Here is a 51,771-nt window from a genome sequence, read left to right as displayed (position 1 = left end):
TGCCGCCGGTACCGTTCGCGCCCGCGGCGCCGGCAGCCCCAAAGATGGCTCCCGAGGCGCCGCCGGCGCCGCCGGCCCCGGCGTTACCGCCGGTGCCGCCGGTACCGCCGGCGCTGCCGTTGATGGTCGGGTCGGTGGAGGTGAAGCCCGCACCGCCGTGGCCGCCGACACCGCCGCTGCCGCCGGCCCCGCCGGCCCCAGCGGTCCCACCCAGCAGCGCTTGGTTGGCCCCACCGACCCCTCCGGCCCCGCCGTTACCGCCGGTCTCACCGGTCCCGCCGGCAACACCGAGGCTGCCGGGTGCGCCGGTTGCGCCGTCCCCGCCGGCCCCGCCGGCACCGCCCGTCCCGCCATGGCCAAACAGCGAGAACACCTGCCTGTTGGCGCCACCGGCCCCGCCGGCCCCACCGATCCCGCCGGCGCCGCCGATCCCGCCGGCCCCGCCGGCGCCGCCGTGAGCACCGCCGAATGGGCCAAGACCGCCACCAATCCACCCATTGGCCCCGCCAGGTCCACCAGCACCACCTGCCAGGCCAGGTGCCGCACCGTTACCGCCGGCACCACCCATGCCGCCACTACCGAACAGGAAGGCGTCCCCGCCGGCGCCACCCGGCTGACCCGGCGCCCCCGACCCACCATTGCCGCCGTCACCGAACAGCCAGCCACCCGGACCGCCGGCCTGCCCCGTCCCCGGCGCGCCGTTGGTGCCATTGCCAAAGAGCGGCCGTCCTAAGATGTCGAACTGCCCAGCCGTCTGCGCGGCGCCCGCCAATGCCCCCAGCGGGCTGGCGTTGGCCGCCTCCGCGGCCGCGTACATCAACCCACCCGAACTCAACGCGTGCACAAACTGCTGCTGAAATGTCGCCGCCTGCGTGCCCAGCGCCTGAAACTCCTGCCCGACGTCGCCAAACAGCGCCGAGATCGCCGCCGAGACCTCATCCTGGGCCGCGGCCGCCACCGAGGTCGTCGATGGCGCCGCCGCCAAATTCGCCGACCGAATCGCCGCCCCGATCCGGGTCAACTCCGACGATGCTGAGGACAAGACATCGGGCGAAGCGATCACGAAAGACGACATCTCTGACTCCCATCACTAGGGCAACGCAAGATTCAAGCCATCGAAAAGGAGAAACTCCGTATTTGTTCGGGCATACTACGCGCATCGTTCACGGTTTTTCCAGCCCTATTTCGCAAACTACATTCAGTCAATTTCCGCAGGTCAGACCAGGTCAACTTGCGTGCATCTCGCAAACCTGACTCAATCAAATTTCAACCCCACAAACTGGAGATGATCTATTCAGCATTCCATGCCGATAAAATGGAGTTTGTCCAAATTTTGTGCCCCAATCCGGAAAAAGCCAACAGAACTGCGCCTTTTTGCTCAAGATGAATCGGAGCCACTACTTTGGGTGGCTCTGGCTGACCCGGCAATCGCTGGTGCCCCTGGATCAAGCGAGAATTCTGCACAAGAGACTGCGCTCTGACCGCAGGGCGTCATAGGGCCGAAGGTCCCTACCTAGGAGGGCGCCCGATAGGCCGTTGAATCGGTCGCGGCGCCGTCCAGGTCCCTCACCCGCGCGTGCGGTTCGGTGCCGAACGATGACGGCTGGCGCGTCGCCGCCGCACCAAGCAGCAGACAGTGGTGCAAGCCGGTACGCAGTGGCCCGCGGCGACGTGTCGAGCCTGCTGATCCGCGGCAATTCACACGCGGCCAACCACCGACCTCTTCGAGACGGGGCGGAACTGTCGTCAGTTGGACACTCCGTCTTTCGGCTCGCCGTGTTGTGACAAAAACCGGCGTAATAGCGCGGTGATGCGGTCGGGTTGTTCGACGGCGCCGCTGTGCCCGCAATGCGGAACCTGTTCTAGGCGAGCGCCGGGGAATGCGCGCGGCGAAACGCTTCGCCCGGTGCGGCGGCGTCGCGGCATCATCGGCGCCGACGATCACCAGTGTCGGCACAGTGACGGTAGTGATCTCGTCATCAACTCCGGCCCGATTGGCAACCGCCAGAACGGCTTTGCTGATGTCGAGCGTCGGCAGCGTCGCAGACACCGCAGCCGCAGTCCGCGAAAATAGGGCCGCCTACGCGATGGCGGGCGGAAGCACGCTTGGCTCCCCCGACTGGCCACTCGTCTTGGTCAAGGTAAAGCGGTGCGCGATGGGTTGGCTGCTGTGGTCCGTGTACCCGCAGGCGGCCTCGGTACGGACGACGACCATCGTCCCAGTCCCCGCGCTGGGGTCCCACGTCCATTCTTCGAAGCCCCGATGAGTCGTCCCGTCATTGCACCGCCACGCCGCGGGATTCGGCGGAAGGGCCAGATGCCACCGATCGGCGTAGAACTGGGCCTGGCCCGAGGCGTTGGAGAAAGTGACTTGGGTGCAGCCGATACCGCACGACGTGGCCTTGAATGTCAGATCCTGCAGGCTTCCGTCGACGAAGTGGACGGTATACATCCCGTTCACCACCTCGTCGGCGGCCATCACCGGGTCGGCCGATGCCGGCGCCGCGAGCGGGATAGCCATGGCGGCCAGCGCCGCCGTCGCTACGGGGATCTTCCTCATCGGCGTTCCTAACTTGGTAGCCCTCCGGCAGCACGATACGACCATGTCAGCGGAAAAAACAGGCCCGGGAATGGGTTTGCTGCCGGTTCGCCAATCACTGGCCCCGCGGCGTTAAGGTAAGTCGTGGCCGCTGAGGACCGAGACAACGCGCGGGCGAGACGATGGCCCCGGTGGGCGGCGAGCGTGCTGGGCGGGTTGGCCTTGCTCCCCCTCGGCCTGGCGGGCGCCCCCGGCCCGCGGGCCCAGGCGGCCCCGGTTCCCGTGCCCAGCAACCACTGGTGTCCCGGTGATCAATGGGACCCGGGCTGGGGCACCGCCTACAACTGGGACTGGAATCACTGCCACGACTGGCAAGGCGCGCCGGGTCCGCCCGGCTGGGGCCCCTGGGGGCCACCGCCGGGGTGGGCGCCGCCGCAGCCACCCCCACCGCCGTGGGCGCCCGGGGCTCGGCTGATGTGGAACCCGACCGTCAACGCTTGGGGATTCTGGAACAACGGGATTTGGACTCCGGTCTAGCCCTCTTGTCGGAGGCTCCGCCTAGCCTTGCGGCGACGCAAGACAGCGCGCCGAACGCCACAGGGAGGGCCCCATGAAGTTTGTTTCGACCCGCATCATCACCGCCGACGCCAATAGGCTCGTCAACTTCTACGAAATGGTCACCGGGGTGTCCGCGGCATGGGCGAACGAGCTTTTCGCCGAGATTCCGACCCCGGTTGGCACGTTGGCCATCGGCGGCGACAAGACGGTGCCGCTGTTCGGGGCGGGATCCGCCGAGCCGGCGGCCAACCGCAGCGCGATCGTGGAATTCCTGGTCGAGGACGTGGACGCGGAATACGACCGGCTCCGCGACCGCGTGACCGAAGTCGTGACGGAGCCGACGACCATGCCGTGGGGAAACCGGGCCCTGCTGTTCCGGGATCCCGACGGAAACCTCGTCAACCTGTTCACTCCCGTCACCGACGAGGCACGCGCTAAGTTCGGAATTTGACTGTCGGCGAGGTAAATTCAGCGTGAGCACGCACTGACGGCGCGAGCCAGTCCGCCAGGAAGGCCCGCAGCCGCTTTCCCCCGCGCGCGGGGCGTCCGGGGTCCACGATCAGCGACTGCAGCACGCGCAGCATGACCTCGACGAGTTCATCCAGCTTGCTTTCCGCGAATCCCGCTGCAGCCCAGTCGACTTCGAACCGCTGCAAGATCGCCCTGCCGAACGAGATCGCCATGTCCGAGGTCACCCCGGCCGTCAGGGCGCTGGCCTTACCGGGCTGCAATACCAGGCTGAGGTATTTGTCGTGGGCGATCTGCTCGTAGGTGTACGCGATGCCTTCCACCACGGCCTCGGTGGGATCGGTGATCGACCCCAGATGGGTGGCAAGCCGATTGAGGAAGGCGTCGACAGCCGAGAGCGCCGTGGCACCCAGGAGCGCCTCCTGGGTCGGAAAGTAGCGATAGACGGTTTGACGCGTGACGCCCAGGCTTTGGGCGACCTCGGAGACGCTCACGGTGCCGCTCTCGTCGATGGCGGTCCGTGCCGCGTCGATGATGCGAGCGACCGCTTCGTCGTCGTCCGCCGGGATGTCCCCCGACCAGCCGTGTCGTCGCATTGCGTGATCGTCGCACAACAGGGCGTCGAGGCTTGACAATACAAACCGTCATGATTGTATGGTCAGATGGCTCCTGTGAGTGGCACCGACGAGACCCTGACACGGCGCGGGCTGCGCCACGCCCTGGATGGCACGACGGACCTGGCCGATCGGGAACTGAGGGTGCCGCTGCACTATTACCGCGATCCGAAGATCACCGAGATCGAGGAGTCGCAGATCCTGCGCAGGGTGCCGTTGGCTATCGTTCCGTCGGCGCAGGTGCCGGAGAAGAACGACTACGTGGTCCGCTCGGTGCTGGGCGATTCGCTGCTGGTGACCCGGGACCGCACTGGCGCCAGCCACGTCTTGCTCAACTACTGCCGCCACCGCGGGGCCATGCCCGCGTGCGGATCGGGCAACGCGTCGCGATTCGTATGTCCCTATCACGCCTGGACATACCGGAACACCGGCGAGCTGTTCATGGTTCCGGGCAAGGCCGGCTTCGATTCCATGGATCCGAAGGAATATGGGTTGGTCGAACTGCCGTCCGAGGAGCGCCACGGCTTCATCTGGGCGGTGCTGGCCGCCGATGCGACCATCGACGTCGACGCGCACCTGGGCGCCCTCGACGCCGAGCTGGCGCTGTGGAACTACGAGGCCTACGGGTACCACACGCAGCGCGAGTTCACATCCGAGGTGTCATGGAAGGGCGCGCTGGAAGCGTTCGCCGAGGGATACCACTTTCCCTACGTCCACGGCGGCAGCCTCATCGGACAGAACACGCTGGCCAATACCATGGTCTACGACGAGTTCGGCAAGCATCACCGCATCGGCTTCCCGTTCAACTGGATCACCAACGTCGACGCTGACCCCACCGTGTCGACGGAACCGCTGATGAACATGGGCGTGATCTATTGGGTCTATCCGAACCTCATCCTCGCGAACAGCCCTGTGGGCGTGGAAATTATCGATATCTTGCCCGATGGCGAGCTGACGCGCTGCACGGTCCGGCACAGCTGGATGGCCCGCGTCCCGGCAACCGACGATGACATGAGGGCCGGCTACGACGCGGTCTACGAAGGGGTGCACGCGGCCGTTCGCGACGAGGACTTCGCGATGCTGCCCCAGTGCGGCGAGAGCGTCCGGCGCGGCCAGCACGACCACATGATCATCGGCCGCAACGAGATTGGCGTGCAGCACATGATCAAGGTGTTCGGCCAAGAACTCGGCGTGGCGCTGCAATGACGGCACCCAAGCGGCCCCAGCAGCTGGATTCGCCGCTGCTGCCGGTCATCTTCCGCCACATGAGCAGAGCGCAGGTGTGGGTGTACCGCAAGACGAATGGCCGCATCGGGGGCAAGTGGCGGATTGGCGCCGGCTTTCGCAAACCGGTGCCGACGCTGCTGCTCGAACACCGGGGCCGCAAATCGGGCAAGCTGTTCACGGTGCCGCTGCTCTATCTACGCGATGGACGGGACGTGGTCGTGGTCGCCTCCCAAGGGGGGCTGCCGAACCATCCGCAGTGGTACCGCAATCTGGTCGCCGGCCCCGATACGACCGTGCAAATCGGGGGAGAGCGGCGACCGGTGCGCGCCGTGACCGCCGACGCGGCGCAGCGCAGCAGGCTGTGGCCGCGACTGGTCGAGCTCTACGCGGACTTCGACACCTACCAGAGCTGGACCGAACGGGAGATTCCGGTCGTGATGTTGCAGCCTCGCTGAGCTCGCCGGCCGTCGGAGTTTCTCCTTATAGAAATTTGCTGGCTCGTTATCAGTTCGCTATCGATGTGGCGCACGCCATTGTCGAATTTACGCATGACGAAGGCCACAAATTTTGGCTCGCATTGAATGTAATTGCTAGCGTGCCTGCCCATGGTTGTTTTAGCAACGTTGATGTCGCTCATCAATCAGGTCTCCGGGACGCCCTATATTCCGGGTGGAGATTCTCCCGCCGGGACCGATTGCTCTGGGCTCGCTTCCTGGGTCGCGAATGCGGCGACCGATAGGCCGGTCTTCGGCAGCAGGTTCAACACCGGCAACGAGGAATCCGCGCTGCTGCAGCGCGGCTTCCAGTACGGGACCGCGCCCAACGCGTTGGTGATCGGCTGGAACGGCGGTCACACGGCGGTGACGCTGCCGGACGGCACGCCCGTGTCCAGCGGTGAACGCGGCGGCGTGCGCATTGGGGGTGCGGGGGCCTACCAGGCCGGATTCACGCACCACATGTTCCTGCCGATGCCGGACGGCGACCTCGCGCTGGCGCCGCCGCCCGACGCGCCGCCGCCCCCGCCGGACGCTCCGCCGCCGCCCCCGGAGGCGCCGGCTCCGCCCGCGGTTCTGGTCGACGCGACAGCGCCCGCGCCGCCGGCCCCGGACGCGCCGCCGCCCGCGGATCCCGCAATTCCCAATCCATAAAGAATTGGATTCGCCCCGGTCTCATTATCCGAATAGGAGCCCATTCCCCGCGAATGTGAACCGGTCGCGATAATCGCCAGGTTTGTGACGTGCGTCACTTGATTGCGCGCAAATGGCGGGAGATTAGCCAATAGCAGAAATTCGCCTAGGCGTCAAAGTGGACGCCCAGGCGAATTTTGCTGGAGAACCGCTGACGGCCGGTAGGCGCGCGGCACGTATCCTGCGGCCATGATCTTCATCGTCGTCAAGTTCGAGACCAAGCCCGAGTGGACCGACCGCTGGCCGGAACTGGTCGCCCCGTTCACCGCGGCCACCCGTGCCGAGGCCGGCAACCTGTGGTTCGAGTGGTCGCGCAGCCTGGACAACCCGGCGGAGTACGTCCTCGTGGAGGCGTTCCGGGACGGTGACGCGGGGGGCGTCCACGTCAACAGCGATCACTTCAAGCGCGCGATGCAGGAGCTCCCGCAGGCGCTGACGTCCACCCCCAAAATCATCAGCCAGACCATCGACGTGACGGGGTGGTCCGAGCTGGGCGAAATGACGGTCGATTAGCCGACGGTGACCGCGATTTCGCTGCCGAGCTGATACCCCGGGGCCAGCGGGAGCGTGTCACCACTCCAAAACGAGCCCGGGTCAAACCAATTCGCGTCCTTGTCCGTGACGAGCAGACCCATCTCCTCGTAGGTGATCGCCACCGTCTCCGCACAGTACGCCGTCTCCAGGCTCATCTTGCGCTCCTGCCTGCGACGTTGCGTCTGTTCGCGAACCTTTTTGTCCACCAAGGGGATTCCGCGCACCCAATCGTTGATTGTCGGGAGCCGGCCGCGGAACCACCGGCCGGTCAGCCGGGCGGTGGTGGGAAACGCGGTGCCATCCATTCGCGCGATCGTCTGCAGCAGCCGGTTCTCCTGTTCGCGGGTGGCGTAGGGCGTCAACTGACGCAGCCAGCACCGCTGCTGGTAGCGATCGGTCCACTGCAACACGGCCTGGCGCAGGTCGTTGAGCTGTACTCCACGGTGGTTGGTTCCGGTCCAGAAGTCGACCAGTTTGTCGCCCAATTCGGCGTGCCAGATCAACGGGGGCAGGTCGTCGATGGCCACCGTCATGCCAACGTGATTCACCGGAGCATTCGTCAACGTCTGGATCGCCCGATCGGGTCGTGAGCGGCCGCGGAACAGCCAGAGGTCGCCGGTCCGGGTCTCGTCCAGCGCCTGGTCCAGTGTCAGCATGTAAGTCCGCTCGTCGCTTCGGGTTTCACCATCGCAGTCATTATGGGCCCGGGAGGACTTCGCGGGCGTCCTTGCGTGGTAATAGCCTGTCAGGTATGCGCAGGGTTTGGAAGTGGATCGGGCTTGCCGGCGCCGCCGGCGTCGTCGCCGGGGGAGTGCTGGTGGCCCGCGACCAACGCAGGCGACGCGCTTACACACCTGACGAGATCCGCGCGCGGCTGCACGAGCGGCTGGCCGAATCGGACGCGGCGAGCTTTCACTCCAAGGCGGGATCGGCCTCGGGTTCGACGGAGAACAACCGGTAGCTGCCCGAAAAGCCTTTCAACTCGACCTCGCGCCCCTTGTCGAATCGGATGCCGTCACAGTCGCGCAGGGCGTCTCGCACCGGTTCGCTGACCAGGATCTGCCCACCGACGGCCTGTGCGGCGACCCGTGCCGCCATCGCGACGTTGCGCCCGAACAGGTCGTCGCCGCGGCGCACCGACCGGCCCATGTGGATGCCGATCCGGACCCGAATCTCCTGGTGCCGCTTGCGTTTTGCGTCTTGGTGCAGCGCCTGCTGGACGTCCATGCCGCAGCGCACGGCCTCCTCGGCGCGCGAGAAGGCGATCATGTAGCCGTCGCCCTGGCTCTTGACCACGTGGCCGGAGCGTTGCCGCACGAGTCCCGAGACGAGCTTGTCGTGCGAGCTGATCAGCCTGACCCAGGCGCGGTCGCCGATGCGCTCGTTGAGCGCGGTGGACTCCTCGATGTCGGAGAACAGGATCACCACCCGGCCGTCGGGGGTGACCCGGGCCAGGTCGGGCCGCTCGACCTCGGCCCAGTCGGCGAGGTCCTCGATCGAGCTGCGCACGGCGGCGCCGAAGCCCTCCTTGCGCATCACGTTCGCGGCGTTCCACACCCGTTTGACGGCCTCGCGACCGCCCGACAGCAGCTGGTTGCGGGCGTCGGTCCGCGCTCGCAACTCTTCGATCTCGCGGCGGCCGCGCACCAGCAGCACCGAGAGCACGGCGATGGCGCCGGCTTCGATCACCGCCGCCCCGGCGAGGACGTAGACCGTGAGATGCAGCATGTCACCCACGCTTGGCATCCTGCCAAAGGCCGGGATTGCTTCGGGTTGTCGGGCCCATAGGCAATGTTTAGGGTTGAGCACGGGTCGCCGCGGGTAGCGAATCTCAAGGGAGGTGCGCGTCTTGGCCGACGGTGAGACTGGCTCGTCGAATCTTTTGGTGATCTTCGGCATTACCGGTGATCTGGCCCGCAAGATGACCTACCGCGCGCTGTACCGGCTCGAGTCGCGGGGCCTGCTCAAGTGCCCGATCATCGGCGTGGCCAGTGACGACATGCCCCTCGAGAAGCTGGTCGAGCGGGCGCGGCAGGCGATCGGCGAGTCCGGCGAGAAACTCGACGACGCGGTGTTCGACCGGTTCGCGGCCCGGCTGTCCTACCTGCACGGCGACGTCACCGATCCCGGCCTCTACCGGCAGCTCGCCGAGCGGATCGGCAAGGACCGCCGCCCGCTGTACTACCTGGAGATGCCGCCGTCGTTGTTCGCGCCGATCGTCGAAAACCTCGCGAAGGTCGACCTGCTGGAGTGCGCGCGCGTCGCGGTGGAAAAGCCGTTCGGCCACGACCTGGCCTCCGCGCGCGATTTGAACGCCCGGCTGCGCGCGGTGCTCGACGAGGACCAAATCCTGCGCGTGGACCACTTTTTGGGCAAACAGCCCGTCGAGGAGCTGCAGTACCTGCGCTTCGCGAACAACGGCCTGGCCAAGGTGTGGGACCGCGACAGCATCTCCGAAATCCACATCACCATGGCCGAGGACTTCGGGATCGAGGACCGCGGCAAGTTCTACGACGCCGTGGGCACCCTGCGCGACGTGGTGCAGAACCACCTGCTGCAGGTGCTCGCGCTCGTCGCGATGGAGCCGCCGGTCGGCCCCAGCGACGACGACCTGAACGACAAGAAGGCCGAGGTGTTCCGGGCGATGCCGGCGCTGGATCCACAGCGGTGCGTGCGCGGCCAGTACCGCGGCTATACCGACGTCGCCGGGGTGGCAAAGGATTCGCAGACCGAGACCTACATCGCGCTGCGGACCGAGATCGACAACTGGCGCTGGGCCGGGGTGCCGATCTTCCTGCGCTCCGGCAAGGCCCTACCCGAGAGGGTCACCGAGGTGCGGATGTTCCTGCACCACGTCCCCGGGTTTTCCTTCCTGCCCAACCGGCGGCCGCCCGAGCCCAACCAGATCGTGCTGCGCATCGACCCCGACCCCGGGCTGCGCCTGCAGCTGTCGGCCCAGGCGGGAAACTCCTGGCACGACGTGCACCTCGACTCGTCGTTCGCCGAGGATCTCGGCGAAGCGGTGCGGCCCTACGAACGGCTCCTCTACGCCGCCTTCACCGGCGATCGCCAGCTTTTCGCCCGCGAGGACGCCATCGAAGAGACGTGGCGCATCGTGCAGCCGGTGCTGGACAAGCCGGGCCGCATCCACCATTACGACCCCGGCTCGTGGGGACCCGAGGCCGCGCAGTCGCTGCTGCACGGTCACCGCAGCTGGCAGGAACCATGGCTACCCCACCGCACGCAGGCAACCAACTAAGGAGACGGGACAAATGCAGCTAGGGATGATCGGCCTGGGCCGCATGGGCGCGAACATCGTTCGGCGCGTGGCCAAGGGCGGCCACGAATGCGTGGTGTACGACCACAGCCCCGAAGCGGTGCAGGCGATGGCCGGCGAGGACAACACCACCGGGGTGTCCTCGCTGGCGGAGCTGGCCGAAAAGCTCAGCGCCCCACGGGTGGTCTGGGTGATGGTGCCGGCCGGGACGATCACCACGGGGGTGATCGAGGAGCTGGCCAAGACGCTGGACTCCGGCGACATTGTGATCGACGGCGGCAACTCGTACTACCGCGACGACATCCGCCACGCGAAGACGTTGGGCGAGAAGGGCATTCGCTTGCTCGACTGCGGCACCAGCGGCGGGGTGTGGGGCCGCGAGCGCGGCTACTGCCTGATGATCGGCGGCGACGACGACGCGTTCGAGCTTGCCGAGCCGATCTTCGCCACCGTTGCACCCGGGGTGGACGCGGCGCCGCGCACACCCGGCCGCGACGGCGCGATCGCCCAGGCGGAGAAGGGCTACCTGCACTGCGGCCCGTCCGGGGCGGGGCACTTCGTCAAGATGGTGCACAACGGCATCGAGTACGGGATGATGGCCTCGCTCGCCGAGGGGCTGAACATCCTGCGCAACGCCGACATCGGCAAGCAGATACAGCAGGGGGACGCCGAAACCGCGCCGCTTTCGAATCCCGAGTTCTACCAATACGATTTCGACATCCCGGACGTCGCCGAGGTATGGCGCCGGGGCAGCGTCATCGGCTCGTGGCTGCTGGACCTGACCGCGATCGCGTTGCACGAATCCCCGGAGCTGAAGGAGTTCTCCGGGCGGGTCTCGGACTCCGGGGAGGGCCGGTGGACCGCCATCGCGGCGATCGACGAGGGGGTGCCGTCGCCGGTGTTGACGACCGCCCTGCAGTCCCGCTTCGCCAGCCGCCAGCTGGACGACTTCGCCAACAAGGCGCTATCGGCGATGCGCAAGCAGTTCGGCGGGCACGCGGAGAAGCCGGCTAACTAGCCCTCTCGACGAAGGCGACGACGGCTTCGCTGAACGCGTCGTTGTCGTCGCCGGCCGCGGTGTGCCCCGCGTTGGACAGTTCGACAAACTCGGCGCGGGGCACTTGGGTGAGGAAGTGCTGGACGCCCTCGGGGCTGACAACGTCGGACAGCTTGCCGCGGATCAACAGGACGGGGATCGACAGGTTGGTCGCGGCGTGCTCGAACTTCTCGGTGCGCAGTTCGGGGTCGTCGCCGGGCTTGGTCATAAACGCCGGGTCCCAGTGCCAGTACCAGCGCCCGTCGCGCAGGCGCAGGTTCTTCTTCAGCCCCTCGGGGCTGCGCGGCTTCTCGCGGTAGGGCAGGTAGGCGGCGACGGCGTCGGCGGCCTGCTCGAGCGACTCGAACCCGTCGAGGCCGCTGAACATGAAGTCGCGGATGCGGGCGCTGCCGCCCTTCTCGAACCGGGGCACCACGTCGACGAGCACCAGTTGCGTCACCCGGTCGGGGCCGGCCCGGTCGGCGGCGAGGATGCCGGTCAGCCCGCCCATGCTCGCCCCGATGATCACGACGGGCCGGCCGATGGCGTCCAGCACGTGCATCACGTCGGTGGTCAGCGTCTCCACGTCGTAGTCGGCGTCCGGTGCGCGGTCGCTGTCACCGTGGCCGCGAGAATCCAGCGCCACGACGTGAAATCCGTCGTCGGCCAGGATCTGGCCGGTGTTTTTCCAGGAAAACCGGTTCTGGCCGCCGCCGTGCAACATCAGAATCGTGGGCCGGTCGGCCGCCCGGCTGGAGCCGCGGTTCCATTCGTCGGCGACCAGGGTGATCCCCTGGTGGCCGGTGAACTCGACCGTCTGAAAACTGCTGCTCACGGCGCTCATGGGCGTCCTCTCGGTTGATCGCCCTTCGACGTTACCTAGGCAATCTATTCACCGAGGCGTTGGCCCCCGGTGGCAGCATTCTTCTGGGGGGCCGGTGAGTTCTCGTCGCCGCTTCGGTCTACCTGTGGGACACCCCAACGACAAATGCAAGGAGACGGCCATGCCATCGATCACGCCCTCGCTGTGGTTCGACAACAACCTGGAGGAGGCGGCGGAGTTTTACACCTCGGTGTTCCCCAACTCGCGAATCGAGGGCTTCAACCGGACCACCGAGGCCGGGCCCGGGGAGCCGGGAACGGTCCTGTCGGGCAGCTTCGTGCTGGACGGCACCCGGTTCATCGGCATCAACGGCGGGCCCCACTTCCACTTCAGTGAGGCGGTGTCCTTCACGGTCCACTGCAAGGACCAGGACGAGGTCGACTACTACTGGGAGCGGTTGACCGACGGCGGCGAGGAATCGCAGTGCGGCTGGTGCAAGGACCGCTTCGGCCTGAGCTGGCAGATCGTCCCCGACCGGCTCTACGAATTGATCGGCGACCCGGATCGGGCGCGCGCGGCGGCGGCCACCGCCGCGATGTACGGCATGCGCAAGATCATCGTCGCCGACCTGGAGCGGGCGGTGGCCGGGGAGCCCGCCCGGTAGGCCGGTCGGTCCCGCCACGCCGGACGCGCAGGCGTTAGGTTGGTCGGTGCGGACGCGCGCCGACCAGGGGAGTGAACATGGCTGACGACACCTTGCGAGCCTGCGGTGGGTAAACCGGGCTGGATCGACGTGCCCGGTCCGGCCGGCGACCTGAAGGCCCTCACCTGGGGGCCGCCGGATGCCCCGATCGCGTTGTGCCTGCACGGCTTCCCCGACACCCCCTACGGCTGGCGCAACTTCGCCCCGCGGCTGGCCGAGGCGGGCTGGCGCGTGATCGCGCCGTTCATGCGGGGGTACGCGCCGTCGTCGATCCCGACCGACGGAGATTTTCACATCGGCGCGCTGATGGACGACGCGCTGCGGGTGCGCTCGGCCGCGGGTGGCACCGAGCGTGATGTCGTGATCGGCCACGACTGGGGGGCCATCGCCGCGACCGGTCTCGCCGCGATGCCGGACAGCCCGTTCGCCAAGGCGGTGATCATGTCGGTGCCGGTCTCGGCGGGCTTCCGTCGCCGGGGCGGGGTGGCCGAGCGGGCGCGGCTCATCGGTCACCTACCGCCGCAGCTGCTGCGCAGCTGGTACATCCTCTACTTCCAATTGCCTTGGCTGCCTGAGCGTTCCGCGTCCTGGGTGCTGCCGCTGCTGTGGCGACGGTGGTCGCCGGGCTATCACGCCGACGAGGACCTGCGTCACGTCGATGCCGCGATCGGCACCCCGGAGAGCTGGCGGGCGGCGCTGGGGCCGTACCGGGCCACCATCCGCGCGCCGCGGCCGCCGGCGCGGTACGCCGAATTGAACCGGCTGTGGACCGAGGCGCCGCTGCTGCCGTGTCTGTACCTGCATGGCCGCGACGACGGTTGCATGACATCGGCTTTCACCCGGTGGACGGAAAAAGCCCTGCCCGCCGGCAGCGAGGCCACCATCGTCGACCACGCGGGACATTTCCTGCAGCTCGAACAGCCGGACAAGGTCGCAAACCTGGTGCTCACCTTCATCGGCTCGCCCGGCTGAGGCCATGGCGGCGCTGCTTATGGCGGCCGTCGATGCGCAGTTCTACTGGATGTCGGCCAAGATGCCCAACGACGAGTTTCTGCTGTACGCGTTCGACGGCGAGCCCGCGGATCTCGGGCGCGTGGTCGAGGGGGTGTGTGGGCGGGCGCGCGAGTGCCCCGGCCTGACGGTTCGGGTCGCCGAGCGCGGCCGGCTGGCCTATCCGCAGTGGGTGCCCGCGGTGGTCGGGCCGGAATGGGTGGTCCGCCACGATGCCATCCGCGACTGGAGCGATTGCCTGACCGCGGTCGTCGGCCTCGCCGAGGACCAGCTGGACGTGCGCCGGATGCCCTGGCGGCTGCACGTATTCAGCCCGGTGCACGGCATCCCGGGGGTGCCCGGGGCGGGCACCGTTGCCGTCCTGCAGATCGCACACGCGCTGGCCGACGGCGCGCGCGCCGCGGCGATGGCGGCGTGGCTCTTCGGGCGTGACGCGCCGGTGCCGGAGGTGGCGCGGCCGTCGGCGGGCTTCTTGCCCGGGCGGGCTTTCACCGCGGCGCGCGCCCATCGCCGGCTCGTTCGCGACACCCGCGCCGGGTTGCTGGCTCCGGTTCTCGGGCCACGCCCGTTGCAGGCCACCAACGCCCGCCCGGGCGCCGCCCGATCGGTGCGCACCCTGGTGCGGCACCGCTCACAATTGGGCGGGCCGACGGTCACCGTCGGGGCGCTGGCCGCGGTGTCCACCGCGTTGTCCGCATTGCTCGGCGAGGGGACCGACTCGCTGGGCGCCGAAGTGCCGATGGCCAAACCCGGTGTCCCGCAAGCGCATAACCACTTCGGGAACGTCGTCGTCGGGCTCTACCCGAAGCTGGGTCTCGATGCCCGGTTCGAGCGGATCGCCGCCGATCTGGCCAATGGCCGGCGCCGCTTCGAGCACCCGGCCACCCGTGCCTCCGACCGGGCGTTCGCCGCGGTGCCCGCGGCGCTATTGCGGTGGGGCGTCACGCAATTCGACCCCGACGTCCGCCCGGCTCAGGTGGCCGGCAACACCGTGGTGTCCAGCGTCAACCGCGGCGCCCCCGACCTGAGCTTCGGCGGCGCCCGGGTAGTGCTGACGGCCGGATACCCGGCGCTGTCCCCGGTGATGGGGCTGACTCACGGCGTGCACGGCATCGGCGACACCGTCGCGATCAGTGTGCACGCCGCCGAGTCCGCCATCCGCGATATCGACGAGTACGTCCGGCTGTTGGATGCCGTGCTGTGAGAGGCCGGACCTCGTGAACTGATCCACGGCGAACGCGAGACCTTGATCGGTGGGTACCGGCGGCAGCGTCGCGGGTGGGGGTTGGTAGCTCCTGGCGGCTGGATGCGCTCTGGTCACGCCAATTTGGCTGATCTGCGAGCGATGGAAGCCAGTTGGCTGGCATGCGTGAGAGCGGTGAGTGCATCGATGTCGCGGGTCAGCTGGTGGTAGAGGACGGCCGGTCCAAGCCATCTGCCCACGAGCCTGCGGAGTGCCACTGGGTTGAGTGGCCGCTCGGGAGGATCGAGCAGAACCGACTGGAGTGTGCGTACAGCGAGTTCGATGAGGTCGTCCATGGCAGCGTGGTCGAAGCCATGGGCGACCCAGTCGACGTCATATCGTCGGAACATTTCTCGTCCGAGACCGAATGCCGCACCGGCGGTGAACGAGGCCGACGTGCCACCCGGTAACCGTGTCTCTAGGACGCGCGCCATCAGCGGGTCGTCGGCGAACTCCTCGGCGGCGAATGCTACGCCCTCGACGACGGCAGCCGCCGGATTTGTCCACCCACGCAGGTGATCGGCTAAACGATCGAGAAAGCCGTTAGCCGAACGCATCTGGCTGCCGACCACAAGCGCTTCAGCCCCAGGAAAGTAACGGTAGATGGTCTGGCGGCTCACTCCCAGAACGCGGGCCAAGTCGCTGATGCGGATGGCGGATCCGCCGTCGGCAATCAAGGAGTCAACCGCGTCGAGAATCCTGTTGACGGCTTCCTCATCGGAGGTCGGTGTGTGGCCCGACCATCCATGGCTACGCAAGGGTAAGGCCCATCATCGTGCTCCAGTTCGGTATGACGTGACAACCTGTAGCTAAAGGTATGGCGAACGGGGGCCGAGGTCAACGATATCTTGCTGCTTCACCGTGCCAGTTCGTACGAAATCTCAAGAACAAGTGCACGACTGCCGCGCGGGAGTTCCTGTTCACCACACGACAGCGGACCCGCAACAGTCAACGATGACGCGACATTTAGCTCTGATTTGTCTTGTCAGTTGGCGCTAGGTCTGCTGTGATACATCAAGGAATCGCGGCAGGTTCCACTGCACCAGGAGGACGGACCATGACCGTAACTGAGGTCAACGACATTCGGTACGACCCCTACGATGTGGAACTTCTGGCCGATCCTTACCCGGTGTTCCGGCGGCTGCGCGAGGAGTCGCCGCTGTACTACAACGAGCAATACGATTTCTATGCGCTGAGTCGTTTCCAGGACGTGAGTCGTGCGCTTGTCGACACCGGCACGTTCAGTTCAGCCCGCGGAATGATCCTCGAAGTGATCAAGGCCAACATCGAGATACCGCCCGGCATCATCGTTTTCGAAGACCCACCGGTTCATGACATCCATCGTAAATTGCTCGCGCGGATGTTCACTCCCCGCAAGATCGCCGAACTCGAGGACAAGATTCGCGCGTTTTGCGCACAATGTCTCGACCCTGTCGTCGGCACTGGGCGTTTCGATTTCATCGCCGATCTCGGTGCCCAGATGCCGATGAGAGTTATCGGAATGCTGGTCGGCATTCCCGAAGGCGACCAAGAACAAGTTCGGGAACGCTCGAATGCGCATTTGCTGACCGAGGCCGGCCAACCCATGACCCTGGCCTCGGAAGGCGTCCACCACGACGAGGTGTTCGCCGCCTATCTCGACTGGCGCGCCGAACATCCCTCCGACGACATCACAACCGAACTTCTCAACGTCGAATTCGACGACGAGACAGGAGTGCGCCGAACGCTGACCCGCGACGAAATCCTGCTTTACATCAGCCTCGTCGCCTCCGCGGGCAACGAGACCACCACCCGACTCCTCGGCTGGGCCGGAAAAGTTCTCGCCGACCATCCCGAACAGCGTAGCGAAATCGCAGCCAATCATCGGTTGATTCCACAGACGATCGAGGAGCTGCTGCGCTACGAACCCCCCGTACCGCACCTTGCCCGCTACGTCACTCGTGATACCAAGTGGTACGGCCACACAGTGCCCGAAGGCAGCGTCATGATGCCGCTGATCGCATCAGCTTGCCGGGACAATCGCCAATTCCCGCCTGACGGAGACCGATTCGACATCCATCGCGAGCCGCGTCAGCACCTGGCCTTCAGCGTGGGAGCTCACTTCTGCCTGGGAGCGGCACTCGCCAGGCTGGAGGCACGAGTCGCGCTCGAGGAAATCCTCAAGCGCTTCCCCGAATGGGACATCGACACCCAGAACGCACACTTATCATCAGCGTCGGCTGTCCGAGGCTGGGAATCGATGCCCGCGTTCGTCTAGCTCAGACGTATCGGCAAGAATTCCCGGCCCCGTAACGACACGATGGGACGCAGTCGCAGGTTCGCGATGCGGCCCTCCAATCGCGCCAGGTGATGGCCGAGGCAATGGTGGTTTGCCATGATCTTGTCGAGCCTTCCTGCCCGCGAGACCCTCATAAGCCGTGGTTCAACCAATCGGGGTCAGGCCATGAGAGCTATTGCGCGTCATCCGATTTCGCCGCCTCTTCACGGGTCATGCCCATGGCGCCGATCAGTTCCTCGTGCAGCTCGAACCACACGGTGTGGTAGGAGTCGATGAGCGGCCTGGCCAGCCAGGCGGTATCGCCGGCCTTGACCTTGTCCAGCGCCGCGCGCAGTTTCGTCGAGTAGGCGCTCAATCGCGGCAACTGGGCCGCGGCCGCGTCGACGATCGGCAGCACCCGCGCGTGCACCCGGTCCAGGCGGGCCAGCACCGCGGCGTCGTATTCGGCGTCGTCGTGGGTGTTGGGTGTGCCTTCGGCCCCACCCTTGAGCTGCCAGTCGGTGACCAGGGTCTTGAAATCGGCGTTCACGGACCGGAATTCGTCGTAGGCGGCGGCCATCTCGGCCGGGTCGACGCCTTTGCGCTCCTCGGCCAGCAAGTCCTCCAACCGGGCGCGGCCGCTGGGGGTGAGCCGCAGTGCCGCGCCGTCGATCAGCAGGCCCGACGCGGTCAGTCGCTCGACGATGTCGGCCGGGTCCCGGCCCAGGGTTGCGGCCAGGTCGGCGGGACGCACCCGGCCCTTCAGCCGAACCGCTTGCAGCACCGCCAATTCGCTCATGTGGCGACCCCGGCCTTCAGTCGCAGCGCGGTCAGCATGACGATCAACGGGGTGGCCGCCACCACGTCGGTCTGTTCCGCCTCGATGGCCGCGCGCACCGCTGCCTCGGAGGTGTCATCGAGCCTGGGGTGGTCGCCGGTGGCGTGCGCTCGCAGCGGGCTGATTCGCCGCGCGATGTCGGTCAGCTCGCGCAGCTCCGGCGTATCGCTCTCCGACCACGCGGACAGGCTCAGCTCCCCCTCGCGCACTTCGCCTTCGGAGCCGTCGACGGTGATCTGCCGGCCCGCCAGGGCCGCCGCGGCGCCACGGCCGCAGCCCACCACGGCCACCCGGCCGAGTTCGCGGCTGACCACCGCGGCGTGGCTCGCGGCGCCGCCGACCTCGGTGACGATTCCTTGCGCGGCCAGCATGCCCAGGACATCCTCGGGCCTGGTGTGATCGCGCACCAGGATGACCCGTTCGCCCCGGTCGGCCGCGTCGAGCGCCTCGTCGACGTCGGTGTACGCCTTGCCCGACGCCACGCCCGGGCATGCCGGCATGCCCTTCGCTAAAAGCTTTGCGGCAAAACGTGTTTCGGGCTGCAAAGCGGGCAACAGCAAAGCCTCGACGTGCGCCGGGGTGACCCGGCGAAGCGCCTCGGCGTCATCGATGAGCCCGTCGCGGCGCAGCCGGATGGCCAGTCGCACCGCCGCCTGCGCGGAGCGCTCGGCCGCCCGCGTCTGCAGCAGCCACAACTTGCCGCCGTCGACGGTGAATTCGATTTCCTGGACGTCGGACGCGAGCCGCTCCAGGCGGCGGGCGGCCTCCGTCAGCTCGTGGTAGACGGCGGGTTGCTCGTCGCGCAGGGCCGTGATCGGTCCCACGTCGATCAGCCCCGACACCACGTCGTCGCCCTGGCCGCCGGGAACCCACTCGCCGAACGGTTCGTCGGCGCCGGTTATCGGGTTGCGCGAAAAGAACGCGCCGGCACCGGAATTGGGGCCCCGGTTGCCGAACACCATCGCCTGCACGACGACGGCAGTGCCGCCCCGGTCGTCGAGCCCGTAGTGCGAGCGGTAGGCGACCGCGCGGGGCGAATCCCAGGAGGCGAACACCGCCTCGATCGCGGCGCGCAGTTGCGCGTAGGGGTCGGCGGGCACCGGCTTGCCCACGACGCGCCGATACATGCGGGTGAAACGCTGCCGGGTGTCACCGGCGAACTGCGGGCCGCCCTCGGCCGCGAGCGCCTGCTCGACGGCATCGGTCATCCCGACGTCCAGGATCGTGTCCATCATCCCGGGCATGGAGTGCGTGGCCCCCGAGCGGACGCTGACCAACAGCGGCCGCGGGCCCCGCCCGAAGGTGCGTGAGGTTTCCGCTTCCAGCCAGCGCATCCGGTCGAGCACGTCGGCCCAGATCGCGTCCAGCGTCGCCGCGGGGTCCGTGAGGCAGTCGAGGCCCACCTCGGTCGTGAGGCAGAACGCGGGCGGCACGGGCAGGTTCTGCCGGCGCATCGCGTCGATGCCGTGGCCCTTGTTGCCGAGAAGCTCGCGGGGACGACGCGCGGTGCCGTCCAGTTCGACCACGGCGGTGCTGGGAGTCGTGGTGCACCCCCCTCGTCGTGCGGCACGCTCCGCCGGGACCGTCCCGGCGGGCCTCGACGAGTATGTCAGGACTGTCCGCGCAGCAAGCCGAAGCCGAAGTTGGTGCCCAGCCCGCGGCGCAGCGCCAGGTGGATCCACAGCAGCCCGTAAGGCTCGAGCAGCCGCGCCAAGGTCAGGTCGCCGACGTCGACGGTCTCGAAACCCAGTTCGCCGACCAGCCCGGCGGTCACCGCCTTGGCGTTGTCATCGTCGCCGCAGACGAACATGACCGGCCGGCCGGGCAGCCGGGGCGCGTCCATCATCGGGGCGCCGATTTGGTTCATCGCCTTGCAGACGCGGGCGCCGGGAGCCCACTTCGCGACTTGTTCGGCCCCGGAGTTGTCGAACCCGACCTCGAGCGCCGCGACGTCGGGGGTCAGCGGGTTGGTGCAATCGATGAGGACCTTGCCCGTCAGGTCGCCGCAGCCCTGCACCGCGGCCCGCGTGCTGCGCCACGGCGTGCACAGCACCACGACGTCGGCTGCGGCGGTGGCGAATTCGTTCGTCTCGACCGCGTCGAGCGACGCGTACTTGGGGTCGTCGGGGTTGCGGACCCCGAACAGGACCCGGTGGCCCCGGTTGCGCCACGCGGTGCCCAACGCGTGCCCGACATTGCCGGCCCCGATGATCGCGATCTTGATGTCGCGCTCCTTTCCGGTTCGCGCGGGTCACCCGCTAGGTTTGCACCTATGAATGTGTATGACGTCGGGTTACTGCTCCTGCGGCTGGTGCTGGGACTGACGCTCGCCGCGCATGGCTTCAACAAGTTTTTCGGCGGCGGCCGGATTCCGGGCACCGCGCGCTGGTTCGAGAGCATCGGCATGAAACCCGGCAAGTTTCATGCCACCGTGGCCGCGACCACGGAGATGGCCGCCGGGCTGGGCTTGGCGGCCGGGTTGCTCACGCCGATCCCGGCGGCTGGCTTCGTCTCGCTGATGCTGGTCGCGGCGTGGACCGTGCACCGGGCCAACGGGTTCTTCATCGTCAAGGAGGGCTGGGAGTACAACCTGGTGCTGGCCGTCAGCGCCGTCGTGGTGGCCACGCTGGGCGCCGGGCGGCTGAGCTTGGACTGGGTGATCTTCGGCAAGAACTGGTACGACGGCTGGCCCGGCCTGGCGATCTCGGCGGGGCTCGGCCTCGCCGGCGCGGTCGGCCAGCTGGTCATCTTCTACCGGCCGCCGGTCAAGCAGGCGGGGTAGCCGCCTCCGGCGCCGCGAGCCGAACGCCACTGCGAGAATCGGCCTGATTTTTCGCGGCGACGTTCGGCTCGCGCGGCACTCGCGCAGGCTAGGGCGTCCCGTTCTTCCCGTTCTGACCCAGCAGCAGCCCGGCGGTGCCGCCGGCGCCCGGCGTGCCGGGCGGGGTCCCGGTCCCGCCGTTGCCCCCGTTGCCGCCGTCGCCGATCACGACGGCGTTGCCGCCGGCACCGCCGTTGCCGCCCGTGTTGCCGGCACCGGCGCCGCCGGCGCCGCCGTTGCCGCCGTCGCCGATGCCCCCGGCCCTGCCGCCGGCCCCGCCTTGGCCGCCGGTGGTGAGCGCGCTGTCGCCGCCGTTTCCGCCGGCGCCGCCGGCGCCGCCGGAGCCGCTGAGCATGCCGGCGTTGCCGCCGGCCCCGCCGGTCGCGCCGGTGGACCCGCCGCCGCCACCCTGGCCGCCGGCGCCGCCGTCGCCGAAGAACATGCCGGCGTTGCCGCCGGCCCCGCCCGTCCCGCCGGTGCCGGTGCCGGTGTTGTTCCCACCGCCGCCGCCGGCCCCACCGGCGCCCATGCTCAGGATGCCGGCGTTGCCACCGTGCCCGCCGGCGCCCGCGGTGGTCTGGCTGGTGCCGCCGGTACCCCCGTTGCCGCCGCCGCCGAACAGTCCGCCATTGCCGCCGGCCCCGCCGGCCCCGCTGGTGCCGTTGAGGTTGCCGAAGCCGCCGGCGCCGCCGGCCCCGCCGTCGCCGGACAGCATGCCGCCGTTGCCGCCGGCCCCGCCGGCCCCGCTGTGCTGCCCGAACCCGCCGTCCCCGCCGATCCCACCGGTGGAGAACAAGCCGCCGGTGCCGCCGGCGCCGCCGGCCCCGCCGGTGCTGTTGGTGTTTACGCCCGGTTGGAAGGCCACGCCGCCGGCGCCGCCGTTCCCGGCGGCGCCCGCCATCAGCCCGGCGTTGCCGCCCGCCCCGCCGGCCCCGGCGGTGGTGCCGGTGGCCGCTGTTCTTCCGCCGGCCCCGCCGGCGCCACCGGATCCGAACAGCGTCGCGGCCCCGCCGGCGCCGCCGGCACCGCCGTTGCCGGCCGCCGAGTTTCCGCCCGCCCCGCCGGCGCCGCCGGCGCCGAACAGACCGCCGCCGGCCCCGCCGTTGCCGCCGGCCGCGCCGCTGCCGATCGCGGCGGCCCCGCCGGACCCGCCGTTGCCGAACAGGAGTCCGCCGGCCCCGCCGGCGGCGCCGGTTCCCGCGGCCCCGTTGGCGCCGTTGCCGATCAGCGGATGGCCGGTCACGGCCTGGACGGGCGCGTTGATCGCGTTAAGCGTTTGCTGTTGCAGTGTGTGCAGCGGGTTGGTGCTGGCGGCCGCGTTGAAGCCGTCCAGGCCCAACAGCTGACCGGCGACGCCGCCGGTGCCCGTCGTGCCCCGCACGATGCCCAGGCCCCCGTTGCCGCCGTTACCGCCGTCGCCGATCAGCAGGCCGTTGCCGCCCGCGCCGCCCGCGCCGCCGATGCCGGCGCCGGACTGGCCGGCGCCGCCGCTACCGCCGTTGCCGCCGTTGCCGATGAGGCCGGACCTGCCGCCGGCGCCGCCGGCCCCGCCCTGAGAGGTCGCGCCGTCACCGCCGGCGCCGCCCGCGCCCCCGGAGCCGGTGAGCATGCCGGCGATGCCGCCGGCCCCGCCGCGCCCGCCGGTCTGGGGCCCGAACCCGCCGCTGCCGCCGGCCCCGCCGTCGCCGAACAGCAGGCCGCCGTTGCCGCCTGCACCGCCGGCCCCGCCGATGCCGCCCACCGGGGTGATGCTCTCCCCGCCGGCACCGCCCGCGCCGCCGGCGGCCATGCTGAGCATGCCGGCGTTGCCGCCGGCCCCGCCCGCCCCGCCGAAGGTCGAGCCGTGCCCGCCGGTGCCGCCGGCCCCGCCGCCGCCGAACACCCCGCCGGCCCCGCCGGCCCCACCGAGGCCGCCGCTGCCGCCCACGGTGGCCCCGCCACCCCCGCCGCTGCCGCCGGAGCCGAACATCCCGCCGGCGCCGCCCACCCCGCCGGTGCCGCCCGTCCCGCCCTCGCTGGTCCCGCCGAGCCCGCCGGTGCCGCCGCTGGAGAACAGCCCGCCGGCGCCGCCGGCGCCCCCGTCGCCGCCGGGCAGCGTGACGCTGCCGGAATGCCCGCCGGCGCCGCCGGTCCCGGCCGCGCCGTAGAGCATCCCGGCGTTGCCGCCGGTCCCACCGTTGCCCGCGGAAGCAAACGCGTTCCCGCCGGCGCCGCCGGCCCCGCCGGAGCCGAACAACCCGGCGGACCCGCCGTTGCCGCCGGCCCCACCCGGGCCGCCCAGGGCCAGCGGGGCCCCGCCGGATCCGCCGGCGCCGCCGTTGCCGATCAGCCCGGCGGCCCCGCCGTTGCCGCCGTTGCCGCCGGCGTTGCCGCCGGCGGTGCCGGATCCGCCGGCGCCGCCGTTGCCGATCAACCACCCGCCGTTTCCGCCGTTTTGTCCGGTCCCCGCGGCGCCGTTGGCGCCGTTGCCGATCAGCGGGCGCCCGGTCAGTGCCTGGACTTCGCCGTTGACCCCGTCGAACAGGGTCTGCAGCGGCGACACGTTGGCGGCTTCGGCGGCCGCGAACATCGCCCCGCTGGTGCTCATCGTCTGGGTGAATTGCTGATGAAACAGCGCCGCCTCGGCGCCGAGCGCCTGAAACGCCTGGCCGTGGCCGGAGAACAGCGTCGCCAACGCGGCCGACACCTCGTCGGCGCCGGCGGCCAGCACGGCGGTCGTCGGGCCGGCCGCCGCCGCGTGGGCGGCGCTGAGCGCGGATCCGATGCTCTCCACATCGGCCGCCGCGGCCGCCACCAACTCGGGGTCCACTATTACGAACGACATCGCTTTCCTCCCGGTCGTCATCACGCGTTCGGGGGGATGCGCCTCGCTAACCCAGCCCGACGTTCATCTGGAATCGAGTCCAGGATGCGTGGGTTTGGGGCGACGAACGTCGGTCAAAGCTCGTAGTTAGCGCACGCCGGGGGTCGTAGATCGGCAGCTGAGGGTGTGCAGCCCCTCTGGATCGGGCGAGAGCACCGAGCGCGCTATTAGCGGCCGCGACATGCCTGGCTGAACTCGCCGTTGCACACCGGCCCGCTGGTGGATCGATGTGACCGGGCACGCGGCAAGTGTCGACGCCAACCTCCGGCGTACCCGCCGGCTACGTTTTCCCGTTGTTCCCGTTATTGCCGAGCAGCAGTCCGCCGATGCCGCCAGTGCCGGCGGTGGCACCGGCTTTCCCGGCGTTGCCGCCGTTGCCGCCGTCGCCGATCAGCACGGCGTTGCCGCCGTTTCCGCCGTTGCCGCCGGTGGTGACGCCGAAGCCGCCGGCGCCGCCGTCACCGCCGCTGCCGTTCACCCCGGCCTTGCCGCCGGTGCCGCCGGCACCGCCGGTGCCGGCGCCTGCGGCGTTGGCGCCGCTCCCACCGGCCCCGCCCGCACCGCCGTCGCCGAAGATGAGGCCGGCGGTGCCGCCGGCGCCTCCTGCGCCGCCCTGCTGGGTAGTGCTGCCACCGGCGCCGCCATGCCCGCCGGCGCCTCCTGCGCCGCCGGAGCCGAAGAGGAAGCCGCCCGTCCCGCCGGTGCCACCGGCCCCGCCGGTAAGGAGGCCGGACCCGCCGCTGCCGCCGGCGCCGCCGGACGCACCGGAGAGTAGGCCGGCGTTGCCGCCACGCCCGCCGGCCCCGCCGGTGGGGTCGCCGGAGCCGCCGGAGCCGCCGGTGCCGCCGGCGCCGAACAGCCCGCCGTTCCCGCCGGCCCCGCCAGCCCCGCCGAACGCGCCGGCCCCGCCGGTGCCGCCGGCACCGAAGACCAAGCCGTTCCCGCCGGCCCCGCCGGCCGAGCCGAACCCGCCGGGCCCTCCGGCCCCGCCGTTGGTGAAGAGCCCGCCGGTACCGCCGGCGCCGCCCGGGCTGGCGCCGGCGAGTCCTCCGGGAACGGCACCCGCGCCGCCGCTCCCGGCGGCGCCGAGGAACACGCCGGCGTTGCCGCCCCGCCCGCCGGCCCCGCCGGTGGTGGTGCCGAACCCGCCGCTGCCGCCGGTGCCGCCGGCGCCCGACAACAGGCCGCTGCCGCCGGCGCCGCCCGCCCCGCCGGCACCGGCCGTTCCGATCCCGCCGGACCCGCCGGTGCCGCCGGCGCCGAAGAAGATCCCGCCGGCCCCGCCTGCCCCGCCCGGCGTCCCGGTGGCCGCGGTCGCTCCGGACGCGCCGTTGCCGCCGTTGCCGAACAACCACCCGCCGGCCCCACCGGCCACCCCGGTCCCCGGAGTTCCATTGGCGCCGTTGCCGATCAGCGGCCGCCCGGTAATTGCCTGGGTGGGCCCGTTGATCGCGGCGAGGACCTGTTGCTGCAGGGTGTGCAGCGGGTTGGGGCTGGCGGGGGCGTTGGAGCCGTCTGCCCCCAGCAGCAGCGCGCCGAGGCCGCCCTTGCCGGCCGTGCCGGCGGTCGCGCCGGTCCCACCGCTGCCGCCGTTACCGCCGTCGCCGATCAGCGCGGCAGTGGCGTTGCCGCCGGCGCCGCCGTTGCCGCCGGTGGTGATACCAGCGCCGCCGTTACCGCCGTTGCCGCCGTCGCCGATCAGGCCGGGCGTGCCGCCGGCCCCGCCGGCACCGCCGGTCACGGTACTGGCGCCGCCGGTTCCGCCGGCGCCGCCGGAGCCGGTGAGCGTGCCGCCGGCCCCGCCGGCGCCGCCCGCCCCGCCGGTGGTGCGGCCGAACCCGCCGACGCCGCCGGCGCCGCCATCGCCGAAGAGCATGCCGCCGTGCCCGCCGGCCCCACCGGCCCCGCCCGCTGTCTGGCCGGGGTTGATGCCTTCCCCGCCGGCGCCGCCGGCCCCGCCCGGGGCACCGAGGGACAACATGCCGGCGTTGCCGCCGTGCCCGCCGGCCCCGGCGGTGCTGCCTTGGCTCGCCCCGCCGCTGCCGCCGGTGCCGCCGGCGCCGAACAGCCCGCCGTCGCCGCCGGCCCCGCCGGCGCCGCCGGTCGTGCCGGGCGTGGTGGACAAACCGAATCCGCCGGCCCCGCCGGTGCCCCCGGTGCTGAACAGTCCGCCAGCCCCGCCGGCCCCGCCGGCCCCGCCGCTGCCGCCCTGCCCGCCGGCCCCGCCGACCCCGCCATCGGAGAACAGCCCGCCGACGCCGCCGGCCCCGCCGGCCCCGCCGGTGGCGGCTCCGCCGAATGTGAACCCGCCCGCGCCACCGGTTCCGGCGGCGCCGAAGAACATGCCAGCGTTACCGCCCGCCCCGCCGGACCCGCCATTACCGGCGGTGAGGTCGGTTGAGGCCCCGCCGGCGCCGCCGGCGCCGCCGGCGCCGCCCAGCATGGCGTTGCCGCCCGCGCCGCCGGCCCCACCGGCCTTGCCGGTGGTCGTTGCGATGCCGCCGGCTCCGCCGGACCCACCGCTACCGAACAGTCCGGCGACCCCGCCGGTGCCGCCTTTCCCGCCGTCGGCGCCCGCTGTGGAAGTTCCGGACCCGCCGGACCCGCCGTTGCCGATCAACCACCCGCCGGGCGTTCCGTTTTGCCCCGTCCCCGGGGCGCCGTTGGTGCCATTGCCGACCAGCGGGCGCCCGGTCTGCGCCACGAATTGCGCGTTGATCGCGTCAATCAGGCTCTGCAAGGGTTGCGCGGCGGCGGACTCCGCCGTCGCATACGAGCCCGCACCCGCGCTCAAGGCCTGCACAAACTGCTGATGAAACGCTGCCGCCTGCGTGTTGAGGGCCTGAACTGCCTGGCCGTACTCGCCAAACACCGCCGCTATGGCGGTCGATACGTCGTCAGCGCCTGCGGCCAACAGTCCCGTCGTCTGGGCCGCCGCTGCCGCGTTTGCCGCGCCGATTGTCGAACCAAGATTCGTCAAATCCGAAGCCGCTGCGGCCATGGCCTCCGGCATCGCGATCACAAACGACATTTGGCACCTCCCACTGCGACATGACCGGGACGTCATACCGAACTGGGGAGCGCCTCATCCCCAGAAGGAATCGGCACGTCGAACGATACTCGCGATTCACGCCATGAAAGTATGAATTTTCATATCTACCGCTCGAATTGCCCGCCGCTCGGCGCCGCAACAAGGTCGCGTTTCGCGTGATATCGGCGGCGGTGGATTCCGGCCGGGACCGCGCCTCGCGGGGGGACCGTTCAGCGGTGCGCCGGCCCTATTTAACGGTGCGCGGACTGCCCATGCGGCGCTCAGCCGCGGCCGGCCACTTCCTGGGCGAGCTGCACGCGAGAGTTGATGCCGAGCTTGGCGTACACGTGCGTGAGATGGGTTTGCACCGTGCGCCGGGAGATGAACAGCCGCGCGGCGATCTCGTTGTTGGCCAGCCCGTCGGCGACCAGCCGCGCGACGTCGCGTTCGGTCGGGGTCAGGGAGGCCCAGCCGCTCGTCGGGCGCTTGCGCTCCCCGCGGCCACGGCGCGCGTAGGCGACGGCCTCGGCGAGGGACAGCCCGGCGCCTTCTGCCCACGCGCCGTCGAAGTCCTGCTCGCCCATGGCGTCGCGCAGCGCCGCGAGCGTGCGCGCGTGATCCGCGTCGTAGACGCGGAACCGGACCGCCCTGAGCTCCCGCCGAATCGTGTCCGCGGCGCCCATGAGCCGCGCCGCGTCGCGATGGCTCAGGCCATCGGCGGCCAGCTGGCCGAGGCATTCGAGGATGTCGGGGACGGCCAGGTGCGCCCCGCACTCCGCCGCGCAGCCGAGCGCCTTGTGGGCGTCGCGCTCCGCCTGATCCGGCTCGCCCTTGGCGATCGCGACGCGCGCGCGCCTGGTCAGCGCCCGGGCCAGGTGCCAGCCCGCCGACGAGGCGACCTGGTGATCGGCCCAGCGTCCGGCCTCGATGAGATCGCCGCGCGCCAGGGCGACCTCGACGATCGGGTTGGCGATCGCCGCACCCAGCTCGCCCTCCACGGTCACCCGCTGTTGCGCCGCCTCGGTGGCCGCGGCCGCCGCGTCGACGTCTCCGGCGGCCAGCGCCGCGGTGGCCAGCACCGCGTAGCTGAATCCCTCGTTGTACGGCCACAAGTCGGACGCCGCCTCCAGCGACGCGGAGGCCGCGGCCGCGGCCGCCTCAACCTGGCCTTGGAAGGACAGCACGAGGCTCAGGCTCAGGCGCGCGCCCCACCGGAACAGGACGTCGTGCGCCGCGTCGGCGTCGGCGGTCACCTCGTCGAACTGCTCGACGGCCTCGCCCAATTCGCCCTTCATCATGTGCGCCAGGCCGAGCGTCCAGTGGCACGAGCGCGCATGGAATCGGTCGCCGAGCGAGGCGGCCAGCTCGCAGCCTTCGCGGGAGGTCGCCTCGGCGGCGACGGGATCCCCCGCGTAGAACGCGCCGTTTGCCTGCCAGGTCAGGATTTGGGTCAGCCGCCACTGGTCGCCCAGCGTGCGCGCGATGCCGATGGCCTCGGCCAGGTACGGCCGGGCCGCGTCGGCGCTGTAGGAAGCGATCGCGCCGCAGGCGGTGAGCGCGCGTGCCAGCAGCGCGGGATCGTCGATCTCGCGTGCGATCGCCACGGCCTGTTGCGCCTGCTCGAGGTTGTCGCCGATGCTGCGCGACGCGTCCAGGGCCGCCTTGTCGGCGAGGGCGCGCCCGCGCACCACCGCCGAGATCCCCGCGTCGTCCTCGGGGAGGGTGGCGTCGAACCAGGCCAGCCCCTCCTGGATGCGCCCGCGGGTCTGCCAGAGCGGTTGCAGCGACGACGTCAATTCCAGCGCCCGCTCGGTCTCGCCGTTGTCGCGGCTCCACGCGAACGCGGCGCGCAGGTTGTCGATCTCGGTCTCGACCTGTTCGATGCGGCGCTGATGGTCGGGGTCCGCGGGGCTGTCCAGCAGCGCCGCCAGCGCCCCGTAGTAATCGCGGTGCCGCGCGTGCACCTCGTCGGCTTCCCCGGATTCGAGCAGCTTGGCCAGCGCGTAGTGGCGCACCGTGTCAAGCAGCCGGAAGCGCGTCCGGTCACCGGCGTTTTCCGCCACGACGAGGGACTTGTCCACCAGCTGGGCGAGCCGATCGAAAATCTGGAGTTGCTGCGCGGGGTCGCCGTCGCCGATGACCCGCGCGGCGTCGAGGTCGAACCCGGCCCGGAAAACCGCCAGCCGGCGAAACAGGACACGCTCCGGCTCGCTCAGCAGCTCGTGGGACCAGTCGACCGATTCACCCAGGGTCCGTTTGCGACGGGTGCCGGGACGGACGCCGGTGACCAGCCGGAAGCGGTTGCGCAGCCCGTCGAGGATCTCGGTCAGCGACATCATCCGCACCCGCGCCGCCGCCAGCTCGATTCCGAGGGGCAGCCCGTCCAGGCGGTCGCAGATCTCGCGCACCGCGGCGGTGTCGTCGACGGCGATGCCGAAGTCGGGCCGGGCCAGACGCGCACGGTCGACGAACAGTTCGATCGCCTCGTCGGCGAGCGACAGCGACGGCACCCGCCAGGTCACCTCGCCGGCCACCCCGATCGGCTCGCGGCTGGTGGCCAGGATCGTCAGCTGCGGGCAGGCCCCCAGCAGCGCGACCGCCAGGTCGGCGCACTCGTCGATCAAGTGCTCGCAATTGTCCAGCACCAGCAACACCTGACGATCGCCGAGGAACCGCACCAGCGTGTCCGTGGCGGAACGGCCCGGCTGGTCCGGCAGGCCGAGCGCCCGCAGCGCCGCGACCGCCACCACCTCGGGGTCGGTGACCGGCGTCAGATCGACGAACCACACGTTGCCGTCGAACTCGGCCGCCGCCTGCGCGGCCACCTGCACCGCCAGCCGGGTCTTGCCGACCCCGCCGGCGCCGGCGAGGGTCACCAGCCGGTTCTCGGAGAGCGCCTTGGCGACGTCGTTGGTCAGAGTCACGCGACCGACGAAGCGGGTCAGCTGCACCGGGAGGCCGTGCGGAACGACGCTGCCGCTGGTGCGCAGCGGTGGGAATTCGATGTCGAGGTCGGAGTGGCACAGCTGCGCCACCCGTTCGGGGCGCGGAAGGTCGCCGAGCTGATGGGCGCCGAGGTCGGTCAGCCAGGCGTCGGCCGGTAGTTGGTCGACGACCAGGTCGCGGGTGATGCCCGAGAGCAGGATCTGGCCGCCGTGGGCCAGCTCGCGCAGGTGGGCCGCCCGCTCGGGGGTCGAGCCGACGTAGTCGCCGGCGTCGTCGAGATGGACCTCGCCGGTGTGCACGCCGACTCGCAGCCGGATCGGCGCCAGCGGCGTGCGCTGCAACTCCACGGCACATGCCACCGCGTCGGTCGCGTGCGCGAAAGCGGCCATGAAACTGTCACCAGCGCCCGGCTCGGTCACCAGCACGCCGTCGTGGGTGGGGACCAGCTCGGCGGCGGCGCGATCCAGCCGCACGAGCGCGGCCGTCATTTGCTCCGGCCGGGACTGCCACAGTCGCTCGGAGCCCTCGAAATCGGCGACAAGCAGGGTCACCGTTCCTGTGGGCATAAACTCCCTGACCCCAGGGTCACTCCTGTTCCGTGACCGTATGCCCCCGCGCACATCAGTTTCGCTCATGCCACCCGCCGCATATATCAAGGGTCCGATACCCATCGAGAATCATTGAGGTCATCGCGGCGGCGGAGCCTGACACGGCGGGCCCGCGGGCACGAGCTGCCGCTTTGCCGTGGGCGGTCCTACGACCCCGGCCCTCGCCGCAATTACGACCCCTCATGCTCTGTATCTACGCGATTCGACCGACGTTAGTTCGACGCAATCCCGCGCATATTTGACTCGATTCCAACAGACGTCGGGGGCCGGGTTCGCGATTCGCTGCGTTTCACCCCTCGCCCGACGGCAAGCGAGCGGGAGGGACATCAATGTCGTACGTGGTAGCGGCCCCGGAGATGCTGGCGGCCGCATCGGCGGATCTGGAGGGCATCCGCTCTGCGTTGAGCGCGGCAAACGCGGCGGCGGCGGCCCCGACCTCTGGGGTGCTGGCCGCCGGCGCCGACGAAATTTCGGCGGCGGTGGCGGCCCTGTTTTCCGGGCATGCCGAGCTGTTTCAGGCGCTCAGCGCGCAGGCGGCGAGCTTTCATCAGCAGTTCGTTCGGGCCATGAGCGCCGGCGGGGCGCTCTACGCGGAAGCCGAGGCCGCCAACGCCTCGATGATCGGGGCGCCCGCGCAGGCCGCGGCGCAGAACGTCCTGGCCAACTTGGGCATCGGGAACGTCGGGGCTGGCAACGTGGGCGGCGGCAACCACGGCAATGGGAACGTGGGCAGCGGCAACAGCGGCAACCAGAACCTGGGCAGCGGCAACATCGGCAGCGGCAACGTCGGCAATGGAAACAACGGCATCGGCAACATCGGCGACGGGAACCGCGGCAGCCAAAACCTGGGCAGTGGGAACGCGGGCAACAACAACACCGGCTTCGGGAACAACGGCATCGGCAACGTCGGCGCCGGAAACCTCGGCAACACCAACGTCGGCAACGGGAACCTGGGCTCCGGCAACATGGGCAGCGGGAACCGCGGCGACGCGAACATGGGCTTCGGGAACCGCGGCAGCAACAACGTCGGCGCCGCGAACACCGGCAGCCACAACATCGGTTTCGGCAACACGGGGAACAACGACATCGGCTTCGGGCTCACAGGTGACAACCAGATCGGTTTCGGCGCACTGAATTCCGGCAGTGGCAACATCGGCTTCGGCAACTCGGGCACCGGGAACATCGGCTTCTTCAACTCGGGCACCGGAAACGTCGGCATTTTCAACTCCGGCAACCACAGCTTCGGCTTCGAGAACTCGGGCAGCTTCAACACCGGGTTCACCAACTCCGGTCAGGGCAATACCGGCTTCCTCAACAGTGGATTCAGCAACTTCGGTGCGGGCAACGGCGGCTCGAACAACATGGGAATGCTCAACGGCGGCTCCCAGAACTTCGGGATGGGGAACTCCGGCTTCCAGAACACGGGCAACGGCAACGCCGGCTCGCTCAACACCGGTGACTTCAACGCCGGCAACTTCAACACCGGGTGGGGAAATTCGGGCGCGAGCAACACCGGGGGCTTCGACTCGGGCAACCTGAACACCGGCTTCGGCAGCGGCATCACCCCGGCCGGGGTGAAGAACTCCGGCTTCGGCAACACCGGCCTGGACAGCTCCGGCTTCTTCAACTCGGGCGGCGACACGTCCGGCTTCCAGAACACCGGCCTGGCCTTCGAATCGGGGTTCCGAAACTCGGGCAACGGCAACAACGTCGGCATCGGCAACTCGGGCAGTTTCCTGGCCGGGATCGGAAACACCGGCTTCGACAACATCGGCATCGGCAACTCGAACGTCTTCAACTCCGGCATCGGCAATTCCGGCAACGACGATTCGGGCTTCTTCAACAAGCGCGACGCGCAGTCGGGCTTCTTCAACTAAGGACAGCTGATGAATTTCTTGGTGTTGCCCCCGGAGATCAATTCGGCGCGAATGTATGCCGGCGCGGGCGCGGGCCCGCTGTTCGTGGCGGCGACGGCCTGGGAAGGGCTGGCCGCCGACCTGCGCTTGTCGGCGTCGTCGTTCGACGCCATCGTCTCGGCATTGGCCGGTGGCCCGTGGACGGGCGCGGCGTCGGAGGCGATGGCGGGCACGGCGGCGCCCTACGTGTCGTGGTTGGCCGGGTCGGCGGCGCAGGCGGAGGACGCAGCGGCGCAAGCCAGGGCGGCGGCGACGGCGTTCGAGGCCGCGCAGGCGGCCACCGTGCATCCCGTCGCCGTCGCCACGAACCGGGCGCAGCTGATGGCGTTGGTGGCCACCAACTTTCTGGGCCAGAACAGCCCGGCGATCGCGGCGACGGAATTCCACTACGGCCAGATGTGGGCGCAGGACGTCGCCGCGATGGTCGGCTACCACGCCGGAGCGATGTCGGTGGCGTCCTCGCTCGCGCCATTCGCGGCGCCGCTGGTCGAGATGGCCGCCGCGGCGGCGCAGGGCGGCGGAGCCGCCGATCCTCTTTCGGCCCTGGTGGCCGCCGTGCAGTCGCTGGTCTCCGGGGCGCCGCTGCAGTCGCTGTCGTCGTTGGCCCAGGTCGCGACGCTGCCCGTCAGCATGCTGATGTCGCCGATCATGTCGCTGGCGCAAGGGGCGAACGCCGGCACGACGGGGTTGGCCAACGCCGCGGCGGTGGGGGCCGATGTCCCCAAGCTCGTCGGCAGCACCGCCCCGGTGACGACGCCGCTCGGCGGCGCCCCGGGTTCTCCCGTGGCGGCGGGTTTGGGCAAGGCGCGGCTGGTGGGGTCGATGTCGGTGCCCGCGACGTGGCAGGGGTCCATGCCGGCGCGGATGATCAGCGCGGCGATGCCTGGGCTGGGCGGCGAAATGCCCGGCGGCGCCGGGGGAGTCGGCCCCGCGGCGGGCGGCATGCCGATGATGCCGATGCCGATGGGCGGCATGGGCGGCGGCGCGCCCGGCGGGATGGTGGGCCGCGGCGGGGCCAGCCCGCATGTGGTGCAGTCGCGGCCCAGCGTGGTGCCGCGGGTCGGGGTCGGATAGGGCGGGGTGCTCTACTTCTACCAAGCATGTTCGGCAACAAGAACTTTCATGAACGGAGCAAAAACATGACTAGTCGGCTTATGACCGATCCGTACGCGATGCGGGAAATGGCGAGTCGTTTCTCGGTGCACGCGCAGACGGTCGAGGACGAGGCGCGACGCATGTGGGCGTCGTCGCAAAGCATTTCGGGTAGCGGCTGGAGTGGGGCCGCTCAGGCGACGTCCTACGACACTATGGGACAGGTGAATCAGGCGTTTCGCAACATCGTGAGCATGCTGCACGGCGTGCGCGACGGGCTGGTCCGCGACGCCAACAACTACGAGCACCAAGAGCAGGCCTCGCAGCAGACGTTGAGCAGCTAGGAGATTCGGCAATGACGATCAATTACCAATTCGTTGACGTGGACTCGCACGGGGCCCTGATCCGCGCCCAGGCGGCATCGCTGGAGGCCGAGCACCAGGCGATCGTGCGAGACGTACTGGCGGCGGCGGACTTCTGGGGCGGCGCCGGGTCGGTGGCCTGCCAGGAATTCATCACGCAGTTGGGCCGCAACTTCCAGGTGATCTACGAGCAGGCCAACGCCCACGGCGCCAAGGTTCAGTCCGCGGGCAGCAACATGGCCAGCACCGATTCGGCGGTGGGTTCCGGCTGGGCCTGACCGATGTCAGACGCCTAAGTGACTGCGGCGGCGGCGGTTTCGGTCGCCATCACCTCGGCGGCCGCGCGCTCGCCCGATCGGATCGCGCCGTCTATCCACCCGCACATGATCGCCGAGCTCTCCGTACCGGCCCAGTGCACGCGACCGCAGGGCTCCCGCAGGGTGTAACCGAATTCGGTCAGCACGCCGGTCGGCGCGTGGCTGATCATGCCGCCACCGGAATAGCGCTCGGTAGTCCAGTTCTGCTCGTGGAATTCCAGCGGCGATTTGGCCTTGCTGCCGAACCGATCGACCAGCTCGGCGATGACCGCCGCTTTCCGATCGGCCTCGTCCATTTTCGTCAGCCGGCGTGCGGCCGGTCCCTCGGTGATCACGCACATGATCCCGGGGTCCGCGGTGTTCGTGCAGGCGTCGATGGTGAGGGTGGCCGGGGACCCGGGCGCAGCCGACTGGCCGCACAATCCGGCCGCTCGCCAGAACGGCTCGTCGTAGATGATCGAGATCTTGATGACGGCGCCACTTGGCATGCGCTGGTGCAGCAGTGCCCGATCCACCGGCAGCATCGGTTCGTACACAATCGAACTGGCGATGGCAAGCGGGATCGCGACGATGGCCCGCCGCGCCCGTACCGTCAGGCCCTCAGCGGCGACGGTCACGCCGTCGGCGTCCTGGGTGATCTGTCGCACGGGGCGCGAAAGGTGCAGCGCATCACCGAGTTCGGCGGCGATCTGCCGGTAGATGGCGCCCATCCCCCCGACGGGCCGCGCGTCCTGGGCGCCGCCCTTGCCGGAGATGACGAACGTCGGCCCGCCGCCCGACCCCATCTGCGTCAGCGCCCACAGCAGCGACGTCTCCGACCCGGCCGAGGTGTATACGCCGGACAGCGCCATGTCCAGCATCTCGCGGGCCTGCTTGGACATGGTGTTCTTGTCGATCCATTCGCCGAGGCTGATGCGGTCCCACTCATCGGCGTTCTTCGCCTCCCACGGCGCCTCGCGCGGGACCGATTTGCACATGTTCTCGATCGAGAGCAAACCGACGCCGAGGTTGGCGACCGCCCACGGGCTCATCGACCAGGGGATGGTGCCGCCGTAGCGGTGCTTTTTTCCGTCGACGATCATCATCGCGTCGCCGTCGTTGTGCTGCTTGTATTCCGGCACGCCGAACTCGGCCATCATCGCGTAGATGCGATCCTGGCCCGGCCCGACCCAGGCGCCGCCGCGGTCGATCCAGGTGCCGTCGTCGCGCGTGACCGTGAACGTGCGGCCGCCGACCCGGTCACGCGCCTCCAGCAAGGCCACCGAGCGACCGGCCTGCCTGAGACGCAGGGCGGCCGTCAAACCCGCGAACCCGGCCCCGACCACGCAGTAATCGACATCTGACACGACTGGCTCCTTCACCGGTCAGCCCCAGCAGCAAACTACACCGATCGGCAGGCCGGCAGTAGCGTGTTCACCCCGATTTCTCGGGCGCTTCAAATCCGTTGACGCGACCGGTCAAAGGTGATGAGCCTGATTGCCGCCGCGGCGTTTGGCGGTGTACATCGCGCTGTCCGCGACGTCGATGAGTTTTTCGATGATCCCGGGAATGTCGGACGTGCCCATCGGGGATAGCTCGGTGGTGGCCGTGCCGATGCTGGCCGTCAGGCCCTGCGGTAGGGCGGCGATGGCGGCGCCCAATCGCGCCGAGACCGCCTCGGCGTCCTGGGCCGGGCCGATGGTGGCGATGAGGAACTCTTCGCCGCCCGCGCGGCACAGCACCGCTGTCGGCGCGGCTTGCTGCTCCAGCACCTCGGCGACCGCGATCAGTGCGCGATCCCCCGCGGCGTGGCCGTGGGTGTCGTTGATGCGCTTGAACGCGTCCAGGTCGACCATGGTCATGGTCAGGTGGGTGTCGTCGGCGCGCGGATCGGCGAGTCTGCGGGTGAGGGCGGCGGCGAACGCTCGGCGGTTGAACAGCCCCGTCAGCGAGTCTTCGTCGGCGCGTTCGGCGTAAGTCCCCATGGCCCGCGACATCCCTCGCATCGCCACGGGGAACGACACGTTGAGCATCGCGATCACCCAAAACGCGGCGAGCCCGGTGCCCAAGTCGACCTCACGCGCCAGGTGCGCCGCCGTCGCGACGGTGACGATGCCCGCCAGGGTGGCGCTGAACGCCAGAAGCCTATTGTTGTGGAACAGCGCGACATACCCGCTATTCGTGGCCATGGCGCAGCAGCCGACGGCCGCCAGGGCGGCGGTCGGCTGGGTCAGGCTCCACCCGGCGATGCATGTCGCGGCGATGACTCCGAAGATCTCCGATTGGATTCGGGTCGGCCAGCGCGTCAACCAGTAGACGCTTACCGCGACGACGAAGACCGCCGCGCCCGCGTCGACGAGCACCACCTCGGCCGTCGGGCGACGCAGGCTCAGCATGGTGGCCACCGGTACCAGCGCCGATATCGAGGAGATGACAGCCAGGGTCACCTGTGCCGCGCGAAGCAGCCCGCGCTCGCGCAAGGTGGCCGTGATCCAGTCGAAGTGATCGGGCTCGCCCAGCCACGACTTCAACGCGGACATGCTGCGCACCTCCCTTCAGGGGATAGCTCAGCATCAAACGGCGGACAGCGTTGCGAATCCGACGAAACGGCGACCGCCCCGCATAGGGTGCGGTCATGCTGGTGCACACGGTCCGGGCCCGGCGCAGCGCCGACGACTTCCCGCGCTCCGAACACCTGGCCGCCAAGATCGCGGAGGTCGCGGCCGACCCGGTGGCCGTCGAGCCGGTAACGGCGGAGATGGTGGCCAACCGGATCATCGACAACGCCGCCGTCAGCGCCGCCGCCGTGCTGCGGCGGCCCGTCACCGTGGCCCGCCTGCAGGCGCAGGCGCACCGAGCCCAGCGGGGGGCGCGCGTTTTCGGTGTCGCCGGCGCCTATTCGGCGGAATGGGCGGCGTGGGCCAACGGCGTCGCTGTGCGCGAACTCGACTTCCACGACACGTTCCTGGCCGCCGAGTACTCCCACCCGGGCGACAACATCCCCCCGCTTGTCGCCGTGGCGCAGCAGCTCGGCGTGGGCGGCGCCGACCTGATCCGCGGCGTGGCCACCGCGTACGAGGTCCAGATCGACCTGGCCCGCGGAATCTGCTTGCACGAGAACAAGATTGACCACGTCGCGCATCTCGGGCCCTCGGTGGCCGCCGGCATCGGCACCATGCTCCGGCTGGACATCGAGACCATCTACCAGGCGATCGGGCAGGCCCTGCACCTGACCACCAGCACCCGCCAATCGCGCAAGGGCGCGATCTCCAGCTGGAAGGCGTTCGCGCCGGCGCACGCCGGAAAGGTCGCCATCGAGGCGGTCGACCGGGCGATGCGCGGCGAGCGGTCGCCGGCCCCGATCTGGGAGGGCGAGGACGGGGTGATCGCCCGGCTGCTGGGCGGGCCCGAGCGCGAATACCGCGTGCCGTTGCCCGCTCCCGGCGAACCCAAGCGCGCCATTCTGGACAGCTACACCAAGGAGCACTCGGCGGAGTACCAGAGCCAGGCGCCGATCGATCTGGCCTTGCGGCTGCGCGGGCGGATCGGCGACCTCGACCAGGTCGCGGCGATCGTCCTGCACACCAGCCACCACACCCACGTGGTGATCGGGACCGGATCCGGCGATCCCCAGAAGTTCGACCCCGACGCGTCACGGGAGACGCTCGACCACTCGCTGCCCTACATCTTCGCCGTCGCGCTGCAAGACGGCGCGTGGCACCACGAACGCTCCTACGCCCCGCAACGGGCCCACCGCCGCGACACCGTCGACCTGTGGCGCAAGATCTCCACCGTCGAAGACGCCGAATGGACCCGCCGCTACCACTCGACCGACCCGGCCGAGAAGGCGTTCGGGGCGCGCGCAGAGGTGACGCTCAAGGGCGGCGAGGTGATCTGCGACGAGCTCGCCGTGGCCGACGCGCATCCGTTGGGCGCCCGGCCGTTCCGGCGCCCGCAGTACATGGACAAGTTCACCGGGCTCGCCGACGGGGTGGTCGATCCGGCCGAGCAGCGCCGGTTCCTCGCCGCCGTCGACGCCCTGGCCGAGCTCGAGTCGGTGGATGCGCTGAATATCGTGATCGATCAGCGGGTGCTGGACGCCGCGCCGGACACTCCGCCGGGTATCTTCCGCTGAGTTGCATTGCGGCGTAACCGCCCGGCGTGTCGTCGCCGTGAGCGCACACCGAAAAGCCCTCAGCGCACACTCGGGGCGGCTAGGGCGTGGAGGGCCCGCCGTACTGCCACACCAGCGAATGGGCGCCGGTCATGGTGGGGTTGCACCACATCGTGCGGCCGTTGGCGTCGGTGGTGGTGGCGTGCAGCACGGTGCAGGAGTCGCCCGGCCCGGGGGTGTCGGCCCGGGCGACACCAACGGCCACCGGCGCGACGGCAGCCATCAGCGCCGCGACGAGGAATCGAAGTCTGTTCATGGTGGAGTTCTCCTAGCGACTTCACGGTATCCGGGCATTAACTCCCAGGCAAAGGATTCTTTGCCCCTTCCCAAGCCACGCGCCTAGAACGCGTTCTAATCTGTCAAACCATGGGATTTCTCAAGCCCGAGCTGCCGCAGCTCGACATGGAGGAATGGAACAAGGGGACCCGCAGCGAGAAGATCCGTCCGATGGCCCGGCACTGGGCCGAGGTGGGCTTCGGCACGCCGGTCGCGCTGCACCTGTTCTACGTCATCAAGATCCTGCTCTACATCCTCGGCGGCTGGCTCTTCGCCTCGGCCACCAAGGGACTCGGCGGGTTCGCAGGCGTCGCGCAGTGGTGGTCCGAGCCGATCGTCTTCGAGAAGGTCGTGCTCTACACGATGCTGTTCGAGGTGATCGGGCTAGGTTGCGGCTTCGGTCCGCTGAACAACCGGTTCTTCCCGCCCATGGGCTCGATCCTGTACTGGATGCGGTTCGGCACCATCCGACTGCCACCGTGGCCGGACCGCGTCCCGCTGACCAGGGGCACCACCCGCAAACCGGTGGACGTCTTCCTCTACGCGGGCCTGCTGGTGATGACGCTGTGGGCGTTGTTCTCCGACGGCACCGGGCCGGTGCCGGAGCTGGGCACCAAGGTGGGGCTGCTGCCGGCGTGGGAGATCGTGTGGATCCTGCTGTTCCTCGCGGCGGCGGGGCTGCGCGACAAGGTGATCTTCCTGGCCGCCCGCGGCGAGGTCTACGCGACGATGGCGGTGACGTTCCTCTTCGGCGGGCCCGACATGATCGTCGGCTCGAAGGTGGTGTTCCTGATCATCTGGATGGGCGCGGCGACGTCGAAGCTCAACAAGCACTTCCCGTTCGTGATCTCGACGATGATGTCGAACAACCCGCTGGTGCGCCCCCGCTGGCTGAAGCGGCAGTTCTTCGAGAAGTTCCCCGACGACCTGCGGCCCGGGCGGCTGTCGCGCTTCCTGGCGCACGTGAGCACCGCGATCGAGATGTTGGTGCCGCTGCCGCTGTTCTTCTGCCACGGCGGCTGGCCGACGACGGTCGCCGCGATCGTCATGGTCTGCTTCCACCTGGGCATCCTGCTGTCCATTCCGATGGGGGTGCCGCTGGAGTGGAACGTCTTCATGATCTTCGGTGTGCTGTCGTTGTTTGTGGCGCACGCCCGGCTGGGATTGGCGGACCTGAGACATCCGGTGCTGGTCGCGATCCTGTTCGTCGTCGTCGCGGGAATCGTGGTGCTGGGCAACATGTTTCCGCGCAAGATCTCGTTCCTGCCGGGCATGCGCTACTACGCCGGCAATTGGGACACCACGCTGTGGTGCATCAAGCCGTCGGCCAACGACAAGATCGGTCGGGGCATCGTGGCGATCGCCAGCATGCCGCAGGCCCAGCTGGAGCGGTTCTACGGCAGCCCGGAAGCGGCGCAGATCCCCATCTACATGGGGTACGCGTTCCGCGGGTTCAACACCCACGGCCGCGCCCTGTTCACGCTGGCGCACCGCGCCATGGCGGGCCAGAGCGAGGACGACTACGTGATCACCGACGGCGAGCGGATCTGCAGCACCGCCATCGGCTGGAACTTCGGCGACGGCCACATGCACAACGAGCAACTCATCGCCGCCATGCAGCAGCGCTGCCACTTCGAGCCGGGCGAGGTGCGGGTCGTGCTGCTCGACGCGCAGCCCATCCACAAGCAGACGCAGGCCTACCGGCTGGTCGACGCCGCGACCGGCGAGTTCGAGCGCGGCATCGTGCGAGTTGCCGACATGGTGACCCGCCAGCCCTGGGCCGACGACGTGCCGGTCCAGGTGCTGACGGAGGAGGCGCCGAACGTCACGCCAGAGTGACGCTCGGGCCCGGGCGACGCCGAGCCTAACCGCACTGCGAAATTTCGATCCGAAAATCGCAGTGGGGTTAGGCTCGCGAAAATCCAAGCGCCGACGAGGCGCCGAGCGCAGCGCCAGCGTGACGTTCGGGGGTCACGTATCCGCTCGCACCTCCCGCGCCGCGGCGACCATGTTCCGCAGCGACGCGGTCACCTCGTCGGCGTTGCGCGTCTTCAGCCCGCAGTCGGGGTTGACCCAAAGCCGTTGCGGCGGCACGGCTCTCAACGCCGCCCGCAGCGACTCGGCCATCTCTGTCGCGCTGGGCACCCGCGGTGAGTGGATGTCGTAGACGCCCGGGCCGACGCTGTTGGCGAAGCCGACCGAGTTCAGGTCGTCCAGCACCTCCATGTGCGAGCGGGCCGCCTCGAGCGACGTGACGTCGGCGTCCAGGTCGGCGATGGCGCCGATCACCTCACCGAATTCCGAGTAGCACAGGTGGGTGTGGATCTGCGTCGAGTCGGCCACGCCGGACGTCGCCAGGCGGAAAGCCGCCACGGCCCAACGCAAGTAGTCTTCCTGCTGGGCGCGGCGCAGCGGCAGCAGCTCGCGCAGCGCCGGCTCGTCGACCTGGATCACCGCGATGCCCGCGGCCTGCAGGTCCACCGTTTCGTCGCGAATCGCCAGCGCCACCTGGTTGGCGGTGTCGGCCAGCGGCTGGTCGTCGCGGACGAACGACCAGGCCAAAATCGTGACCGGCCCGGTCAGCATGCCCTTCACCGGCTTGTCGGTCAGCGACTGCGCGTAGCTGATCCACTCGACGGTCATCGGGCGGCGCCGCGCGACGTCGCCGTAGAGGATCGGCGGTCGCACGCAGCGGCTGCCGTAGGACTGCACCCAGCCGTTCTGCGTGGCGAAGAAGCCCTCCAGCTGCTCGGCGAAGTACTGGACCATGTCGTTGCGCTCGGGCTCCCCGTGCACCAGCACGTCCAGACCCAGTTCCTCCTGCAACGCGATGACGTCGGCGATCTCCTTGCGCATCTTGGCGACGTACTCGGCCTCGTCGATCTCGCCGGCCCGAAAAGCCGCGCGCGCCTTGCGGATCGCCGACGTCTGCGGGTACGAGCCGATCGTCGTGGTCGGCAACGGCGGCAGGTGCAGCCGTGCCTCCTGGCTGGCGCGGCGCCCCGCCGCGTCGCCGCGGTGCGTGCCCGACGCGATGATCTCCTCGATCCGGGCGCGGACGGCGCTGTTGTGCAGCCGCGGATCGCTGCGACGGGAGGCGACGGCCGCGTTGGACGCCGCGATCTCCTCGGCGACGGCGTCTCGCCCGTCCCGCAGTGCGCGCGCGAGAGTGACCACCTCGCTGACCTTTTCGGCCCCGAACGCCAGCCAGCTGCCCAGGCTTTCGTCCAGACCCGTTTCGGGCTCCAGCGAATACGGCACATGCATGGTGGAGCACGATGTCGAAACCGCCACGCTGCCAGCCGAACCCAGCAGGGTGGCCAGCTTGGCCAGCGCCGATTCCAGGTCGGTGCGCCAGACGTTGCGCCCGTCGACGATGCCGGCCACCAGCAGCTTGCCGGACAGTTCCGGGATGCCCGCCACCGCGGTGCCGGCGCCGGCCACCAGGTCGATCCCGATGGCTTCGACGGGCGTGCGGGCCAGGCCCGCCAGCGCCGCGCCCGGGTCGCCGAAGTAGGTGGCGACGTGGATCGCCGGCCGGTTGCTCACCGCCCCGAGCGCGGTGTAGACCGCCTCTGCCAGCGCCGGCGCGTCGGGGGAGATGTCGGTCACCAGGGCGGGCTCGTCGAACTGCACCCACCGGGCGCCGTGCTCGGCGAGCAGCGAGAGCAGCTCGCAGTAGATCGGCACCAGTTCGCGGAGCCGCTCGATCGGCGCGCCGCCCCCGTTGATGCCCTTGCTCAGCAACAGGAACGTGATCGGGCCGATGACGACGGGACGCGCGGGAATCCCTTGCGCAAAAGCCTCTTTCAGCTCCGAAAGCACCTTGTCCGGGTTGAGTGCGAACCGCGTCGCGGGCTCGATCTCGGGGACCAGGTAGTGGTAATTGGTGTCGAACCACTTCGTCATCTCCAGCGGCGCGATGTCGTCGTTGCCGCGCGCCAGGGCGAAGTAGCGGTCCAGTTCGTCGGCGACTGCGGTGGCCCGCACCGGCAGCGCGCCGAGCATCACGGCCGTGTCGAGCATCTGGTCGTAGTAGGAGAAGGTGTTCACCGGGACCGAGTCCAGGCCGGCGGCCGCCAGGTGGGTCCACATGTCGCGGCGCAGCGAAGCCGCGACGGACTCCAGTTGGGTGCGGTCGGTGCGCCCGGCCCAGTAGCCCTCGGTGGCGCGCTTGAGTTCGCGTTTCGGGCCGATGCGGGGGGAGCCGGTAACCGTGGCGGTGAATGGTTGAGAGGTGCTCACTTCTTCGTCCTAACACTCGACGGGTGGATCACCGCCGGCGGACGCAACAGCCGAGTCCGTCGCGGCACACAAGCCGCAACGGCAACGACCAAACGCCCATTCCACGAGGCGATGACCCGGCCGGACGCGGCGCGCCCGGCGCAGCCGGCAGGTCTTCGGACTCGCAGGCGCGCACCGAGTGGTGCTCCTAGTGGCCGTCGCTTCCCGATCTTTCGATCAGTGCGTGTGACGGCGGTCGTTCCTGCTCACCGCTGCGGGACAGTCCCGGACTCCCACCGGGTTCCCTCTCGCGACGCATGCCTAACATGCCTCGCTCGATGCCGGCGCCACGGTTGCGGCGACGGCAAACCAGCTGCGGAGCGGAGTTTACAAGGCCCTCGTCACCAGCGGCAGCTTCGGCAGCCACAAGGAGTTCTCGGTGTTGGGGAACCCGGCCGTCGGCCGGAAACCGGGGGCGGGCCCGAGATGCCCGGCCCGGCCGACCCACTCCTCGACCAGCACGCGCAACACCTGCCGGACGATGTGGCCGCCACGGCAACGCATGGACCCCGCACCCAGGCTCCAATGCCGGTGCGCCCTAACGCCAATCACGAGATCGTCGGTGGACATGGCATCGCTGCCGTCCCGCTGCACCGCGGCGATGCACAACATCACCACCATGCCGGCGGGTAGCTCGACCCCGCCGACGGTCGTCGGCTGGGTGGTGAATCGTTGGCAGCCCTGCACCATCGGCTCCAACCGGAGGACCTCTTCAACGAACCCGCGGATCAGCTCGGGGTGGCGTCGAAGCGCGTCGCACAATTCGGGGTCGCCCGCCAAGACGAGTAAATGCCAGCCGGCGTGTTTGGACAGGTTGCGGCAGGCCTCGGCGAAGACGTGGCCGGACCGCCCGGCCAGGTGCTCCGCGGGCAACAGCCGCAGGCGCGACACGATGTCGAAAAGGGCGTCCGCCATCGGCGCGGTCACCTCGGCCAGCGCGTCACCGCCGCCGGCGGTGGCGAAACGATCGATCAGCGCGGCGGCGGTCGGGCGGAACGCCGCCGCGATGTCGTGAGCGGCTTTCGGGGCGAACAGCCGTTGATGAACGTCGAGATCGCTCTCGGGAAGGGCGCGGGCCCGATCCAGCCTCGCGTCGTCGAGATGCGCCAACACCTCATCCCGCCCGACGACGAACACCCAATTGCCCGCCGGATCTCGCAAAACCGGGCCGGCCTGTCGCGCCAGGCGCCACCCCACGCCGCGGTCCGTGCTCAGGGCGGCTCCCGCCTCGGCGGGAAAGACCGGGCAGTCGCCAAGCTTCACGTGCCCTGTCCCTGGTGAGCCAGTGCGTCGGCGATGGGGACGCCGGTCCCGTCGGCGCCGTTGTTGAATTCGATGGTGCGGCCGATGGTCGAGGCGTCGTGCAGCGACGCGGCCACCGCGAGCGCGACGTCGGCCCGGGAGACCTCGCCTTTCCCCTTGCCGATGACGATCCGGCCGGTCGCCGGATCCAGGGTGAGGTGGCCCGGTCCCAGCACCGTCCAATCCAGGTCGCTGGCGCGCAGGTGCGCGTCCGCCGCCGCCTTGGCCTCCGCGTACGGGAAGAACGAATTCTCGCTCGGCACACCGTGATCCGGCCCGGCGCCGAAGTAGGACACCATCACGAACCGCCTGACGCCCGTCCCCGCGGCGGCATCGATCACCCGGATCGCCGCGTCGCGGTCGACGGCGTAGGTGCGCGCCGGGTTGCCGCCGCCCGCGCCGGCGGAGAACACGACGGCGTCGTGACCCGCCAGCAGGCCGGCCAGCGCGCCGGTGTCCAGTCGCTCGATGTCGCCCACCACCGGCGCGGCGCCGGTTGCGGCGACGTCGTCGGCGTGGTCGGGGTTGCGGAAGACCGACGTCACCTCGTCGCCGCGCTCGGTCAGAATGCGGGCCAGCTGCAGGGCGACCTTGCCGTGGCCGCCGAAGACGATGACTCGTGCCATGCCCCGACCGTACCCGGCGGGACCGCGGGCTATCTGCGACGCAGTCCCTCGATCGCGAGCTCCATTATTCGTTTCGCCTGTCGCTTGCCCGCTGCTCCGTCACCGACCCGCCATAGCGAACTCATGAGCCACACGACATCCGCGGGATCGAGATCGGGCCGCAGGGAACCGTCCCGCGCGCAGGCATCGAGCAGCTCGCCGACCGCGCCGACGAAGGGCGCGTACGTCTCATTGATCGCGTCCTGGACCGCCGCGCTGTGCAGGGCATCGCCCAGGCCGTGTTTGACGCGAACGTAGTCGGCGGCCTTGAAGAACCAGATGCGATACGCGTCCAGCGGCGGATGGGCGCGCAATAGCCTGGGCACCAAATCCACCAGTCGCTGCACGTCGTGGCGGTATACGGCGAGGATCAAGGCTTCCCGGGTGGGGAAGTGGCGGTACAGCGTCCCCGCCCCGACGCCCGCGCGCTTGGCGATCTCGTTGAGCGACGTCGCTCCCGACTCGGCGAAGGCGTCGTGCGCCACCTCGATGATGTGCTCTCGATTGCGCAGGGCGTCGGAGCGAATCCGGGCGACACCGTCGTCGGCCACAGACCGCCACCTCCTGGTTCTGGTCAAAACCCCTTTGCCGTAGCACGAGGATAAGGGGAGATGGCTAACTGGCCGTGGACAATTGGGGTATCCGCTCCGCCACCGCCTGCAGCAGAGTGTCGTCGGAGACGCCCTGGAAGTCGTAGCGCGGTGTGTAGGGGGCCTCCAGCCGGCGCGTTTCGGCCTCGCTGAGCTCGAGGTCAAGCGAGGCGATCGCCTCGTCGATCTGGCTGATGCTGCTGGCCCCGATGATGGGCGCGGTCACCACGGGTTTGGAGCGCAACCAGGCGAGCGCCACTTCGGCCCGGCTGACGCCGCGCCCCTCGGCGACGGCGCCGACCGCGTCGACGATGGCCTTGTCGGAGCCGTCACCGACACCGGCGTACAGCATGTCGGCAAATCCGTCGTTCGATGCCCGCGCGGTCACTTTGGCGTCCGACCACGATCGCGCAAGCCTTCCGCGCGCCAGCGGACTCCACACGATGGTGCCCACGCCCTCGTCGAGGCACAGCGGGATCATCTCGCGCTCCTCCTCGCGGGCCAGCAGGTTGTAATGATCCTGCATGGAGACAAACCTCGCCCAGTTGTTCGCGCGCTGCAGGTGAAGGGCCTTGGAAAACTCCCATGCCGGCATCGACGACGCCCCCAGGTAGCGGACCTTGCCGACCTTTACCAGATCGTGCAACGCCTCGAGGGTTTCCTCCAGCGGGGTCGTGTGATCGTTGCGGTGAACCTGGTAAAGGTCGACGTAGTCGGTGCCGAGCCTGCGCAACGAATGGTCGATCTCGGCCATGATCGCCTTGCGGCTCAGGCCCTTTCCGTTGGGCCCCGAACGCATCGGATGCCTCAGCTTGGTGGCGATGACGACGTCGTCGCGGTTGGCGTAGTCGCGCAGCGCGCGTCCGAGGATCTCTTCGCTGCTCCCCTGCGAATAGAAGTTGGCGGTGTCGAAGAAATTGATCCCGGCCTCGACCGCATGCTTGATCAGGGGCCGCGATTCGTCTTCGGGCAGGGACCACACGGGATGTCCGGACCGCGGATCGCCGTACGTCATGGCTCCGATCGCCAGGGGGGACACGTCCAGGCCTGAGTTGCCGAGCTTGATGTATCGCAATGGTCTCTCCTTCGCGAGCAACGTAGCGGAGAATTCTCCGGTACGCTCCGAAAGATACCGGAGACTTCTCCGGTTAGCAAAACGGACGGGAATCGAACCGGATGAACGTTGACGACGTCTACCACGTGTGGCCCCGCGCGCGCGATTAGCACCTACCGAACGGACTCGATGACCGTCATGGCGTACAACTGGTTTCGCACGCGATCGCCGGAGCAGGCTATCCACCTTTGCGAATCGGCTTTTCACCCCCACAAACTTCGGCTGCTCGGCCCCGCTGACGGGTTCGGCTTCAGCCAGCGCCTGATACACGCCGGGCCCATCACGCTGGCCGATCTGAGCTACGACACCGACGTGTCGCTGCGGTTTTCGGCGGATCGCGACAGCTATTACGTTCACGTCCCGGTCGACGGCCGGCTTGAGTCGCAATACCTTGGGCAACGGTGGGTTTCGACTCCTGCGACGGCCACGATCTACGGCCCCCAGGCCGAGATGAGCGTCACCCGCTGGCCCGCGGCCAGCCGACACCTGGGGGTCAAGCTCGACCAATTGGTCGTCGACACGGCACTCGAAACGCTGTTGGGCAAGCCGGCAAGGTCATCCGTTCCCTTCGCCGTGGCGCTGCCGCTGGCCGACCATGCCGCGCGGGGCTGGGTGACCCAAGTGCATTGGCTCAATCGGGAGCTCGCCCATTCGGAAAGCCCGATGTGGCATCCGGCCGTGTTGGATCCGCTGCTGGAGAGCCTGGTGTACGGCCTGTTGCTGGTGGCCGACCATCCCCATCGCGAGGCCCTCGCATCATCGGTCCGGCCCGTCCGGCCGGCGGCCGTCCGCGAGGCGATGGACATCATCGAGAGCGCCCCGCAATCGGCGCTGACGACGTCGCGGTTGGCGCTCGAGTGCCACGTCAGCGTGCGCGCGTTGCAGGAGGGTTTTCGCCGGCACGCCGGGATGTCACCCATGGCCTACCTGCGCGCGGTCAGGCTGCGTCGTGCGCATGGCGAGCTGCGCTCGGCCCACCCCTCGCACACCGGCGTCGCCGCGATTGCGCATCGCTGGGGATTCGCGCACCTCGGTCGGTTCGCGGCCGCCTACAGGGCGATGTACGGAGAGTCGCCGCTGCAGACCCTGCGCGGGCCGCGCGATCGCGGGGGCTATCCGGGCAACGCGGACCGATAGCCGAAAACCGCGCTCCAGGGCTCCGCAGGTCGCTCGGGCGGTGCCGGCGGCGTCACCCTGAAGTATCCGTGGCCGGCCATCCGAGACGCCACCCAGCCCTGGAAGCGAGAAGCTCCATGACATCAACCCCCGTCGAGATCGGGCGTTCCACAGCGGTATTCGCCGAGCGGGTCCGCCGCAACCAGCGACGGCTTGGTGCGGAGTTGAAGCCGCAATACGACTTCGTCGTGTGCGGATCGGGATCGAGCGGCTCGGTCGTGGCCCGGCGCCTCGCGGAAAACCCCAACGTGAGCGTGCTGGTGCTCGAGGCCGGCGGCCCCGACGAAGGACCCGAGATCAGCGAACCGGGAATGTGGCTGGCGAACCTTGGCGGCGAGCGCGACTGGAACTTCACCACCGAGCGCAACTGCCACCTCAACGGGCGAGCGATCCCGTACGCGATGGCCAAGGTCCTCGGCGGGGGCTCGAGCATCAACGTCATGGTGTGGGCGCGCGGCCACAAAAGTGACTGGGATTACTTCGCCGCCGAAGCCAAAGACCAACGGTGGAACTACGATTCGGTGCTCGCCATCTATCGCGCCATCGAGGACTGGCATGGGGCTCCCGATCCCCAGCATCGCGGCATCGGCGGACCCGTTTACGTCGAACCCGCCGCCGAACCGAGCCCGATCGCGCACGCCGGGCTTGAAGCCGGCAAGTCGCTTGGCATTCCGGCGTTCGCAAGCCCGAACGGCAGCCTCATGGAGGCCGACGGTGGCGCATCGATCGTCGATCTGCGCATCCGCGACGGACGCCGCGAATCGGTCTTTCGCTCTTACCTTTTCCCGCTGATGGACCGGCCCAACCTGACCGTCCTGACGGGCGCGTTGGTGACCCGCGTGGCGTTCGAGGGGTCGCGGGCCACCGGAGTGGAATTCCTGCACGACGGTGAGTTGCGGCGCGTCGGTGCGGGGTCCGAGGTCGTGCTGTCCCTCGGCGCGATTCACACCCCGAAGGTGCTCATGCAATCGGGTGTCGGCGATCAGACTCACCTGCAGTCACATGGCATCGGGGTCGTGCAGCATCTGCCCGGCGTCGGTCGAAACCTGCAGGACCACCCCGGGTTCTCGTGCGTCTGGGAATATCGCGAACCCCTGCCGTGGCGCAACAGCGGCGGCGAGGTGACCTTTTTCACCAAGAGCGACCCGAGTCTCGATGCCCCGGATCTGCAGGCGTACCAGCTGGAGTTCCCGTTCTCGAGCACGGAGAACGCGCAGGCCTTCGGCGTGCCCGAGGAGGGCTGGGCCATGTATGGCGCGGTGGTGCGGCCGAAGAGCCGCGGGCACGTCACCCTTACCGGGCCAAATCCCTGCGACCCCGTGAGAATCCACGACGGTCTCATGTCGCGCCCCGAGGATCTCAAGGCCGCGATCGCGTGCATCGAACTGTGCCGTGAAATCGGTAATGCACCGGCGCTGCGTCCCTTCAACAAGCGAGAAGTCATGCCGGGCAAGCTCGACAACGCCGACCTGGTGCGCTTCATCCGCAACGAGGTCACCACCTATCACCACCAGACGTGCACGGCGAAGATGGGCCACGACAACATGTCGGTGGTCGACGGGTCGCTGAAAGTCTATGGGGTAGAGGGACTTCGAATCGCGGATGGATCCATCATGCCGCGGGTCACCACAGGGAACACCATGGCCCCCTGCGTCATCATCGGCGAGCGCGCCGGGCAGATTCTGCGCCACCACCACGCCCTATGAGCCGGCGGGAAGGGAAACCAGAGATGGGGACGAAACCCTTGGTGGATCTGACCGGCAGCTTCACCACCCGGATGCACGACGTGCTCGCCGAGGCCGCGCGGCGCGGGCCGTTGGCCACCGACGAGATCACGGGCGCCACCGTGGTGTTGCGCCACCACGACGTCGAGACGCTCGCCCGCGACGCGCGGCTGAACGGAATCGGGCTGACCCTGTTCGACGCCATGGGCGTCGGCGACGGTCCGTTGCGTGACTGGTACAGCAAGCTGATGTTCACCACCGAGGGTGACTACCATCGCCGCCTTCGTTCGCTGGTTTCCCGCGCCTTCACGCCGCGCTCGGTCGAGGAGCTGAGGTCGACCGCGGCGGACATGGCGGCCGCTGCCATCGCGTCCGCGACGGCGAACGGGGGAGATCTGGTGGCTTCCTGCGCCGGACTGGCAACCCGGTTGATCTGCCGAATCCTCGGCGTCCCGGACAGCGACGTCCGTGCATTCTCGCGATGGGCGGATGCCCTGAGCCCGGTGTTCTACGTGATGACCCCCGAGCAGATCGCGAAGGCAACGAGCGCGATCGTCGAACTGCAGGACTATGTTGCGGCGCTGGCGCGGCGCCGAACCGAAGATCCCGGTCCCGATGTCATCACCGGCTTGCTGACCGCAGAGGCCGGCGGGGAGCGGCTCACCCGCGACGAGGCCGTGGCGATGATCGCGAATCTTCTTGTCGCCGGCCATGACACGACGGGCAGTCAGATACCGTGCAGCCTGCTGGTGACGCTGCAGCACCGCAACCGGCTTGCCGGGGTCGCGCACGATGACGCGCGGCTCGCGAGCGCGGTCGCCGAGACCATTCGCTTGGAGCCCAGCATCCCCCTCATCCCGCGCACCGCCGTCGCGCCGATCGAGTTGCACGGCACCACCATTCCGGCGGGCGCGATGGTTCTGCTGTGCATCGCCTCGGCCTGCCGGGACGACTCGGCGTGGCCGTCGCCGGACCGCTTCCTTCCCGAGCGGTTCACCCGCGCGGGCACGCCCCGGCTGATGAACTTCGGGGCCGGCGCGCACTACTGCCTGGGTACCTCGCTCGCGAAAGTCGCCGTGGAGGAGTGTGTTCGCGCCGCGCTGGCCGCACGTCCCGCCCTGCACCTGGGGCAGAATCCCGCCGACATCGCGTGGCGCCGCGTCCTCGGCCGCAGCCCGGAACGCCTACTCATCGGTGTCGACGAGGACTAGAGCTTCACCCGGCCCATGATCAGATCGATGATCGGCTTGCCGGGCGGGTAGGCGCCGGTCAGCGATGCCATCGTGTGCCCGTAGTCCACCAGCAGCGTGATCCCGTTGATGCCGAACGCGGCGGCGCTGTTCAGGAACGCCATCACGTCACCCATCTGCTCGGGGGTGTGCACCTTCGAACCGGTCTCGTCGCGGTAGTCCTGGGCGAACGTCAGCCACAGGTCGGCATTGGCCTGCGCCAGCGGGGTGTCGGTGGGGCCCGGGCAGATCGCGTTGATCCGGACGCCCTTCTTCAGCAGCGGGTAGCCCTGGGTCGCCACGTAGGCGTTGACGGCCTTCTTGGAAAAGCCGTAGTGGATGATGCCCTCGGCCTCGTGCGCTTTCACCCACTCCTGCGCCGACGCGAAGTCCGCGTTGGCGAGGAACTCGGTCAGCAGTTCCAGGTCGTTCTCCCAGCCCATGCCGGCCACCGAGGAGATGAAGCAGATCGCCGAGCCCGACGGAAGCTGGTTCTTCTCCAGCAGGCGGTCGATGACGTAGCGGTGGCCGATGAAGTTGATCGCCATCAGGTCGGTCGTCCCTTCGGCGATGCCGGCCGCCGAGAACAACGCGTGGATCGGACCGTCCACCTGCGCGAGCGCGGCGTCGATCGACGCGGGGTCGCGCAGGTCCACCTGCACGGACTGGGCGACGTCGTAGCCGACGGGCGCGTAGTCCAGCACGATGACCTCGGCGCCGAGTTCGGCCGCCGACTTGGCCGCCGCGGCGCCCATGCCGGTCGCGCCGCCAACAACGAGTGCGCGCTTGCCGTCGTAGCGCAACCGATCGACGATAGTCATGGAAATCCTCTTCTCGCTCACTGCCAACGCGGTTCTAACTGCCCAACTGTATGGGTAACAGTTATTGGGTTTCAATACCTACTTGCCGCGGACCGCGACGCCGCGCAGCACCGTGTCGCGGGCGTGCACCAGTGCGGCGCGTTTGCCGATGGCGCGCAGGATGTTC

The 51,771-nt window shown here is 69.4% G+C and carries 46 protein-coding genes and 1 riboswitch (1 of these 47 cut by a window edge); of the genes, 23 read left to right on the top strand and 23 right to left on the bottom strand.

Annotated elements, in window-relative coordinates:
- Both AC5Y2S_RS15955 and AC5Y2S_RS15950 read right to left on the bottom strand, forming a co-directional pair.
- Nucleotides 1–1,075 (bottom strand): PE family protein (locus AC5Y2S_RS15955; RefSeq protein ID WP_499957035.1); only part of this gene is annotated, 1,075 nt, incomplete at its 3' end.
- A gap of 1,005 nt (nucleotides 1,076–2,080) precedes the next feature.
- Nucleotides 2,081–2,560 (bottom strand): hypothetical protein, encoded by a 480-nt coding sequence (locus tag AC5Y2S_RS15950; protein WP_499957034.1) that lies wholly within the window; start codon nucleotides 2,558–2,560, stop codon nucleotides 2,081–2,083.
- A gap of 123 nt (nucleotides 2,561–2,683) precedes the next feature.
- Here AC5Y2S_RS15950 and AC5Y2S_RS15945 point away from each other — a divergent pair, with 123 nt between their 5' ends.
- Both AC5Y2S_RS15945 and AC5Y2S_RS15940 read left to right on the top strand, forming a co-directional pair.
- Nucleotides 2,684–3,076, top strand: a complete 393-nt coding sequence (locus tag AC5Y2S_RS15945) for an Mtp family mycobacterial-type pilin (RefSeq protein ID WP_499957033.1) — start codon at nucleotides 2,684–2,686, stop codon at nucleotides 3,074–3,076.
- Nucleotides 3,077–3,149: 73 nt separating this feature from the next.
- Nucleotides 3,150–3,548: a VOC family protein gene (locus AC5Y2S_RS15940; protein ID WP_499957032.1), complete on the top strand. Its 399-nt coding sequence runs from the start codon at nucleotides 3,150–3,152 to the stop codon at nucleotides 3,546–3,548.
- On the opposite strand, the gene AC5Y2S_RS15935 is transcribed toward AC5Y2S_RS15940, so the two are convergent.
- On the bottom strand, nucleotides 3,532–4,161 hold the full coding sequence (locus tag AC5Y2S_RS15935; protein ID WP_499957031.1) for a TetR/AcrR family transcriptional regulator: 630 nt from the start codon (nucleotides 4,159–4,161) through the stop codon (nucleotides 3,532–3,534). The genes AC5Y2S_RS15940 and AC5Y2S_RS15935 overlap by 17 nt on opposite strands.
- A 66-nt stretch (nucleotides 4,162–4,227) precedes the next feature.
- Here AC5Y2S_RS15935 and AC5Y2S_RS15930 point away from each other — a divergent pair, with 66 nt between their 5' ends.
- From AC5Y2S_RS15930 to AC5Y2S_RS15915, 4 genes are all read left to right on the top strand, one after another.
- A complete protein-coding gene (locus tag AC5Y2S_RS15930; RefSeq protein ID WP_499957030.1) occupies nucleotides 4,228–5,385 on the top strand; it encodes an aromatic ring-hydroxylating oxygenase subunit alpha in 1,158 nt (385 codons plus the stop codon).
- Nucleotides 5,382–5,861: a nitroreductase family deazaflavin-dependent oxidoreductase gene (locus tag AC5Y2S_RS15925; protein WP_499957029.1), complete on the top strand. Its 480-nt coding sequence runs from the start codon at nucleotides 5,382–5,384 to the stop codon at nucleotides 5,859–5,861. Before AC5Y2S_RS15930 ends, AC5Y2S_RS15925 begins: the two co-directional genes overlap by 4 nt.
- Before the next feature lie 150 nt (nucleotides 5,862–6,011).
- Complete coding sequence (locus AC5Y2S_RS15920; RefSeq protein WP_499957028.1) at nucleotides 6,012–6,554, top strand: peptidoglycan endopeptidase; 543 nt, start codon at nucleotides 6,012–6,014, stop codon at nucleotides 6,552–6,554.
- 228 nt (nucleotides 6,555–6,782) lie between these two features.
- A complete protein-coding gene (locus AC5Y2S_RS15915; protein ID WP_499957027.1) occupies nucleotides 6,783–7,106 on the top strand; it encodes a putative quinol monooxygenase in 324 nt (107 codons plus the stop codon).
- On the opposite strand, the gene AC5Y2S_RS15910 is transcribed toward AC5Y2S_RS15915, so the two are convergent.
- Complete coding sequence (locus AC5Y2S_RS15910) at nucleotides 7,103–7,783, bottom strand: guanylate cyclase (RefSeq protein WP_499904921.1); 681 nt, start codon at nucleotides 7,781–7,783, stop codon at nucleotides 7,103–7,105. The two genes, AC5Y2S_RS15915 and AC5Y2S_RS15910, sit on opposite strands and share 4 nt — an antisense overlap.
- 95 nt (nucleotides 7,784–7,878) lie before the next feature.
- Here AC5Y2S_RS15910 and AC5Y2S_RS15905 point away from each other — a divergent pair, with 95 nt between their 5' ends.
- Nucleotides 7,879–8,088 (top strand): hypothetical protein, encoded by a 210-nt coding sequence (locus AC5Y2S_RS15905; RefSeq protein ID WP_499904920.1) that lies wholly within the window; start codon nucleotides 7,879–7,881, stop codon nucleotides 8,086–8,088.
- Here AC5Y2S_RS15905 and AC5Y2S_RS15900 read toward each other — a convergent pair.
- Nucleotides 8,040–8,873, bottom strand: a complete 834-nt coding sequence (locus AC5Y2S_RS15900) for an adenylate/guanylate cyclase domain-containing protein (protein ID WP_499957026.1) — start codon at nucleotides 8,871–8,873, stop codon at nucleotides 8,040–8,042. The genes AC5Y2S_RS15905 and AC5Y2S_RS15900 overlap by 49 nt on opposite strands.
- 103 nt (nucleotides 8,874–8,976) lie before the next feature.
- On the opposite strand from AC5Y2S_RS15900, the gene AC5Y2S_RS15895 reads away from it, so the two are divergent.
- Together AC5Y2S_RS15895 and gnd are read left to right on the top strand one after the other, a co-directional pair.
- Entirely contained in the window at nucleotides 8,977–10,386 is a 1,410-nt protein-coding gene (locus AC5Y2S_RS15895; protein ID WP_499957025.1) for a glucose-6-phosphate dehydrogenase, read from the top strand.
- A 13-nt stretch (nucleotides 10,387–10,399) separates the two neighbouring features.
- Nucleotides 10,400–11,422 (top strand): phosphogluconate dehydrogenase (NAD(+)-dependent, decarboxylating), encoded by a 1,023-nt coding sequence (gene gnd, locus AC5Y2S_RS15890; protein WP_499904916.1) that lies wholly within the window; start codon nucleotides 10,400–10,402, stop codon nucleotides 11,420–11,422.
- Here the strand turns inward: gnd and AC5Y2S_RS15885 are convergent.
- Complete coding sequence (locus tag AC5Y2S_RS15885; RefSeq protein ID WP_499957024.1) at nucleotides 11,415–12,284, bottom strand: alpha/beta fold hydrolase; 870 nt, start codon at nucleotides 12,282–12,284, stop codon at nucleotides 11,415–11,417. The two genes, gnd and AC5Y2S_RS15885, sit on opposite strands and share 8 nt — an antisense overlap.
- A 160-nt stretch (nucleotides 12,285–12,444) precedes the next feature.
- Between AC5Y2S_RS15885 and AC5Y2S_RS15880 the strand changes: the two genes are divergently transcribed.
- The 3 genes from AC5Y2S_RS15880 to AC5Y2S_RS15870 all read left to right on the top strand — a co-directional run bounded on the left by AC5Y2S_RS15880 (nucleotide 12,445) and on the right by AC5Y2S_RS15870 (nucleotide 15,181).
- Nucleotides 12,445–12,927, top strand: coding sequence for a VOC family protein (locus AC5Y2S_RS15880; RefSeq protein WP_499957023.1), 483 nt, complete (start codon nucleotides 12,445–12,447; stop codon nucleotides 12,925–12,927).
- A gap of 105 nt (nucleotides 12,928–13,032) precedes the next feature.
- Nucleotides 13,033–13,938 (top strand): alpha/beta fold hydrolase, encoded by a 906-nt coding sequence (locus AC5Y2S_RS15875; RefSeq protein WP_499957022.1) that lies wholly within the window; start codon nucleotides 13,033–13,035, stop codon nucleotides 13,936–13,938.
- Between the two features lie 4 nt (nucleotides 13,939–13,942).
- On the top strand, nucleotides 13,943–15,181 hold the full coding sequence (locus AC5Y2S_RS15870) for a WS/DGAT domain-containing protein (protein ID WP_499957021.1): 1,239 nt from the start codon (nucleotides 13,943–13,945) through the stop codon (nucleotides 15,179–15,181).
- Nucleotides 15,182–15,294: 113 nt separating this feature from the next.
- Here AC5Y2S_RS15870 and AC5Y2S_RS15865 read toward each other — a convergent pair whose 3' ends face one another.
- Nucleotides 15,295–15,978 carry a TetR/AcrR family transcriptional regulator gene (locus AC5Y2S_RS15865; RefSeq protein WP_499957020.1) on the bottom strand — a complete coding sequence of 228 codons (684 nt, stop codon included), beginning with the start codon at nucleotides 15,976–15,978 and terminating at the stop codon, nucleotides 15,295–15,297.
- A gap of 299 nt (nucleotides 15,979–16,277) precedes the next feature.
- Between AC5Y2S_RS15865 and AC5Y2S_RS15860 the strand changes: the two genes are divergently transcribed.
- The gene (locus tag AC5Y2S_RS15860; RefSeq protein ID WP_499957019.1) at nucleotides 16,278–17,477 is read left to right on the top strand and encodes a cytochrome P450; all 1,200 of its coding nucleotides are present in this window, start codon (nucleotides 16,278–16,280) and stop codon (nucleotides 17,475–17,477) included.
- A gap of 193 nt (nucleotides 17,478–17,670) precedes the next feature.
- On the opposite strand, the gene AC5Y2S_RS15855 is transcribed toward AC5Y2S_RS15860, so the two are convergent.
- The 3 genes from AC5Y2S_RS15855 to AC5Y2S_RS15845 are packed head-to-tail and all read right to left on the bottom strand — an operon-like array spanning nucleotide 17,671 to nucleotide 20,533.
- Entirely contained in the window at nucleotides 17,671–18,276 is a 606-nt protein-coding gene (locus AC5Y2S_RS15855; protein WP_499957018.1) for a helix-turn-helix domain-containing protein, read from the bottom strand.
- Nucleotides 18,273–19,928 carry a pyruvate, phosphate dikinase gene (locus AC5Y2S_RS15850; protein WP_499957074.1) on the bottom strand — a complete coding sequence of 552 codons (1,656 nt, stop codon included), beginning with the start codon at nucleotides 19,926–19,928 and terminating at the stop codon, nucleotides 18,273–18,275. The genes AC5Y2S_RS15855 and AC5Y2S_RS15850 overlap by 4 nt, the downstream gene beginning before the upstream one ends.
- Entirely contained in the window at nucleotides 19,925–20,533 is a 609-nt protein-coding gene (locus AC5Y2S_RS15845; protein WP_499957073.1) for an NADPH-dependent F420 reductase, read from the bottom strand. Before AC5Y2S_RS15845 ends, AC5Y2S_RS15850 begins: the two co-directional genes overlap by 4 nt.
- 54 nt (nucleotides 20,534–20,587) lie before the next feature.
- Between AC5Y2S_RS15845 and AC5Y2S_RS15840 the strand changes: the two genes are divergently transcribed.
- The gene (locus AC5Y2S_RS15840; protein WP_499957017.1) at nucleotides 20,588–21,097 is read left to right on the top strand and encodes a DoxX family protein; all 510 of its coding nucleotides are present in this window, start codon (nucleotides 20,588–20,590) and stop codon (nucleotides 21,095–21,097) included.
- An 88-nt stretch (nucleotides 21,098–21,185) separates the two neighbouring features.
- Here AC5Y2S_RS15840 and AC5Y2S_RS15835 read toward each other — a convergent pair whose 3' ends face one another.
- From AC5Y2S_RS15835 to AC5Y2S_RS15825, 3 genes are all read right to left on the bottom strand, one after another.
- Nucleotides 21,186–23,960 carry a PE family protein gene (locus AC5Y2S_RS15835; RefSeq protein WP_499957016.1) on the bottom strand — a complete coding sequence of 925 codons (2,775 nt, stop codon included), beginning with the start codon at nucleotides 23,958–23,960 and terminating at the stop codon, nucleotides 21,186–21,188.
- Between the two features lie 319 nt (nucleotides 23,961–24,279).
- Nucleotides 24,280–27,030: a PE family protein gene (locus AC5Y2S_RS15830; RefSeq protein ID WP_499957015.1), complete on the bottom strand. Its 2,751-nt coding sequence runs from the start codon at nucleotides 27,028–27,030 to the stop codon at nucleotides 24,280–24,282.
- 281 nt (nucleotides 27,031–27,311) lie between these two features.
- Complete coding sequence (locus AC5Y2S_RS15825; RefSeq protein WP_499957014.1) at nucleotides 27,312–30,542, bottom strand: LuxR C-terminal-related transcriptional regulator; 3,231 nt, start codon at nucleotides 30,540–30,542, stop codon at nucleotides 27,312–27,314.
- A gap of 371 nt (nucleotides 30,543–30,913) precedes the next feature.
- On the opposite strand from AC5Y2S_RS15825, the gene AC5Y2S_RS15820 reads away from it, so the two are divergent.
- The 4 genes from AC5Y2S_RS15820 (at nucleotide 30,914) to AC5Y2S_RS15805 (ending at nucleotide 34,232) form a co-directional block, all read left to right on the top strand.
- Nucleotides 30,914–32,461: a PE domain-containing protein gene (locus AC5Y2S_RS15820; protein ID WP_499957013.1), complete on the top strand. Its 1,548-nt coding sequence runs from the start codon at nucleotides 30,914–30,916 to the stop codon at nucleotides 32,459–32,461.
- A gap of 9 nt (nucleotides 32,462–32,470) precedes the next feature.
- Nucleotides 32,471–33,574, top strand: a complete 1,104-nt coding sequence (locus AC5Y2S_RS15815; protein ID WP_499957012.1) for a PPE family protein — start codon at nucleotides 32,471–32,473, stop codon at nucleotides 33,572–33,574.
- A 65-nt stretch (nucleotides 33,575–33,639) separates the two neighbouring features.
- Nucleotides 33,640–33,936 (top strand): WXG100 family type VII secretion target, encoded by a 297-nt coding sequence (locus AC5Y2S_RS15810; protein WP_499957011.1) that lies wholly within the window; start codon nucleotides 33,640–33,642, stop codon nucleotides 33,934–33,936.
- Between the two features lie 11 nt (nucleotides 33,937–33,947).
- The gene (locus AC5Y2S_RS15805) at nucleotides 33,948–34,232 is read left to right on the top strand and encodes a WXG100 family type VII secretion target (protein ID WP_499957010.1); all 285 of its coding nucleotides are present in this window, start codon (nucleotides 33,948–33,950) and stop codon (nucleotides 34,230–34,232) included.
- Between the two features lie 14 nt (nucleotides 34,233–34,246).
- Here the strand turns inward: AC5Y2S_RS15805 and AC5Y2S_RS15800 are convergent, their stop codons facing one another.
- Both AC5Y2S_RS15800 and AC5Y2S_RS15795 read right to left on the bottom strand, forming a co-directional pair.
- Nucleotides 34,247–35,617 (bottom strand): flavin monoamine oxidase family protein, encoded by a 1,371-nt coding sequence (locus AC5Y2S_RS15800; protein WP_499957009.1) that lies wholly within the window; start codon nucleotides 35,615–35,617, stop codon nucleotides 34,247–34,249.
- Between the two features lie 111 nt (nucleotides 35,618–35,728).
- Nucleotides 35,729–36,790 carry a GGDEF domain-containing protein gene (locus tag AC5Y2S_RS15795; RefSeq protein WP_499957008.1) on the bottom strand — a complete coding sequence of 354 codons (1,062 nt, stop codon included), beginning with the start codon at nucleotides 36,788–36,790 and terminating at the stop codon, nucleotides 35,729–35,731.
- Between the two features lie 95 nt (nucleotides 36,791–36,885).
- Here AC5Y2S_RS15795 and prpD point away from each other — a divergent pair, with 95 nt between their 5' ends.
- A complete protein-coding gene (gene prpD, locus AC5Y2S_RS15790; RefSeq protein WP_499957007.1) occupies nucleotides 36,886–38,385 on the top strand; it encodes a 2-methylcitrate dehydratase PrpD in 1,500 nt (499 codons plus the stop codon).
- A 79-nt stretch (nucleotides 38,386–38,464) separates the two neighbouring features.
- On the opposite strand, the gene AC5Y2S_RS15785 is transcribed toward prpD, so the two are convergent.
- Nucleotides 38,465–38,680, bottom strand: a complete 216-nt coding sequence (locus tag AC5Y2S_RS15785) for a hypothetical protein (RefSeq protein WP_499957006.1) — start codon at nucleotides 38,678–38,680, stop codon at nucleotides 38,465–38,467.
- A gap of 110 nt (nucleotides 38,681–38,790) precedes the next feature.
- Between AC5Y2S_RS15785 and AC5Y2S_RS15780 the strand changes: the two genes are divergently transcribed.
- Nucleotides 38,791–40,539 (top strand): DUF3556 domain-containing protein, encoded by a 1,749-nt coding sequence (locus tag AC5Y2S_RS15780; protein WP_499957005.1) that lies wholly within the window; start codon nucleotides 38,791–38,793, stop codon nucleotides 40,537–40,539.
- 132 nt (nucleotides 40,540–40,671) lie between these two features.
- Here AC5Y2S_RS15780 and metE read toward each other — a convergent pair whose 3' ends face one another.
- The 5 genes from metE to AC5Y2S_RS15755 all read right to left on the bottom strand — a co-directional run bounded on the left by metE (nucleotide 40,672) and on the right by AC5Y2S_RS15755 (nucleotide 46,616).
- Nucleotides 40,672–42,945: a 5-methyltetrahydropteroyltriglutamate--homocysteine S-methyltransferase gene (metE, locus tag AC5Y2S_RS15775; RefSeq protein ID WP_499957004.1), complete on the bottom strand. Its 2,274-nt coding sequence runs from the start codon at nucleotides 42,943–42,945 to the stop codon at nucleotides 40,672–40,674.
- A 129-nt stretch (nucleotides 42,946–43,074) separates the two neighbouring features.
- Nucleotides 43,075–43,264: riboswitch (cobalamin riboswitch) on the bottom strand.
- Between the two features lie 47 nt (nucleotides 43,265–43,311).
- Entirely contained in the window at nucleotides 43,312–44,247 is a 936-nt protein-coding gene (locus AC5Y2S_RS15770; RefSeq protein WP_499957003.1) for a cytochrome P450, read from the bottom strand.
- The gene (locus tag AC5Y2S_RS15765) at nucleotides 44,244–44,912 is read right to left on the bottom strand and encodes an SDR family oxidoreductase (RefSeq protein ID WP_499957002.1); all 669 of its coding nucleotides are present in this window, start codon (nucleotides 44,910–44,912) and stop codon (nucleotides 44,244–44,246) included. Before AC5Y2S_RS15765 ends, AC5Y2S_RS15770 begins: the two co-directional genes overlap by 4 nt.
- A 29-nt stretch (nucleotides 44,913–44,941) precedes the next feature.
- On the bottom strand, nucleotides 44,942–45,502 hold the full coding sequence (locus AC5Y2S_RS15760) for a TetR/AcrR family transcriptional regulator (protein WP_499904794.1): 561 nt from the start codon (nucleotides 45,500–45,502) through the stop codon (nucleotides 44,942–44,944).
- Between the two features lie 64 nt (nucleotides 45,503–45,566).
- Nucleotides 45,567–46,616 (bottom strand): aldo/keto reductase, encoded by a 1,050-nt coding sequence (locus tag AC5Y2S_RS15755; RefSeq protein ID WP_499957001.1) that lies wholly within the window; start codon nucleotides 46,614–46,616, stop codon nucleotides 45,567–45,569.
- 168 nt (nucleotides 46,617–46,784) lie between these two features.
- On the opposite strand from AC5Y2S_RS15755, the gene AC5Y2S_RS15750 reads away from it, so the two are divergent.
- The 3 genes from AC5Y2S_RS15750 to AC5Y2S_RS15740 all read left to right on the top strand — a co-directional run bounded on the left by AC5Y2S_RS15750 (nucleotide 46,785) and on the right by AC5Y2S_RS15740 (nucleotide 50,766).
- Nucleotides 46,785–47,792: an AraC family transcriptional regulator gene (locus tag AC5Y2S_RS15750; RefSeq protein ID WP_499957000.1), complete on the top strand. Its 1,008-nt coding sequence runs from the start codon at nucleotides 46,785–46,787 to the stop codon at nucleotides 47,790–47,792.
- A gap of 116 nt (nucleotides 47,793–47,908) precedes the next feature.
- Nucleotides 47,909–49,537 carry a GMC family oxidoreductase gene (locus AC5Y2S_RS15745; RefSeq protein ID WP_499956999.1) on the top strand — a complete coding sequence of 543 codons (1,629 nt, stop codon included), beginning with the start codon at nucleotides 47,909–47,911 and terminating at the stop codon, nucleotides 49,535–49,537.
- A gap of 23 nt (nucleotides 49,538–49,560) precedes the next feature.
- Nucleotides 49,561–50,766 (top strand): cytochrome P450, encoded by a 1,206-nt coding sequence (locus tag AC5Y2S_RS15740; RefSeq protein WP_499956998.1) that lies wholly within the window; start codon nucleotides 49,561–49,563, stop codon nucleotides 50,764–50,766.
- Here AC5Y2S_RS15740 and AC5Y2S_RS15735 read toward each other — a convergent pair.
- Both AC5Y2S_RS15735 and AC5Y2S_RS15730 read right to left on the bottom strand, forming a co-directional pair.
- The gene (locus tag AC5Y2S_RS15735; protein ID WP_499956997.1) at nucleotides 50,763–51,605 is read right to left on the bottom strand and encodes an SDR family oxidoreductase; all 843 of its coding nucleotides are present in this window, start codon (nucleotides 51,603–51,605) and stop codon (nucleotides 50,763–50,765) included. The genes AC5Y2S_RS15740 and AC5Y2S_RS15735 overlap by 4 nt on opposite strands.
- A 78-nt stretch (nucleotides 51,606–51,683) precedes the next feature.
- Nucleotides 51,684–51,771, bottom strand: partial view of a TetR/AcrR family transcriptional regulator gene (locus AC5Y2S_RS15730; RefSeq protein ID WP_499956996.1) — the 3' portion only. It continues 1,217 nt past the right edge of the window; the window shows 88 of its 1,305 coding nt (coding positions 1,218–1,305); the start codon falls outside the window, past its right edge; it ends in the stop codon at nucleotides 51,684–51,686.

The organism is Mycobacterium sp. NGS69 (assembly GCF_059812165.1).
Note: the sequence above shows the minus strand (reverse complement) of the source record. Positions and strands in the feature narration are given on the sequence as shown.

Coding starts and splice junctions, on each gene's coding strand:
- AC5Y2S_RS15950 (WP_499957034.1), bottom strand. CDS start 2,560: ATGAGGAAGATCCCCGTAGCGACGGCGGCGCTGGCCGCCATGGCTATC.
- AC5Y2S_RS15940 (WP_499957032.1), top strand. CDS start 3,150: ATGAAGTTTGTTTCGACCCGCATCATCACCGCCGACGCCAATAGGCTC.
- AC5Y2S_RS15935 (WP_499957031.1), bottom strand. CDS start 4,161: ATGCGACGACACGGCTGGTCGGGGGACATCCCGGCGGACGACGACGAA.
- AC5Y2S_RS15930 (WP_499957030.1), top strand. CDS start 4,228: ATGGCTCCTGTGAGTGGCACCGACGAGACCCTGACACGGCGCGGGCTG.
- AC5Y2S_RS15925 (WP_499957029.1), top strand. CDS start 5,382: ATGACGGCACCCAAGCGGCCCCAGCAGCTGGATTCGCCGCTGCTGCCG.
- AC5Y2S_RS15920 (WP_499957028.1), top strand. CDS start 6,012: ATGGTTGTTTTAGCAACGTTGATGTCGCTCATCAATCAGGTCTCCGGG.
- AC5Y2S_RS15915 (WP_499957027.1), top strand. CDS start 6,783: ATGATCTTCATCGTCGTCAAGTTCGAGACCAAGCCCGAGTGGACCGAC.
- AC5Y2S_RS15910 (WP_499904921.1), bottom strand. CDS start 7,783: ATGCTGACACTGGACCAGGCGCTGGACGAGACCCGGACCGGCGACCTC.
- AC5Y2S_RS15905 (WP_499904920.1), top strand. CDS start 7,879: ATGCGCAGGGTTTGGAAGTGGATCGGGCTTGCCGGCGCCGCCGGCGTC.
- AC5Y2S_RS15900 (WP_499957026.1), bottom strand. CDS start 8,873: ATGCCAAGCGTGGGTGACATGCTGCATCTCACGGTCTACGTCCTCGCC.
- gnd (WP_499904916.1), top strand. CDS start 10,400: ATGCAGCTAGGGATGATCGGCCTGGGCCGCATGGGCGCGAACATCGTT.
- AC5Y2S_RS15885 (WP_499957024.1), bottom strand. CDS start 12,284: ATGAGCGCCGTGAGCAGCAGTTTTCAGACGGTCGAGTTCACCGGCCAC.
- AC5Y2S_RS15880 (WP_499957023.1), top strand. CDS start 12,445: ATGCCATCGATCACGCCCTCGCTGTGGTTCGACAACAACCTGGAGGAG.
- AC5Y2S_RS15870 (WP_499957021.1), top strand. CDS start 13,943: ATGGCGGCGCTGCTTATGGCGGCCGTCGATGCGCAGTTCTACTGGATG.
- AC5Y2S_RS15860 (WP_499957019.1), top strand. CDS start 16,278: ATGACCGTAACTGAGGTCAACGACATTCGGTACGACCCCTACGATGTG.
- AC5Y2S_RS15855 (WP_499957018.1), bottom strand. CDS start 18,276: ATGAGCGAATTGGCGGTGCTGCAAGCGGTTCGGCTGAAGGGCCGGGTG.
- AC5Y2S_RS15840 (WP_499957017.1), top strand. CDS start 20,588: ATGAATGTGTATGACGTCGGGTTACTGCTCCTGCGGCTGGTGCTGGGA.
- AC5Y2S_RS15835 (WP_499957016.1), bottom strand. CDS start 23,960: ATGTCGTTCGTAATAGTGGACCCCGAGTTGGTGGCGGCCGCGGCGGCC.
- AC5Y2S_RS15830 (WP_499957015.1), bottom strand. CDS start 27,030: ATGTCGTTTGTGATCGCGATGCCGGAGGCCATGGCCGCAGCGGCTTCG.
- AC5Y2S_RS15825 (WP_499957014.1), bottom strand. CDS start 30,542: ATGCCCACAGGAACGGTGACCCTGCTTGTCGCCGATTTCGAGGGCTCC.
- AC5Y2S_RS15820 (WP_499957013.1), top strand. CDS start 30,914: ATGTCGTACGTGGTAGCGGCCCCGGAGATGCTGGCGGCCGCATCGGCG.
- AC5Y2S_RS15815 (WP_499957012.1), top strand. CDS start 32,471: ATGAATTTCTTGGTGTTGCCCCCGGAGATCAATTCGGCGCGAATGTAT.
- AC5Y2S_RS15810 (WP_499957011.1), top strand. CDS start 33,640: ATGACTAGTCGGCTTATGACCGATCCGTACGCGATGCGGGAAATGGCG.
- AC5Y2S_RS15805 (WP_499957010.1), top strand. CDS start 33,948: ATGACGATCAATTACCAATTCGTTGACGTGGACTCGCACGGGGCCCTG.
- AC5Y2S_RS15795 (WP_499957008.1), bottom strand. CDS start 36,790: ATGTCCGCGTTGAAGTCGTGGCTGGGCGAGCCCGATCACTTCGACTGG.
- prpD (WP_499957007.1), top strand. CDS start 36,886: ATGCTGGTGCACACGGTCCGGGCCCGGCGCAGCGCCGACGACTTCCCG.
- AC5Y2S_RS15785 (WP_499957006.1), bottom strand. CDS start 38,680: ATGAACAGACTTCGATTCCTCGTCGCGGCGCTGATGGCTGCCGTCGCG.
- AC5Y2S_RS15780 (WP_499957005.1), top strand. CDS start 38,791: ATGGGATTTCTCAAGCCCGAGCTGCCGCAGCTCGACATGGAGGAATGG.
- AC5Y2S_RS15765 (WP_499957002.1), bottom strand. CDS start 44,912: ATGGCACGAGTCATCGTCTTCGGCGGCCACGGCAAGGTCGCCCTGCAG.
- AC5Y2S_RS15750 (WP_499957000.1), top strand. CDS start 46,785: ATGACCGTCATGGCGTACAACTGGTTTCGCACGCGATCGCCGGAGCAG.
- AC5Y2S_RS15745 (WP_499956999.1), top strand. CDS start 47,909: ATGACATCAACCCCCGTCGAGATCGGGCGTTCCACAGCGGTATTCGCC.
- AC5Y2S_RS15740 (WP_499956998.1), top strand. CDS start 49,561: ATGGGGACGAAACCCTTGGTGGATCTGACCGGCAGCTTCACCACCCGG.
- AC5Y2S_RS15735 (WP_499956997.1), bottom strand. CDS start 51,605: ATGACTATCGTCGATCGGTTGCGCTACGACGGCAAGCGCGCACTCGTT.